At 72.9% G+C, this 56,195-nt stretch carries 54 protein-coding genes (2 of these 54 only partly in view); 24 read left to right on the top strand and 30 right to left on the bottom strand.

Translation table 11 applies throughout. The features are described from left to right. Positions 1 to 353: the end of a hypothetical protein gene (locus OG896_RS16840; RefSeq protein WP_329366316.1), read on the top strand. The gene continues 1,219 nt to the left of window position 1, outside the view; only the last 353 of its 1,572 coding nucleotides appear in the window; the start codon falls outside the window, past its left edge; its stop codon occupies positions 351 to 353. Between the two features lie 160 nt (positions 354 to 513). Here OG896_RS16840 and OG896_RS16835 read toward each other — a convergent pair whose 3' ends face one another. The 3 genes from OG896_RS16835 to OG896_RS16825 form a co-directional block, all read right to left on the bottom strand. Next, positions 514 to 2,067 carry an FAD-dependent monooxygenase gene (locus tag OG896_RS16835; protein WP_329366314.1) on the bottom strand — a complete coding sequence of 518 codons (1,554 nt, stop codon included), beginning with the start codon at positions 2,065 to 2,067 and terminating at the stop codon, positions 514 to 516. A gap of 64 nt (positions 2,068 to 2,131) precedes the next feature. Beyond that, positions 2,132 to 2,773 carry an acyl-CoA-like ligand-binding transcription factor gene (locus OG896_RS16830; protein WP_329366312.1) on the bottom strand — a complete coding sequence of 214 codons (642 nt, stop codon included), beginning with the start codon at positions 2,771 to 2,773 and terminating at the stop codon, positions 2,132 to 2,134. 116 nt (positions 2,774 to 2,889) lie between these two features. Beyond that, positions 2,890 to 3,891 (bottom strand): hydroxyacid dehydrogenase, encoded by a 1,002-nt coding sequence (locus OG896_RS16825; protein ID WP_329366310.1) that lies wholly within the window; start codon positions 3,889 to 3,891, stop codon positions 2,890 to 2,892. Positions 3,892 to 4,574: 683 nt separating this feature from the next. Between OG896_RS16825 and OG896_RS16820 the strand changes: the two genes are divergently transcribed. Next, positions 4,575 to 5,747 (top strand): LacI family DNA-binding transcriptional regulator, encoded by a 1,173-nt coding sequence (locus tag OG896_RS16820; protein WP_329366308.1) that lies wholly within the window; start codon positions 4,575 to 4,577, stop codon positions 5,745 to 5,747. A gap of 54 nt (positions 5,748 to 5,801) precedes the next feature. Here the strand turns inward: OG896_RS16820 and OG896_RS16815 are convergent, their stop codons facing one another. The 6 genes from OG896_RS16815 to OG896_RS16790 all read right to left on the bottom strand — a co-directional run bounded on the left by OG896_RS16815 (position 5,802) and on the right by OG896_RS16790 (position 13,311). Beyond that, positions 5,802 to 7,595 (bottom strand): type VI secretion protein, encoded by a 1,794-nt coding sequence (locus OG896_RS16815; RefSeq protein ID WP_329366306.1) that lies wholly within the window; start codon positions 7,593 to 7,595, stop codon positions 5,802 to 5,804. 4 nt (positions 7,596 to 7,599) lie between these two features. Next, positions 7,600 to 9,018 (bottom strand): ATP-binding protein, encoded by a 1,419-nt coding sequence (locus OG896_RS16810; RefSeq protein ID WP_328467444.1) that lies wholly within the window; start codon positions 9,016 to 9,018, stop codon positions 7,600 to 7,602. 30 nt (positions 9,019 to 9,048) lie between these two features. Beyond that, positions 9,049 to 10,593, bottom strand: coding sequence for an SCO6880 family protein (locus OG896_RS16805; RefSeq protein WP_329366304.1), 1,545 nt, complete (start codon positions 10,591 to 10,593; stop codon positions 9,049 to 9,051). Then, on the bottom strand, positions 10,590 to 11,945 hold the full coding sequence (locus tag OG896_RS16800) for a hypothetical protein (protein ID WP_329366302.1): 1,356 nt from the start codon (positions 11,943 to 11,945) through the stop codon (positions 10,590 to 10,592). Before OG896_RS16800 ends, OG896_RS16805 begins: the two co-directional genes overlap by 4 nt. Beyond that, positions 11,935 to 12,792 (bottom strand): hypothetical protein, encoded by an 858-nt coding sequence (locus OG896_RS16795; RefSeq protein WP_329366301.1) that lies wholly within the window; start codon positions 12,790 to 12,792, stop codon positions 11,935 to 11,937. Before OG896_RS16795 ends, OG896_RS16800 begins: the two co-directional genes overlap by 11 nt. A gap of 210 nt (positions 12,793 to 13,002) precedes the next feature. Next, positions 13,003 to 13,311, bottom strand: a complete 309-nt coding sequence (locus tag OG896_RS16790) for a hypothetical protein (RefSeq protein WP_328467452.1) — start codon at positions 13,309 to 13,311, stop codon at positions 13,003 to 13,005. A 261-nt stretch (positions 13,312 to 13,572) separates the two neighbouring features. Here OG896_RS16790 and OG896_RS16785 point away from each other — a divergent pair, with 261 nt between their 5' ends. Next, positions 13,573 to 14,592 carry a bifunctional lytic transglycosylase/C40 family peptidase gene (locus OG896_RS16785; protein WP_329366299.1) on the top strand — a complete coding sequence of 340 codons (1,020 nt, stop codon included), beginning with the start codon at positions 13,573 to 13,575 and terminating at the stop codon, positions 14,590 to 14,592. A gap of 279 nt (positions 14,593 to 14,871) precedes the next feature. Continuing rightward, positions 14,872 to 15,564: a phosphatase PAP2 family protein gene (locus OG896_RS16780; RefSeq protein WP_329366297.1), complete on the top strand. Its 693-nt coding sequence runs from the start codon at positions 14,872 to 14,874 to the stop codon at positions 15,562 to 15,564. Positions 15,565 to 15,610: 46 nt separating this feature from the next. On the opposite strand, the gene OG896_RS16775 is transcribed toward OG896_RS16780, so the two are convergent. Continuing rightward, a complete protein-coding gene (locus OG896_RS16775) occupies positions 15,611 to 17,209 on the bottom strand; it encodes an FAD-binding oxidoreductase (RefSeq protein ID WP_329366295.1) in 1,599 nt (532 codons plus the stop codon). An 893-nt stretch (positions 17,210 to 18,102) separates the two neighbouring features. On the opposite strand from OG896_RS16775, the gene OG896_RS16770 reads away from it, so the two are divergent. Next, complete coding sequence (locus OG896_RS16770; protein ID WP_443057253.1) at positions 18,103 to 18,975, top strand: hypothetical protein; 873 nt, start codon at positions 18,103 to 18,105, stop codon at positions 18,973 to 18,975. 131 nt (positions 18,976 to 19,106) lie between these two features. Continuing rightward, complete coding sequence (locus OG896_RS16765) at positions 19,107 to 19,280, top strand: hypothetical protein (protein WP_329366291.1); 174 nt, start codon at positions 19,107 to 19,109, stop codon at positions 19,278 to 19,280. Between the two features lie 108 nt (positions 19,281 to 19,388). Here OG896_RS16765 and OG896_RS16760 read toward each other — a convergent pair whose 3' ends face one another. Then, positions 19,389 to 19,721, bottom strand: a complete 333-nt coding sequence (locus OG896_RS16760; RefSeq protein WP_329366290.1) for a metal-sensitive transcriptional regulator — start codon at positions 19,719 to 19,721, stop codon at positions 19,389 to 19,391. Positions 19,722 to 19,905: 184 nt separating this feature from the next. Here OG896_RS16760 and OG896_RS16755 point away from each other — a divergent pair, with 184 nt between their 5' ends. After that, complete coding sequence (locus tag OG896_RS16755) at positions 19,906 to 20,526, top strand: DUF47 domain-containing protein (protein WP_329366287.1); 621 nt, start codon at positions 19,906 to 19,908, stop codon at positions 20,524 to 20,526. A 5-nt stretch (positions 20,527 to 20,531) separates the two neighbouring features. Next, the gene (locus OG896_RS16750) at positions 20,532 to 21,527 is read left to right on the top strand and encodes an inorganic phosphate transporter (protein ID WP_329366285.1); all 996 of its coding nucleotides are present in this window, start codon (positions 20,532 to 20,534) and stop codon (positions 21,525 to 21,527) included. 147 nt (positions 21,528 to 21,674) lie between these two features. Here the strand turns inward: OG896_RS16750 and pstB are convergent, their stop codons facing one another. The 14 genes from pstB to OG896_RS16680 all read right to left on the bottom strand — a co-directional run bounded on the left by pstB (position 21,675) and on the right by OG896_RS16680 (position 38,740). Further along, the gene (pstB, locus tag OG896_RS16745; protein ID WP_329366283.1) at positions 21,675 to 22,451 is read right to left on the bottom strand and encodes a phosphate ABC transporter ATP-binding protein PstB; all 777 of its coding nucleotides are present in this window, start codon (positions 22,449 to 22,451) and stop codon (positions 21,675 to 21,677) included. Positions 22,452 to 22,493: 42 nt separating this feature from the next. Next, positions 22,494 to 23,576, bottom strand: coding sequence for a phosphate ABC transporter permease PstA (gene pstA / locus OG896_RS16740; protein WP_329366282.1), 1,083 nt, complete (start codon positions 23,574 to 23,576; stop codon positions 22,494 to 22,496). Continuing rightward, positions 23,573 to 24,556, bottom strand: a complete 984-nt coding sequence (pstC, locus tag OG896_RS16735; protein WP_329366280.1) for a phosphate ABC transporter permease subunit PstC — start codon at positions 24,554 to 24,556, stop codon at positions 23,573 to 23,575. Before pstC ends, pstA begins: the two co-directional genes overlap by 4 nt. A 108-nt stretch (positions 24,557 to 24,664) precedes the next feature. Beyond that, positions 24,665 to 25,816 carry a phosphate ABC transporter substrate-binding protein PstS gene (gene pstS, locus OG896_RS16730; RefSeq protein ID WP_329366278.1) on the bottom strand — a complete coding sequence of 384 codons (1,152 nt, stop codon included), beginning with the start codon at positions 25,814 to 25,816 and terminating at the stop codon, positions 24,665 to 24,667. Positions 25,817 to 26,240: 424 nt separating this feature from the next. After that, on the bottom strand, positions 26,241 to 26,657 hold the full coding sequence (locus OG896_RS16725; protein WP_329366276.1) for an NUDIX hydrolase: 417 nt from the start codon (positions 26,655 to 26,657) through the stop codon (positions 26,241 to 26,243). Next, positions 26,654 to 27,829: a CHAD domain-containing protein gene (locus tag OG896_RS16720; protein WP_329366275.1), complete on the bottom strand. Its 1,176-nt coding sequence runs from the start codon at positions 27,827 to 27,829 to the stop codon at positions 26,654 to 26,656. The genes OG896_RS16725 and OG896_RS16720 overlap by 4 nt, the downstream gene beginning before the upstream one ends. 64 nt (positions 27,830 to 27,893) lie before the next feature. Further along, positions 27,894 to 30,155 carry an RNA degradosome polyphosphate kinase gene (locus OG896_RS16715; RefSeq protein WP_329366273.1) on the bottom strand — a complete coding sequence of 754 codons (2,262 nt, stop codon included), beginning with the start codon at positions 30,153 to 30,155 and terminating at the stop codon, positions 27,894 to 27,896. 580 nt (positions 30,156 to 30,735) lie between these two features. Further along, positions 30,736 to 31,677 carry a mycothiol synthase gene (gene mshD / locus OG896_RS16710; protein ID WP_329366270.1) on the bottom strand — a complete coding sequence of 314 codons (942 nt, stop codon included), beginning with the start codon at positions 31,675 to 31,677 and terminating at the stop codon, positions 30,736 to 30,738. Beyond that, a complete protein-coding gene (locus OG896_RS16705; RefSeq protein WP_329366268.1) occupies positions 31,674 to 32,870 on the bottom strand; it encodes an MFS transporter in 1,197 nt (398 codons plus the stop codon). Before OG896_RS16705 ends, mshD begins: the two co-directional genes overlap by 4 nt. Before the next feature lie 113 nt (positions 32,871 to 32,983). Next, complete coding sequence (locus OG896_RS16700) at positions 32,984 to 34,462, bottom strand: sensor histidine kinase (protein WP_329366265.1); 1,479 nt, start codon at positions 34,460 to 34,462, stop codon at positions 32,984 to 32,986. After that, on the bottom strand, positions 34,459 to 35,199 hold the full coding sequence (locus tag OG896_RS16695; RefSeq protein WP_328467488.1) for a response regulator transcription factor: 741 nt from the start codon (positions 35,197 to 35,199) through the stop codon (positions 34,459 to 34,461). The genes OG896_RS16700 and OG896_RS16695 overlap by 4 nt, the downstream gene beginning before the upstream one ends. Before the next feature lie 155 nt (positions 35,200 to 35,354). Next, on the bottom strand, positions 35,355 to 36,605 hold the full coding sequence (locus tag OG896_RS16690) for a S1C family serine protease (RefSeq protein WP_329366262.1): 1,251 nt from the start codon (positions 36,603 to 36,605) through the stop codon (positions 35,355 to 35,357). Positions 36,606 to 36,834: 229 nt separating this feature from the next. Then, positions 36,835 to 37,857 (bottom strand): LacI family DNA-binding transcriptional regulator, encoded by a 1,023-nt coding sequence (locus tag OG896_RS16685; protein WP_329374073.1) that lies wholly within the window; start codon positions 37,855 to 37,857, stop codon positions 36,835 to 36,837. Between the two features lie 43 nt (positions 37,858 to 37,900). Next, a complete protein-coding gene (locus tag OG896_RS16680; protein ID WP_329366260.1) occupies positions 37,901 to 38,740 on the bottom strand; it encodes a response regulator transcription factor in 840 nt (279 codons plus the stop codon). 194 nt (positions 38,741 to 38,934) lie between these two features. Here OG896_RS16680 and OG896_RS16675 point away from each other — a divergent pair, with 194 nt between their 5' ends. The 6 genes from OG896_RS16675 (at position 38,935) to OG896_RS16650 (ending at position 44,172) form a co-directional block, all read left to right on the top strand. Further along, a complete protein-coding gene (locus OG896_RS16675; protein ID WP_329366258.1) occupies positions 38,935 to 39,744 on the top strand; it encodes an alpha/beta hydrolase in 810 nt (269 codons plus the stop codon). 52 nt (positions 39,745 to 39,796) lie between these two features. Then, positions 39,797 to 40,081, top strand: a complete 285-nt coding sequence (locus OG896_RS16670; protein WP_328467496.1) for a MoaD/ThiS family protein — start codon at positions 39,797 to 39,799, stop codon at positions 40,079 to 40,081. Between the two features lies 1 nt (position 40,082). Continuing rightward, positions 40,083 to 41,771, top strand: coding sequence for a hypothetical protein (locus tag OG896_RS16665; RefSeq protein WP_329366255.1), 1,689 nt, complete (start codon positions 40,083 to 40,085; stop codon positions 41,769 to 41,771). A 111-nt stretch (positions 41,772 to 41,882) separates the two neighbouring features. Beyond that, positions 41,883 to 42,587 carry an LmeA family phospholipid-binding protein gene (locus OG896_RS16660; RefSeq protein WP_329366253.1) on the top strand — a complete coding sequence of 235 codons (705 nt, stop codon included), beginning with the start codon at positions 41,883 to 41,885 and terminating at the stop codon, positions 42,585 to 42,587. Positions 42,588 to 43,006: 419 nt separating this feature from the next. Then, complete coding sequence (locus tag OG896_RS16655) at positions 43,007 to 43,843, top strand: sulfurtransferase (protein WP_329366251.1); 837 nt, start codon at positions 43,007 to 43,009, stop codon at positions 43,841 to 43,843. Between the two features lie 38 nt (positions 43,844 to 43,881). After that, positions 43,882 to 44,172, top strand: coding sequence for a DUF1416 domain-containing protein (locus OG896_RS16650; RefSeq protein WP_069466740.1), 291 nt, complete (start codon positions 43,882 to 43,884; stop codon positions 44,170 to 44,172). Positions 44,173 to 44,286: 114 nt separating this feature from the next. Here OG896_RS16650 and OG896_RS40415 read toward each other — a convergent pair whose 3' ends face one another. The 3 genes from OG896_RS40415 to OG896_RS16635 form a co-directional block, all read right to left on the bottom strand. Next, a complete protein-coding gene (locus tag OG896_RS40415; RefSeq protein ID WP_402450465.1) occupies positions 44,287 to 44,640 on the bottom strand; it encodes a DUF3099 domain-containing protein in 354 nt (117 codons plus the stop codon). 125 nt (positions 44,641 to 44,765) lie between these two features. Next, positions 44,766 to 45,464, bottom strand: coding sequence for an alpha/beta fold hydrolase (locus OG896_RS16640; protein WP_329366246.1), 699 nt, complete (start codon positions 45,462 to 45,464; stop codon positions 44,766 to 44,768). A 189-nt stretch (positions 45,465 to 45,653) separates the two neighbouring features. Continuing rightward, the gene (locus OG896_RS16635) at positions 45,654 to 46,016 is read right to left on the bottom strand and encodes a DsrE family protein (RefSeq protein ID WP_328467509.1); all 363 of its coding nucleotides are present in this window, start codon (positions 46,014 to 46,016) and stop codon (positions 45,654 to 45,656) included. 128 nt (positions 46,017 to 46,144) lie between these two features. Between OG896_RS16635 and OG896_RS16630 the strand changes: the two genes are divergently transcribed. The 7 genes from OG896_RS16630 (at position 46,145) to ygfZ (ending at position 51,882) form a co-directional block, all read left to right on the top strand. Then, positions 46,145 to 46,840 (top strand): hypothetical protein, encoded by a 696-nt coding sequence (locus OG896_RS16630; RefSeq protein ID WP_329366243.1) that lies wholly within the window; start codon positions 46,145 to 46,147, stop codon positions 46,838 to 46,840. Between the two features lie 30 nt (positions 46,841 to 46,870). Continuing rightward, the gene (locus OG896_RS16625) at positions 46,871 to 47,818 is read left to right on the top strand and encodes a hypothetical protein (RefSeq protein ID WP_329366241.1); all 948 of its coding nucleotides are present in this window, start codon (positions 46,871 to 46,873) and stop codon (positions 47,816 to 47,818) included. A gap of 110 nt (positions 47,819 to 47,928) precedes the next feature. Further along, positions 47,929 to 48,726, top strand: coding sequence for a hypothetical protein (locus OG896_RS16620; RefSeq protein WP_329366239.1), 798 nt, complete (start codon positions 47,929 to 47,931; stop codon positions 48,724 to 48,726). Beyond that, entirely contained in the window at positions 48,726 to 49,643 is a 918-nt protein-coding gene (locus OG896_RS16615) for a hypothetical protein (protein ID WP_329366237.1), read from the top strand. Before OG896_RS16620 ends, OG896_RS16615 begins: the two co-directional genes overlap by 1 nt. Before the next feature lie 222 nt (positions 49,644 to 49,865). Beyond that, positions 49,866 to 50,429, top strand: a complete 564-nt coding sequence (locus OG896_RS16610; protein ID WP_328467519.1) for an FABP family protein — start codon at positions 49,866 to 49,868, stop codon at positions 50,427 to 50,429. Between the two features lie 19 nt (positions 50,430 to 50,448). Then, complete coding sequence (locus OG896_RS16605; RefSeq protein ID WP_329366234.1) at positions 50,449 to 50,883, top strand: Fur family transcriptional regulator; 435 nt, start codon at positions 50,449 to 50,451, stop codon at positions 50,881 to 50,883. An 18-nt stretch (positions 50,884 to 50,901) separates the two neighbouring features. After that, entirely contained in the window at positions 50,902 to 51,882 is a 981-nt protein-coding gene (gene ygfZ, locus OG896_RS16600; protein WP_329366231.1) for a CAF17-like 4Fe-4S cluster assembly/insertion protein YgfZ, read from the top strand. Positions 51,883 to 51,960: 78 nt separating this feature from the next. Here the strand turns inward: ygfZ and dtd are convergent, their stop codons facing one another. Further along, entirely contained in the window at positions 51,961 to 52,386 is a 426-nt protein-coding gene (dtd, locus tag OG896_RS16595; protein WP_329366230.1) for a D-aminoacyl-tRNA deacylase, read from the bottom strand. Between the two features lie 326 nt (positions 52,387 to 52,712). On the opposite strand from dtd, the gene OG896_RS16590 reads away from it, so the two are divergent. Together OG896_RS16590 and OG896_RS16585 are read left to right on the top strand one after the other, a co-directional pair. Next, positions 52,713 to 53,369: an RsiG family protein gene (locus OG896_RS16590; protein ID WP_329366228.1), complete on the top strand. Its 657-nt coding sequence runs from the start codon at positions 52,713 to 52,715 to the stop codon at positions 53,367 to 53,369. Between the two features lie 171 nt (positions 53,370 to 53,540). Further along, on the top strand, positions 53,541 to 54,809 hold the full coding sequence (locus tag OG896_RS16585; RefSeq protein ID WP_329366226.1) for a GNAT family N-acetyltransferase: 1,269 nt from the start codon (positions 53,541 to 53,543) through the stop codon (positions 54,807 to 54,809). A 106-nt stretch (positions 54,810 to 54,915) separates the two neighbouring features. Here OG896_RS16585 and OG896_RS16580 read toward each other — a convergent pair whose 3' ends face one another. Next, complete coding sequence (locus tag OG896_RS16580) at positions 54,916 to 55,326, bottom strand: GNAT family N-acetyltransferase (RefSeq protein WP_329366224.1); 411 nt, start codon at positions 55,324 to 55,326, stop codon at positions 54,916 to 54,918. 84 nt (positions 55,327 to 55,410) lie between these two features. On the opposite strand from OG896_RS16580, the gene OG896_RS16575 reads away from it, so the two are divergent. Beyond that, positions 55,411 to 56,195: the 5' portion of a dihydrodipicolinate synthase family protein gene (locus OG896_RS16575; RefSeq protein WP_329366223.1), read on the top strand. It continues 142 nt past the right edge of the window; the window shows 785 of its 927 coding nt (coding positions 1-785); the start codon lies at positions 55,411 to 55,413; its stop codon lies off the right edge, out of view.

The raw sequence follows: 56,195 nt of genomic DNA, 5'->3' as shown, positions 1-56,195 counted from the left end.
ACGGAGCTTCGTCCGACGGGTCCTCCGCCGACGGTTCCTCTGCCGACGGAGCGTCCGCCGGGGACTCCGGTGCCTCTGGCGCCTCCGCGGCCGGCGGTGACGGGGGTTCCTCCGACGGCGGCTACGGCGGCGGTGACGGCGGTTCCTCGGCGTCCGGCGGCAACAGCGGTTCCTCCGACGGCGGTTACGGCGGGGGCGACGGCGGCGGCGAAGGGTCCGGCGGATACGGCGGTGGTTCCGGCAGCGGCGGTGACGGCGGTGGCGGTGACGGCGGTGGTTCCGGCGGCGGCGACGGTGGTGGCGGCTCCGGCGGTGGGGACGGTGGCGGTTCCGGCGGCGGCGGTGGTGACTAGCACGCGTCCGACGCGTCACCGGCCCCGGGGATCTCTCCGTACGGGCTGAAGCGTGCGACCGGCCACGGCACGATCGTGGCCGGTCGCACGGCTTTCGCCACGGCTTTCGGCGCCGCACTCGGCGCCGTTTGCGGGGCCGGGTCGTGCGGGGCGGGGCCGGTCAGGCGGCGAACCAGTGGGCGAGGGACGTGCGCAGGGCGGTCAGGTCCTCGGGGGCCGGGGTGGGGGAGGCACAGGCCCAGGCGGTGTAGCCGTCGGGGCGGATGAGCAGGCCGGTGAGGTCGCCGGCCGGGTCGGCGCTTCGGGCGGTGACCAGGTCGACGGCTGACAGGCCGGCCGGGAGGGCGGCCGACAGTGACCGGTCCTCGGTCAGGTCGAGGAGCAAGGGACGTGCGGTGCGGGCGAGTTCGGCGAGCCGGACCTTTCCCGTTGCGGTGATCAGCGTCAACTCCGGGGCGAAGTAGCCGACTGCGGGGTGGGGGTCGGCGAGGCCCATGTCGTAGCGGACGTCGGTGCCGGCGGTGAGGTCGGCGAGGTGCTGGACGACCTGCTTGCGGGTGAGCAGTTCGGTGAAGAGTTCGCGCAGGGCGGTGGTGTCGCTGCCCGGTGCGGTGAGTGCGGACTGGGCCTCGGCGTTGAGCACCATGCGCCGGGCGGCTTGGCGGCGCTCGGTGTCGTAGCTGTCGAGCAGGCCGGAGGGGGCGGTGCCGTGCAGCGCGGCGGCGAGCTTCCAGCCGAGGTTCGCGGCGTCCTGGAGGCCGAGGTTGAGGCCGGGGCCGCCGCCGGAGGTGTAGACGTGGGCGGCGTCGCCGACGAGGAAGATCCGGCGGTCGCGGAACCGGTCGGCGACGCGGGTGTTGCCGCCGTTCAGCCGCCGCAGCACGTGCGGGCCCGTGCCGTCCGGCGCGCCGAGCGGCAGGGCGACGCCGAGCACCCGCCGGATGCTCGACTCCATCTCGGCCAGGGTCATCGGCTCGTCCGTCGCGGGCTGGTCCCACTCGGTGGTGCTGACCAGCGGCGGCTGCCCGGGGAACGGCGCGTAGGAGAAGCCGCCCTGGTCGGTGCGGTGGGGCAGGAAGGGCAGGACCGGCGGGTGGCCGGGGACGGTGAGGGCGCCGTTGGCCGGGTCGACCCACCCGGCGGGGAGAGTGGCGTGGGCGGTGCGGTTGGTGCGGCGGTCGTAGCTGACGCCGGGGAACCCGATCCCGGACAGCTTGCGGATCACGCTGTGCGCGCCGTCCGCGCCGACCACGTAGCGGGCGCGGAGCTGCTGGTCGCCGTCGGGGCCGGTGACGTCGAGGGTGACGGCCGCGTCGTCCTGGGCGACGGCGCCGACCCGGTGTCCGCGCCGCAGGTCGACGCCGAGCTCGCGGGCGCGCTCCTCCAGGACCTGGACGATGCGGTGCTGCGGGGCGGCCAGCCCGAAGACCGGGCTGGCGTCCAGCAGGCCGAGATCGAGGCCCATCGCGGCGAACATGAAGTACGCGGAGTTCGGCCGCGGGGGTTCCGGGCTGCCGCTGAGCGGTTCGTGCAGGCCGCGGTGGTCGGCCAGGCGTACCACCTGGCCGAGCAGGCCGTTGGCCTTGGGTTCGGTGCCGGGCTGCGGGAGTTGCTCCAGTACGGTCGGGCGGATGCCGGCCAGGGCCAGTTCGCAGGCGAGCATCAGCCCGTTCGGCCCGCCCCCGACGATGATCACATCGGCTGTCACGGTCATGTCTCCTTGGTGCGGACGGGAAAGGGGCGGCACCGCAGTGGAGCGGGCCGGTCGCCGCTTCCGGCTACGGGACCGGCAGGCCGGCGGCCAACTGCTCGAAGACCTCGGCGAGGACCGCGCTGAGCCGTACGGGTTCGGGCGCGCGCAGGCTGTGTTCGACGGCTGTCGCGCTGCCGGCCGCGACCACGGCGGCGACCAGCTGCGGGTAGACGTCTCGCTCGGGATCGGTGCCGGTGCGCCGGGCGACGGCCGTGGCCAGCTCCCGCTGGGCCGCCGCGTTCGCCTTCACGATCTCGCCGGCCAGCGCGGGCTCGGCCAGCATCAGCCGTACGCCCTCACGCCACCGCTCGTTCTGGGGCGCGGAGTCGTCCGACGGCACGAACCGGCCCACCACGGCGTGGAACAGCGCGTCCCACAGCGGTTCGCCGGCCGGGCGGGCGAGCAGGTCGTCGGCGACCCGCTGCATCCGTTCCAGGTGGCTGGCGGCGATCGCCTCCGCCTTGCCGGAGAAGTAGTTGCGGAACGTGCGGACCGAGACGTTCGCCTCCGCGGCGATCCGGTCGACCGTCACGTCGGCCCAGCCGTGGATGACGCACAGGCGGATCGCCGCCTGGCTCAAGGCGACCCGGGTCTCCCGCTTCTTGCGTTCGCGGAGGCCGGGTTCGGGGTGCGCGGTCGTCGGCGGCTCATCATCTGCGGGTGCCATGCGGGCAGCCTAGAATAACCTTGCCGTCGCGGCAAGATTGCCGGTGCGGCAATAATTGACGAACTGCGTCGCCCCGGCTGCGGAGCGGGACGGACGGGGGCGCCCGGGGCGTCCCGTCAGGCGATCCGCGACAGATCGGCGGCCTGGACGCCGCCGAGCAGCGGCTCCCCCTTGAGCCAGCGCTCGACCTCGTCGACCGCGTAGGCGCCGAGTCGCTGCACCTCGCTGCCCTGGCATCCCGCGATATGCGGGGTGACCAGCACGTTCCGCATGAGCAGAAGCGGGTGGCCGTCGGGGAGCGGCTCGGGCTCGGTGACGTCGAGGTACGCGTCGATCCGGCCCGTCCCGCACTCGCGCGTGAGCGCGTCCGTGTCGACGATCCGCCCCCGCGCGCTGTTGATGACGGACGCGCCGTCCCGGAGGAGGGCGAGCCGCTCCGCGCTGAGCAGATGGTGGGTCTCCGGCAGGTCGGGCGCGTGCACGGTGACGATGTCGCTCTGCGCGCAGAGGTCGTCGAGGTCGACGAGGGTGACCCCGAGCGCGTCGGCCTCGGCCGCGGTCACGTAGGGGTCGGCGAGCAGCACCCGGAAGCCCGCGGTGGCGGTGAGCAGGCGCGCGATGACGCCCCGGCCGATCCGGGACGCGCCGATCACGCCGACGGTCGCGCCGTCGGCGCCCTGCCTGCGGCGGAAGGCGGGCTGGCACCCGGCGACGTACTCCGCGGCGGTGCCGAGCGCGCGGTGCGACGCGAGCCAGATCGTGGCCATGGTGTACTCGATCACCGGCGCCGCGTTGGCGTCGGCCGCCGAGGAGACCGCGATGCCGCGGGCCCAGACCTCGGGAGTGGTGTGGCTGCGTACGCTGCCGGCCGCGTGGATGGCGGCGGCCAGCCGCGGCATGCGGTCGAGCGTCGGGGCGTCGAGTACCGGGCAGCCCCAACCGGTCAGCAGCACCTGGGCGTTGGCGAGGGCGTCGGCCGCGTCGGGGTCGGCCGGGTCGGTGACCAGGCCGGGGTGGACGTCGGCGAGCGAGTCGAGCCGGGCGCGCAGCGAGGCGGGCAGGACCAGGTCCAGGACGTCCGGCTTCATCGCCAGCACCAGCTTCGGCCGCTCCGCCATGTCTGCTCCTCGCGTGTGGTGGTCGTGCTCGTGGTTCCGCCGGTGCCTGTCGTCCCCGTCGTGCGCGCGGGCCGTGTGGCGCCCCCGGTTGCGACGTGCCCGACGTACTGCCGACCGAACCGCCGAGTCGCCGCGTCGGTCGGGCCGCCCGGTCTGCCGGTCGGTCGTGTCGCCGACGGGCCACCCGCTCGCCCACCGGTTCGTGTAATCGGTTACTTCACAACGATCAAAGCCTAGGTCGGCGCTCATGTGGCGTCAACGCCCGTTGCTGCGCCTGGCGCGCCGAGCAACGCGATTCGGCCGTGGTGTGCGCGAAGTTCAGCCATTCGCGGCGGCTGTGCTCAGCTACGAGGCGAGCGGGCGAGGAGTTGATCTGTCGTAGTAACCGGTTTAGATTCAGTGTCACCCTGAGCGCCGCAGGGCTCGTGGCGCCCGCCGTAAACGGTTGCGGCGGGACCTGGTCCTGCTGGTGCTGACGGGGCCGGGGCCGGTCTGCTTCCCGGCCTTCCGGTACCGCGCGATGGCCGGAAACGTCATCGTGTTCAAGGACCGCGTGCCCTTTTCCCCGCGATCGTGGCCGACCGCCGGGCCGGCCGGCCATGGAGCGTCCCCGCCCGGTGGGGCACCAGTACGCTGGGCGGCGGCGCGGCGGTGCGGCTGCGACGGGACTTCGGATGGCGGGGATGGCGGAGAGTTCACCAGGGCCGGGCGCCGGGTCGGGCGCCAGGGCGGGAACGGGTGCCGGCGCGGGTGCGGGGCAGGGCGCGACCGGGCGCGGCAGCGGCAGGCGGACCATCCGTGACGTCGCCGACCGCGCGGGCGTGTCCGTCGCCACCGTCTCCCGGGTGCTGGCCGGCAACTACCCGACGTCCGCCGCGGCCCGCGCGAAGGTGCTGCGGGCCGTGAAGGACCTCGACTACGTCATCGACGGCCGGGCCCGGGCGCTGGCCGGCACCGGGCCGAAGACCGTCGCGGTGATCGTCTCCTCGGTGGACAGCGCGTTCTACGCCCGCGTCGCGCAGGGCGTGGAGCAGGAGGCGGCGGCCCGGGGCCGGCTGTGCATGGTGTGCAGCCACAGCGGGGACGAGGCTCGTGAGCTGGCGCTGGTGCAGATGATGCGGGAGCAGCGCGCCGAGTTCGTGGTGCTGGTCGGCGGCGCCGTCGAGGACGACCGCTACCGGGCCCGGCTGACCGAGTACGCGCACGGCCTGGCCGCCGCCGACTCCCGGCTGGTGCTGTGCGGGCGGCCCGCGCCCGGCCCCGACATGCCGGTGCTGGTGGTCGAGTACGACAACGAGGCCGGCGCGTACGCGGCGGTCAGCCATCTGCTGGCGGCCGGGCACCGCGACATCCTCTACCTCGGCATCATCCCGGGCCACTCGACCGTCGAGCCGCGGATCGCCGGCTACCGCAGGGCGCTGGCCGACCACGGCCTCGGCCCGGCCGCCGAGCGGATCGACGGGATGGGCCTGGGCCGCGCGCGCGGCTACGCGGAGATGCGGCGTATCCTCGCCGGCTGCGGCGGCCGCCCGGAGTTCACCGCGGTCTTCGCCGGCGACGACCAGCTCGCGGCGGGCGCGATGGCGGCGATGCGCGAGTACGGCCTGCGCACCCCGCAGGACGTCTCCGTCGTCGGCTACAACAACGACGACCTCGCCCAGGACCTCAACCCGCCGCTGACCACGGTCAACATCCCCGCGTACGAGCTGGGCCGGGAGTCGGTGCGGCTGGCGCTCGCCGAGAAGGCGGTCCGCGGCGGGGGCGGCGGCTCGGGCGCCCTCGCGCAGAGCCGGCACCTGCTCGGCACGCACACGGTGCTGCGCGGGTCGGTGGCCCCGCCCCGGCCGCGGGACTGAGCCCGCCACCGGGGAACCGGGTGCGGCCCCGGGCCGCGTGCGCGGCCGGCCGGCTCAGCGGATGCGGACCGCGTCCGGCACGGCCGGCGGCAGTGCGTCGGCGGTCGCGTCGCCGAGCGCCAGCCGCATGTCCGCCTGCTGCCACAGCGGGGACTGCCAGCGCGCGGTGCCCTGTTCGGGCGAGCGCAGCACCGCGAGGGTCGGCAGCCCGGCGGCGTGCCCCTCGGCGAGGAGCACGGGCAGGTCGGGGGTCGGGGCGAGTGCGCCCACGTCGTCGAGGACGAACGTCATTGGTGGGTCGAGCCGACCGGCGGGTGACCCTGCGGCCATGCGCCGGCCGTGCTCGACCACGCTGGAGACGAGTGCGGTCAGCAGGGGCATCGCACCCGGATGGGAACGCGGGTCCTCGATCCGTTCGCCCACCACATAGAGCGTTCCCCGTTCGGAGGTGAATGACTCCAGGTCGAGGCCACCGGACTTGGCGGGAGTGCACGCGTCGCGGATGTGCACCGAGTTGAGCGGTTCGAGGGTGTGCCGGATCAACGCCTGTGCCGCGTCCCGGCGTTCGGGGTGCGCGTGCAGCACCGACTCCAGCTCGCCGCTCCAGCCGGACGCGGCGTCGCGGTCGCTGCGCAGCACCCGCACCGCCTCCCCGGCGCTCGCCCCGCCCGCGGCCCACCGCTGCACCTGCCGGAAGGGCCGCCCGTCCACGGCGGCCGCGTGCAGCCAGCAGCGCAGCAGCGTCACCGCCGCGTCGTGCACGATCGCCTCGTCGGCGCGGGCGGTACGCAGCGGCGCGAGCAGCGCGGCGGCGCGTATCCGGGCGGTGTCCGGCCGCTCGCACCCGCCGTGCGGCGCCCACCGCAGCCGCCCGGGTACGTCCACCAGGTGGGCCGGGTCGAAGACGTGCACCGGCCCGAGCTTCGCCCGGTTCCCGGCCGTCTGGTGGTAGGTGTCGGGGTCCGCGGTGGTCACCACGACCGGTCCGGCCGCGGCCAGCACGGCGGGCTGCACCACGCGCTTGGCCTTGTCGCCGCGCGGCTCGGCGAACAGCGCGTAGGTGCGGGTGACCTCGCCGTCGGCGAGCGCGGCCAGCGGGGTGGCGGCCGTCACCGGTGGCGGGGGAGCGGCCGCCGGCGAGGCACCGGCGGGCACCAGGCCCTCGGCGCGCACCGGCGGGAACTGCGTGGTGGGCGCGTCCTCGGGCGCCGGGGCGCCGGGCGGCACCGCCCGCGGCACCGTACGGAACCAGGCGTCCAGGCTCTCCTCGCCGGATCGGGCGTACGGCTGCGGGGCGGCGTGGTGGCGCGGCTCGGGGACGTCCGCGGGATCGGCGCCGTCCTCGCCCGCCGGCGTCCGCGCCCCCTTGCCGGCCGCGAGCGCCGCGTCCTGCTCGGCGCCGTCCTCGTCCTCTTCGTCGTACGGGTACGCGTCGTCGGCCGCGGCGGGTCGCGGTACGCGTGCGGCCCTGGCGCGGCGGGGAGTCCGGGTGCGCGGCGGGCGCTTGCCGCGCAGCCGGGCCACCGCGTTGAGCACCCACATCGCGAAGGAGAACAGCGCCACGATCTCCCCGATGAGCACCCACCAGAACAGCCCGGCCCCCGGCAACTGCCCGCGGGGCACCTGCGGCCATGCGGCGGCCATGTCGTGCGGCTGGGTGACCAGGTACCGCATCGCGCGGGGGGTGCGGGTGAAGTGCACGCCCTGCGGCCAGCCGCCGTGCGCGAGCACCCCGGAGATCCCGGTCGCCGTCCACACCAGCAGGGTCACGCCGAGCAGCAGGCCGATGATCCCGACGATCAGGCCGTCGGGCAGGCCCCCCGAACTCTCCTTCGTGCGCGCCGCCATGACCTCACGCCACCGCGTCGTCTGCCATGTGCTTGGCGAGGGCGACCTGCGCCGCGTGCGCCTCGGCCCGGGCCTCGGCCTCCGCTTCCGCCTCGGCCTCGATCCCGGCCATGTGGTCCTGCGAGGACTCCGTCATCGCCCGGTCGGTGAAGACCAGGGGCCGCTCCGCCTCGGTGATCAGGTGCTTGACCACCTGCACGTTGCCGTTGACGTCCCAGACCGCGATGCCGGGGGTGAGGGTCGGGATGATCTCCACCGCCCAGCGCGGCAGGCCCAGGACGCGGCCGGTGGCTCTCGCCTCGTCGGCCTTCTGGGCGTAGATGGTGCGGGTGGAGGCCATCTTGAGGATCGCCGCCGCCTCCTTGGCGGCGGCGCCGTCGACCACGTCGGACAGGTGGTGCACCACCGCCACGAACGACAGGCCGAGCCGCCGGCCGAACTTCAGCAGCCGCTGGAAGAGCTGCGCCACGAACGGCGAGTTGATGATGTGCCATGCCTCCTCGACCAGGAAGATCCGTTTCTTCCGGTCCGGCCTGATCCAGGTGTGCTCCAGCCACACACCCACGATCGCCATCAGGATCGGCATCGCGATCGAGTTCCGGTCGATGTGCGAGAGGTCGAAGACGATCAGCGGCGAGTCCAGGTCGATGCCCGCGCTCGTCGGCCCGTCGAACATCCCGCGCAGGTCGCCGTCGACCAGCCGGTCCAGCACCAGCGCCACGTCCAGGCCCCACGCGCGTACGTCGTCCAGGTCGACGTTCATCGCCTCGGCGGACTCCGGCACCGGGTGCCGCAGCCGTTCCACGATGTCGGTGAGGATCGGCTGGCGATCCGTCACCGACTCGGCGACGTAGGTGTGCGCGACCTTCAGCGCGAACCCGGACCGCTCGTCCAGGCCGCGCCCCAGCGCCACCTCGATGATGGTGCGCAGCAGCGCGAGCTGCCCGGTGACGGTGATCGCCGGGTCCAGCGGGTTGAGCTTGATCCCGCCGTCCAGCGCCGCCATCGGGTCCAGTCGGATCGGGGTCAGGCCCAGCGACTGGGCGATCAGGTTCCACTCGCCGACGCCGTCCTCGCCCTGCGCGTCCAGGACCACGACCTGCCGGTCCTTGAACCGCAACTGCCGCATCACATAGGTCTTCTCCAGCGCCGACTTGCCGTTGCCGGACTCGCCGAGCACCAGCCAGTGCGGGGCCGGCAGTTGCTGGCCGTAGAGCTGGAACGGGTCGTAGATGTACCCCTTCCCGGAGTACACCTCGCGTCCGATGATCACACCGGAGTCGCCGAGGCCGGGCGCGGCGGTCGGCAGGTACACCGCCTGCGCCTGGCCGGTGGACGTGCGGACGGGCAGCCGGGTGGTCTCCACCCGGCCGAACAGGAAGCTGGTGAACGCGTCCGTGATCGCAGCCAGAGGGTCCAGCATGGGCATCGGTGGCCTCCTCCTCCGGGCGGGCTAGCGGCGGATGCCGGTAGCGAACGGCAACGTGTTGACGAATGCCCGGTGGTGCTCACGATCGCACCATTCGAGCTTCAAATACGACTTACCGGCGGAAGCGCGGATGGTGCGCTTGTCGCGCGCCAGCGCTTCCGGGGAGCGCGCGGACACCGTGATGTAGCCGACCAGGTTCACCCCGGCCGCGCCGCTGGCCAGGTCCTCGCCGCGCTGGTCGATCCGGCCGTGGTGGGCCACGTCCCGCGGGTCCACCACCCGGTTCATCTTCGCGGCCCGGCTCGCCTCGGCGTCGTCGTTGGTCTTCTCCGTCAGCATCCGCTCGATCGCCACGTCGGTGGGCTCCAGGTCCATGCAGACCGCGACGGTGCGGATCACGTCCGGGGTGTGCACCAGCAGCGGCGCGAGGAAGTTGACGCCCACCGGCGTCATCGGCCACTCCTTCACCCACGCCGTGGCGTGGTGCCAGGGCGCGCGCGTGCTCGACTCCCGGGTCTTCGCCTGGAGGAACGTCGGCTCGGTGGCGTCCAGTTCGGCCGGCCACGCGTTGCGGCGGGTCATCGCCTGGATGTGGTCGATCGGGTGGTCCGGGTCGTACATCGAGTGCACCAGCGACGACAGCCGGGCCTGGCCGAGCGGCTGCCGGACCCGGATGTCGGCCTCGGCGAGGCGGGCGCAGATGTCGTTGAGCTCGCGGGCCATCACCGCGGCCAGGCCGGCGTCCTTGTCCACCCGGGTGCCGCGGGCGACGGTCGCGCGGGCCATCGCGTTGCCCTCGGCGGCCAGTTCGCGGGTGAAGTGCATGCACGCCACCAGGTAGGCGCGGTGCTGCTCGGAGGAGGTCGACACCATCGACTGGAGCTGGTCGTAGGAGTCCTGCAGCCAGCGTGGCGCGTCCGGTTCGCCGCGCTGCGCCACGTCCTTGGCGTGCGCGTCCGGGTCGGCGGGCAGCGTGCGGGCGAGCATCTGGAGCCGCGTCACGAAGCCGTCGCCGTTGGCCACGTGCTTCAGCAGGGTGCCGAAGCGTTCCACCAGGGCTTCCTGGTCCTCGCTGTCGCGCAGGCCCACGCCCGGGCCCTCGATCTCGATCGCCGCGGTGACCGTACGGCGGTCCACGTGCAGCAGCACCGCGATCTCGTCCGGCCCGAACGGCGCGGCCAGCCAGGTGATCCGGCCGATCCCCGGCGGCGGCCCGACCTCGATCTCCCGCCCGTCCATCCGGGTGCCGGCCTCCTGCGCCGAGGAGCGGTACGCCGGCGCGACCCGCAGCATCCGCCGGTAGGCCCGGTTGATCTCGAACCAGCGGTAGAACGTACGCCGCCGGTAGGGCATGTACACCGCGGCCAGCGCCAGCACCGGCCAGCCGACCAGGCCGACGATGCGCAGCAGCAGCACCGGGATCAGCAGGCCGGACATCATGCCCAGCGCCGCCCCGACGATGATCAGCGCGATCTCGCCGGTCTCCCGGTTCTTGCCGACGATGGCGTTCGGCCGCGCCTTTCCGATCAGATACGTGCGGCGCGGCTGGGTGAACGGCTGGGTCGTCACCGGCGCTCACCTCCTTGGGAAGAGCCCTTGTTCGAACCCGACGCCGGGCCGGAGCCGGACCGGTACGGGGAGCCGCTGAGCGGGCCGCTGCCGCCGGAGCCGCCGCTGGAGCCGCTGCCGGAACCGCCCGAGCCGCCGGCACCGCCGCCGCGGGTGCTGTGTGCGGCCATGCCGCCGGCCACCGGGTTGGCGGGCTGGCCGCCGCCCTGGGCCTGCTCCTGCGGGCCGCCGCGGGCGCTGTGCGTGGTGATGCCCTGGCGGACCAGCGCGGCCGGCGAGGAGATCACCGCGGCCGCTGAACTCTGGCCGCTGGCCTTGCGGTTGTTGCGCAGGCTCACCACGTCGTCGCCGAAGCCGGGCACGAACCGGTAGATCATCGCGCTGGCGAAGATCGCCAGCAGGATGATCGCCAGACCCGACACGACCGCGGAGAACGAGTTCGGGCCGTTCTTCGACCCCGACAGCGCGCCGGCCAGCCCCAGCACGATCACGACCACGGGTTTCACCAGGATCACCGCGATCATGATGCCCGCCCAGCGCCTGACGTGGTGCCACATGTTCTTGTCCACCAGGCCCGCGTAGACCGCGGTGCCCAGCAGCGCGCCGACGTACAGCAGCGCGGCGCGGATCACCAGTTCCAGCCAGAGCACACCTGCGGCCAGCACCGACACCAGGGAGACCACGATCAGCATGACCGGGCCGCCGCCGATGTCGTTGCCCTTCTTCAGGGCGCCGGAGAACGAGCCGAAGAACACGTCGGTGTTCGACTTGGTGCCCGACGAGATCACGTCCGTGACCGCGTCGGTCGCCGAGACCACGGTGTAGAGCACCAGCGGGGTGAAGGCGGAGGCCAGCACCGTCAGCCACAGGAAGCCGACCGCCTCGGTGAGCGCCTCGGTCATCGGCACCCCGCGCACCGCGCGCTTGGCCACCGCCAGCAGCCACAGGATCAGGGTCAGGATCGTGGAGGCGGCGAACACCACGGCGTACTGCCGCAGGAACTCGGTGTTCGTGAAGTCCACCTCGGTCGTCTTCGTCACCGCGGTGGAGAGCTTGTCGATCGTCCAGGAGGCGGCTTCGGCGCAGCCCTTGCCGAGGGAGGTGAGGGGGTCGAGGGAATCGGTGGGGCTGGTGCCCGTCTTCGGGGTACTGGACGGGGTGCCCTCGCAGTACGCCTTGGCGGGGCTCGCGACGTACTTGCACGGATCGCTGGTCGGTTTGGCCGATCCGGACGGCGTCGGCGTGGCCGAAGGGTCCGCCATCGCGCGCGTCGCGAGGGTCCACAGCGCCGTCTGCAGCGTGACGACGGCTGCCGACAGGGGGAGGAGCCGGGCGCGGCCGCTACCTCGCATAGGTGAACCCTCCGTACTGCTGTACGGCACCCGCGATCTGGTCCGCCGTGGCGATCTGCTGGTCTCCGCTGACCGGCGCGGGCCCGTCCTGCTGGCTGGAGGAGGCGATCTTCCAGTCCCCGCCGCTGCCGCCCGACGTGCCCGAGGCGTCCCACACCAGCTTCTCGGTGATGGTGAACCAGGAGGCCGTGACGGGCTTGGTGGAGTCCTTGCCGGCCAGGCCGGCCAGCGCGGTGCACCAGACCTCGACGGTGGCCGCGTCCGCGGTGCCGGCGGTGGTCTTCGTGCCGACCGGGATCGTCCGGGAGACGAGGGTCAGTCCCTGGGGCGCGGAGCCGTCGGGGTTGAGGCCGAGGGCCTTTATCGCGCCCGTAGAGTACGCCTGGTCGAGCGAGCCCTGCAGGGTCCCGGTGGCCGAGGGGGCGTACACGGTCGCCACGATCCGGTGCCGGGCGGTCGTGTTGAACATGTCGACGCCGCCCAGTGCGACCGCGTAGTTGGCCGCCGCGGACTGGGCGCCCTGCTGGGTGTGGGCGAACCCGGCGGGGATGCCGACGGACTTGCCGGTGACGGGGCTCTCGCCGGTGGGCGCGGTGGCGGAGGTGGAGCTCTTCGCGGAGGAGCCCGCGCCGCCGCTCCCGCCGGAGCCGGAGCCGGCGTCGTCGGTGGAGGACGAGGACCCGCCGCCGCGGGTGGCGAACGCCAGCGCCGCGACGAGCACGACGACGACGCCGACCACCGTGGCCAGCGCGCGCCGCGGCTGCGGACGTCGCCCGGCCTGGCCGTGCGTGCCGTGGCCCTCGGGCATCCGGGTCCGGGTCGGGGGGCCGTCCTGGCCGAGGCTCATCGTGCGGTCGCCCCCCGGGATGCCGCGGGCACGGCGCGGCGGCGCGTGTCACGGCTGAGCGTGTCGCGGAGGACGACAGCGCTGCTTGGTTGAGTGGGCATCAGCACGCAGCCTCGGTCGGGACGGTGGAGCCTGGGACGGGCTCCGTAAGGGGAACAGTGGCACCCGGGGGTGCCGGGAGGACGGTCCGGCGGTTCCGGTCGGGCCGGGCTAGATCGCCATCCCGTAGACGATGGTGAACAGCGTGCCGAGGGAACCGATGATGAACACGCCGGTCAGACCGGCGATGATCAGTCCCTTGCCCTGCTCCGCGCTGAAGGTGTCGCGCAGCGCGGTCGCGCCGATCCGCTGCTTGGCCGCGCCCCAGATGGCCAGGGCCAGGCACAGCAGGATCGCCACCGCCATGACCACCTCGACCATCACACGCGCTTCGTTGCCGAGGGAACCGAAGGGTCCCCAGTCCGGGGCGATGCCACCGATGATGGTGTTGATGTCGCCCTTCGCCGCTGCCAGAAACATGTAACTCACCACCCCGCTCGATCAGTTGACTCCCTCGCCGGGGCGCAAGGGGCCATCATCTATCTTGACGGAGGAATCCGCTGTTGGATGTCGACTGGGCGACTTTCTCGGCGGATCGTCCGTGTGATCCGGCCCGCACCCGTCAGACTGGGGACGGACCGGTGTTCGAGGGACACAGACGACTACTGTGTGTATCACGAGCATCACCGTAGGGCAACGAAGAGGGCGGGATCGTACAAGGATCGGAAGGGTGGGGACCTCGTGCGCCGGATCTGGCTCATCGTCATCATCGCTCTGGGCCTGTGCTTTTCGTTCCTCGCGCTGCTCGTGGTGGGCACGTTCTCGGCCGCCGCGGGGCTGTCGGACGGCGAGAACGGGCAGGCGGTGACGTTGGCCAAGGGTTCGGTGCCGGCCGAGTACGAGCCGATCGTGGCGAAGTGGGGCGACTTGTGCCCGTCGCTCAACCCGTCGCTGCTGGCCGCGCAGCTCTACCAGGAGAGCGGGTGGAACGCCCACGCGCAGAGCGGGGCGGACGCGCAGGGCATCGCGCAGTTCATCCCGGGCACCTGGGCCACCCACGGCATCGACGGCAACGGCGACGGCAAGGCCGACGTGTGGGACCCGCAGGACGCGATCCCCTCGGCCGCCACGTACGACTGCCAGCTCGCCGCCTACGTGAAGGACGTGCCGGGCGACAACACCGACAACATGCTCGCCTCCTACAACGCCGGCGCCTACGCGGTGATCAAGGCCGGCGGTGTCCCGCCGTACGCCGAGACGCAGAACTACGTGAAGACCATCCGCTCCCTGGCGCAGAGCTTCGCGGCGCCGGTCGCGCGGCTTGAGCCGACCGAGCAGGCCGCGGGCGCGATCACCTACGCGCAGTCGAAGCTCGGCACCAAGTACCTGTGGGGCGGGGAGGGGACGGCGGCGCAGGGCGGCCGTTTCGACTGCTCGGGGCTGACGCAGGCGTCGTACCACGCGGTCGGGGTGACCTTGCCGCGGGTGGCCAACGACCAGTGGAACGCCGGGCCGCACCCGAGCCGGGCCGAACTGCTCCCGGGCGACCTGGTCTTCTTCGCCTACGATCTGAGTGACCCGCGCTCCATCCACCACGTCGGGATCTACGTGGGCGGTGGCTACATGATCGACGCGCCGCACACCGGCGCGGTGATCCGGTTCGACCCGATCGACTCGCCCGACTATATCGGGGCGACCCGGGTCACCGAGAGCGGGGCGCAGGCGCTGCCCACCGCGTCGCCGGCGTCGTCCCCGTCCTGACGGACCGTCGCCTCCGGGGCCTGTGACGGGTGACACCCGTGTGGCGACTGCGCAGGGTGATGCTCGGCCCCAAGGCTGGGGGGTTTCCGGCCGTTCGACCGTTCCCCCTGGTCACCCTTGCATAACAGCATGGTGATCATCTGGCGAAGACCGGAACGCTACGTAGTGTGCCGACCGTTGTACGGGGGAGAATGGCGCGAGACGCAAGCGACGGGGGTTGCGCACGAGCCGACCGTGAACGCACGTTCCAGTTGCGTTGCCCGACGAGGGGTGGACCCGATGGCGAAGGTCACAGGCGACACCGTGAACCCCGACGTCAGCCTGCTGCGCGGGATCAACGGCCTGTCCGGGCACGCCTCGCACGGCGTCGACCGGGCCGTGGCGTGGGCCGGCGGATACGGCCTGGTCGCCCTGGCCCTGCTGCTGGCCGTCTGGTGCTGGTGGCGGGTGGCCCGGCGGGCCGAGGACGCGCCGGCCGCGGTCGCCGGTGTGCTGTGGTCGGGACTCGCGGCCGGGATCGCGACGCTGCTCGACCTGCCGATCCGGGCCTTCGTCCAGCGGCCCCGTCCCTACGCCGACCACGACGGCCTCCATGTGCTGGTCCACGACGGCGGCTACTCCTTCGTCAGCGTGCGCAGCGCCGTCATCGCCGCCATCGCGGTCGGGCTGTTCACCGTCGACCGCAGGTTCGGCGTGATCGCGCTGCTGGCCGCGCTCGCCGAGGGCTTCTGCGACATCTACGTCGGCACGCACTACCCGACCGACGTGATCGGCGGGTTCGCGCTCGGCGCCGCCACCGTGCTGCTGCTGACCGCGCCCGCCCTCGCGCTGCTCACCCGGCTCACCACCGGGGTGGCCCGCGGCCGGGCCGCGGTCCTGGTCCGTTCCTCACCGCGCGCCGCCCCCGCGGCCAAGCGGCTGGGCCCACGCAAGGTCCGGCACAGCTCCACCGACAAGGACCTGGCGGCGTAAGGACGGTGTGGCGCCGGCGCCGGGGTCGCCCGTTCGGGGCCGGCGGCTACAGCGCCTGCGGGAAGTCGAAGAGGCGGTTCGGGTCGAGCTGCTTCTTCAGGGCGGTCAGCCGGTCGGCGTTCGGTCCGTAGTACGCGGTGCGCCAGTCGGTCAGCGACGGGTCGGTGTAGTTCTGGTAGGCGGCGCCGGACGCGTAGCGGCGCAGGGCCGTGTGGGTGTCGTCCAGCCATGAGGTGGCGGACAGTTCGTGGGAGGCGAGGTACTGCGCCAGGAAGCGCGAGCCGCGGTGGGAGAAGGCGGTGGCCGTGGCGGAGGGGCGGTTGACCGCGCCGCCCAGCGCGGTGAGGGCGATGCTGCCGGCGCCGCCGCCGGACTGGCCGGCGAGCTGCTGCAACCGGCCGATCAGCGCCTGGACGCCGCCGGCCGGCAGGTTCACGTCGTAGAAGTCGGAGCGCGCGGTGTACGTGTCCCGCTCCAGGCTGCCGACCGGGGCGAGATGGCACTGGGCGGCGCTGCGGCCCTCGCAGCCGGCGTAGGAGAACATCGCGTCGACGTAGGTGTGCGGGCGCAGGGACACCGAGGTGGCGGGGGCGCCGACCGCGGTGGCCAGCCGGTCCGCGGCGGCGGCGAGGTCGTCGCGCGAACCGGTGGAGGTCATCGCGACCGAGACGGTGGGGCTCTGGCCGACCGTGCAGTTCAGGTCGAGCGCGGACCAGATGTGGTCGGGCAGGTCGGGACCCCAGCTCTGCCAGCCGCCGACCAGGTCGGCGGCGCGGCTCCACGGCCAGGTCAGATAGCCGGTGACCACGGCCGGCACCGGGTGGGTGGCGAACGTCAGGGACGTCACCACGCCGAAGTTGCCGTTGCCCGCGCCGCGCAGCGCCCAGAAGACGTCCGGCTCGGCGTCGGCGGACACCGCGTGGCTGCGGCCGTCCGCGGTGATCAGCGTCGCGCCGATGAGGTTGTCGCAGGTCAGCCCCATCGAACGGCTCATCACGCCATGACCGCCGCCGAGCGTGAGCCCCGAGACGCCCACCGACGGGCACGACCCGCCCGGGATCGTCCGGCCGTACCGCGCAAGGGTGTTGTAGACGTCGATGAGTTTGGCGCCCGCGCCGATCGTGGCGGTCGTGCCGTTCACCCGGATCGAGTCGAGCTTCGAGACGTCCACGATCAGCCGGCCGGTGCCGCTGGACCAGCCCGCGTACGAGTGGCCGCCGCTGCGGACGACGGGCGTGATGCCGGTACGGCGGGCGAACTCCAGGCAGGTGCGGATGTCGTCGGCGCCGGTGACATACGCGACCGCGGCCGGCCGCAGCGAGTCGAAACGGGTGTTGTAGAGGCGGCGGTCCACGTCGTACCCGCTGTCCTGCGGGCGCACCAGCGACCCGTCCAGCGACCTCGCCAGCGCCGGCCAGTCCGGCTTCACCGGTGACGGGGTGCCCGACGCGGTCGGCTTCGCGGACGAGGGCGTCCCCGAACCCGAGGCGGGCGCGGGCGCTTTCGCGTCGTCCCCGCCGCCGTCGCCGCACCCGCTCAGCGCCGTCGCGGCCAGCACCCCGCCGCCCGCCTTCAGCGCGGTCCGCCGCTTTACCCTGCGGGGGCTTTTGCCGACAACCCGGCTCCGGTTTTCTCCCCGGCCCATGCGTTCCACCGTCGCATCCACGCGTGTGGCCCGAACCCGGGCCTGGAGGCGGGTGCGTTCCGCCACACCCGCACCTTCAGAAACCCAAGACGCCGCATCACCTCTGCCGGTTGCGATCACTTGCTGGGCGGCCCCCATGTGCCGGTGGCCCCACCGAACCCGCCGCGGGTGCCCGGCCGGTGGGCCCGGTGCGCCATGGAGGGTGGCTGGTCGCGCAGTTCCCCGCGCCCCTGAGTATGTGCGCCTGCTCCGCAGCGCACCAGCCCGTAGCGGGTACGGAAAGCCGGCAACGGCGCGCTCAGCCACTTACGGACGGGTGGTCCGGGGACCGTCCGGACAAGGCACCCCGGGCGGGGGGTAACCACGGTGGAGCCGCACAAAATCAGGGGCGCGGGGAACTGCGCGCGCAAGGGGCCGCCGGCGGGGGGTCCGGGGACCGTTCGGACGGGGCAGGGCGGGCGGACAGGGGCGCCCTCAGTTTGGGTGGTCTTCCGCGTCGCGGCGAGCACGGTCCCGCGCCCGGCGGGCCGGCCCCTTCCACCCGCACGAGCACCGCGCCACCGCGAAGGCACCCCGTTCGACGACGGCCACGTCATGACGGCCATCACCGCCGGAGGCACACCCCGTTGTTCCGACATCGGACACGACTCCACCGTAACGGGCGTGACGGCCCGCTCAAGACCGTCGTTATCCCGGTGAGACCCAGCCGGTAGGGCGGGTGCAGGGATGGACGGGCGATGGTGGCAACGGTGACCCCAGAGGCGGGCACGACGAGTGCGACAGCAGACGGCGGGCCGACGGACGCCCACCGCCCGGACCGCGGGCAGCTCGGGCAGAACGGGCACCGCGGCCGCGCGACACCGCGGAAGTCCGCGGCCGCGGCCGCCGCGCTGGTGTGCGCGGCCGCACTGGCATCGGGCTGCGGCGGCCCGGCCGCGGGCACCTCCGCGGGCTCGACCCCCGCGGACGCGGCCCAGACCCGCGCCGTCACCAACGCCGCCGACACCCTGGTCAAAGCGGGCAGCTCGAAGGTGGTCACCGCGATGCGGATGGCCAGCGGCGGCACCTGGGTCACCATCACCGGCACCGGCGGCTTCGACTACGCCGAGCAGCGGGGCGAGGTGGTGGTGCTGCTGCCCAAGGACGCGGTCGGCAAGGAGGAGCACAAGCCGATCACCGAACTGATGACGCCCGGCGCCCTCTACATGAAGAACCGCGGCGCGGGCGTCCCCGCCGGCAAGTGGGTCCGGGTGGACACCACCCGCCTCCCCGACGGGAACCTGGTCACCGGCGGCGCCACCGAACCGCTGGCCGCCGCCGAACTGCTGCGCGGCGCCGAGGACGTGACGTACTCCGGCACCGAGCAGCTGCAAGGCGTCCAGGTGCGGCACTTCCGGGGCACCACCGACATCGCGAGGGCCGCCCGGATCGCCTCGCCCGCGGTGCGCGGCCCGCTGAGCGCCGCGGCGGCGGGCTTCACGGTGACCCGGGTGCCGTTCGACGCGTGGCTGGACGCGCAGGGGCGGCTGCGCAAGCTCACCGAGCGGTTCACGATGAGCACCACGGCCGACGGCAAGAGCACCGACCGCAAGGGCACCGCCGGGGGCGCACAGGGCACCGGCACCCCGAAAAGCACCGGGGCCGCCGGCCAGGATGTGACAGTTGTCTCCACCACGACCTACGACGCGTTCGGCACCCCGGTCGTGGTGACCACGCCAGGCGGTACCGACATCTGGACCGGCAAGATCGTTTCTGCCCAGCCGTAGACCGGGGCACCGCCAGATCGGGCCTACTGGAAATGGTCCATCCGTGCCATGCGCCGGGTCACGTATGGTCCCTACGCTTGATGACGGCCGTTCGCAGGCGTACGGGGATGCGTAGAGGAGGTGGTGCGGGTATGGCGCCGTCGCCCATGACATCGGTGCAGGACGATCCAGTGGCGCTGGCCGAGATCGATCTGTGCGGCGAGCTGATGATCGCCGCTTCCGCCGCCGTCGAGGAGCGGTTGAGCTTCGACCGGATCGACGAGGTGCTGGAGGTCGCCCGGGTCCCGCTGGCCCAGGCGAACTAGCCCACCCCTACCCCCGCCCGCGCCGCGACCCCGCTTCCGCCCGCGCCGCGCCCTGCCGCCACCCGGCACCGCGCCCGCGCCGCGACCCCGCCCCCGCCCGCGCCGCGACTACGTGCGCAGCAGTCGCGCTATCGCCGCCGTCGCCTCGGCGACCTTCTCGTCGATCTCCGGGCCGCCGCCGACCGCGGCCGCGGCCACGCAGTGCCGCAGGTGCTCCTCCAGCAGCTGGAGCGCGAAGGACTGAAGCCCCTTGGTGCTCGCCGAGACCTGGGTGAGGATGTCGATGCAGTACACGTCCTCCTCGACCATCCGCTGCAGTCCGCGCAGCTGACCCTCGATCCTGCGCAGCCGTTTCAGATGGGACTCTTTGTCATGGCTGTAGCCATGCGGCCCGTGCGGCTTCACAATCTCCCCGGCGACGCCTTCCGTGGCCATCCGCATGCCCGCCCTTCTGTCCCGTTATACCCCCGATGGGTATAGCTTACCGAATCGATACCCTGTGCGAGGCATCCCCTGTCAGGGGGACTTCGTCCGATGGGCGACACTGGTGGACGCCGGTTAGCCGCGGCCGGATGATGCACCTAGCATCAACGAGACCGAAACTCATGCACCCCGAGGACCTCACGTGCGCTTTCGTCTGACCCCCAGGGAGACGAGCTTCTATGACATGTTCGCCGCATCCGCGGACAACATCGTCACCGGTTCGAAGCTTCTGATGGAACTGCTCGGGGCCGATTCGCCGACCCGGACCGAGATCGCAGAACGCATGAGGGCGGCCGAGCACGCCGGGGACGACGCGACCCACGCGATCTTCCACCAGCTCAACTCCTCCTTCATCACGCCGTTCGACCGGGAGGACATCTACACCCTCGCCGGTTCGCTGGACGACATCATGGACTTCATGGAGGAGGCCGTCGACCTGGTCGTCCTCTACCAGGTCGAGGAGCTGCCCAAGGGCGTCGAGCAGCAGATCGAGGTGCTGGCCAGAGCCGCCGAGCTGACCGCCGAGGCGATGCCCAACCTGCGCACCATGTCGAACCTGACCGAGTACTGGATCGAGGTCAACCGGCTGGAGAACCAGGCCGACCAGATCCACCGCAAGCTGCTCGCGCACCTGTTCAACGGCAAGTACGACGCGATCGAGGTGCTCAAGCTCAAGCAGATCGTCGACGTGCTGGAAGAGGCGGCCGACGCGTTCGAGCACGTCGCCAACACGGTGGAGACCATCGCGGTCAAGGAGTCCTGACCTTCGTGGACACCTTCGTTCTGATCGTGACCATCGGGGTCGCGCTCTTCTTCACGTACACCAACGGCTTCCACGACTCGGCGAACGCCATCGCCACCTCGGTCTCCACCCGCGCGCTGACCCCCAAGGCGGCGCTGGCGATGGCCGCGGTGATGAACCTGCTCGGCGCCTTCCTCGGCTCCAAGGTGGCCTCCACCGTGAGCAAGGGCCTGATCGCCACGCCGCACGGCCGCAACGGGATGGCCATCCTGTTCGCCGCGCTCGCCGGAGCCATTGTATGGAACCTGGTCACCTGGTACTTCGGGCTGCCGTCGAGTTCAAGCCACGCGCTGTTCGGCGGTCTGGTCGGCGCGGCGCTCGCCGGCGGCACCCAGGTGCACTGGAACGGCGTGGTCGACAAGGTCATCGTGCCGATGTTCCTCTCGCCGGTGGTCGGCCTGCTCGTGGGCTACCTGGTGATGATGGCGATCCTGTGGTTCTTCCGCCGTTCCAACCCGCACAAGGCCAAGCGCGGCTTCCGGATGGCGCAGACCGTCTCGGCGGCCGCGATGGCGCTCGGCCACGGTCTGCAGGATGCCCAGAAGACGATGGGTGTGGTGGTGCTGGCGCTGGTGATCCACGACCCGAGCCGCGGATTCGGCATCCCGATCTGGGTGAAACTGATCTGCGCGGCGATGATGTCGCTGGGCACCTACGCGGGCGGCTGGCGGATCATGCGGACCCTCGGCCGCCGGATCATCGACCTCGACCCGCCGCAGGGCTTCGCCGCCGAGACCACCTCCGCGGCGATCCTCTACACCACCTCGTACGTCTTCGCGGCGCCGGTCTCCACCACGCACGTCATCACCTCGGCGATCATGGGCGTGGGGGCGACGAAGCGGGTCAAGGCGGTCCGCTGGGGCGTGGCGAAGAACATCGTCGGCGGCTGGTTCATCACGATGCCGGCCGCGGCGGTCGTCGCCGCCGTCTGCTTCTACCTGGTCCGGCTGGTCTTCGGCTGACCCCCGGCCGGCTGCTCCGCCGGCCCGGCCACCTGGCGAACGGCCTCGCTGAACGGTCATGCGAAGGGCCCCGGCCCCCGCAAGGGGAACCGGGGCCCGCGCGCCCTGCGGTGGCACCGCCATGCAGCACCGCACGGCGGTCTGGGATCAGCCGAAGCGGCCGGAAATGTAGTCCTCGGTCGCCTGGACCGACGGGTTGGAGAAGATCCGCTGGGTCTCGTCGATCTCGATCAGCTTGCCGGGCTGCCCGACGGCGGCCAGGTTGAAGAACGCGGTACGGTCCGACACCCGCGCGGCCTGCTGCATGTTGTGGGTGACGATCACGATGGTGAAGCGTTCCTTCAGCTCCCCGACCAGGTCCTCGATGGCGAGGGTGGAGATCGGGTCGAGCGCGGAGCACGGCTCGTCCATCAGCAGCACCTGCGGCTCGACCGCGATGGCGCGGGCGATGCACAGCCGCTGCTGCTGGCCGCCGGAGAGCCCGGAGCCGGGCTTGTTCAGCCGGTCCTTGACCTCGTTCCAGAGGTTGGCGCCCTTGAGGGACTTCTCGACGATGGTGTCGAGCTCGCCCTTCTTGCGGACGCCGTTGAGCCGCAGGCCGGCCGCCACATTGTCGTAGATCGACATGGTGGGGAACGGGTTCGGCCGCTGGAAGACCATGCCGACGGTGCGCCGCACCGTCACCGGGTCCACGCCGCCGGCGTACAGGTTCTCGTCGTCCAGCATCACCTTGCCCTCGACGCGGCCGCCGGGGGTGACCTCGTGCATGCGGTTCAAGGTGCGCAGGAAGGTGGACTTGCCGCAGCCGGACGGGCCGATGAAGGCGGTCACGGAGCCGGGCTCGACGGTCATCGAGATGTCGTCGATGGCCTTGTGGCTGCCGTAGTAGGCGGACAGGCCGCTGACGTCGATGCGTTTGGCCATGGTGGGGATCACTTCATTTCTCTAGGTCTGCTGATGGCCGCGTCAGCGACCTGAGTGCTGCGGCGCCTTCCAGCGCGCGATGAGCCGGGCCACGAGGTTCAGGATCATCACGAAGCCGATCAGGACCAGGGCCGCGCCCCAAGCACGGGCGTAGCTCGCCGGGTTGCCGTTCACGTACTGCTGGTAGATGTAGAACGGCAGCGATTCCTGCGGGCCCTTGAAGGGGTTGTTGTTGATGTACTGGGCGCCGTAGATCAGCAGGGCGACCGGGGCGCTCTCGCCGGCGATCCGGGCCAGCGCCAGCATCACGCCGGTGGTGATGCCGCCGATCGCGGTGGGGACGACCACCTTGGTGATGGTCCGCCACTTCGGCACGCCCAGCGCGAAGGACGCCTCGCGCAGCTCGTTCGGCACGAGCTTGAGCATCTCCTCGGTGGAGCGGACCACGATCGGCGTCATCAGGATCGCCAGTGCCAGCGAGCCGGCGAAGCCGGACTGCGGCGCCTTGTCGAAGGCCACGAACCACAGCGACAGGATGAACAGGCCCGCCACGATCGAGGGGATGCCGGTCATCACGTCGACGAAGAAGGTGACCACCTTGGCGAGCCAGCCCCGGCCGTACTCGACCAGGTAGACCGCGGTGAGGATGCCGATCGGGGTGGCGATGGCGGCGGAGATCGCGACCTGCTCCACGGTGCCGATGATGGCGTGGTAGATGCCGCCGCCGGGCTCGATGGTGAGCACGTTCTTCATCGAGTGGGTCAGGAAGGTGCCGTCGATCACGCCGGCACCCTGCTTGATCGTGGTCTCGATCAGCGAGTACAGCGGCAGGACGGCCAGGATGAACGCGGACCAGACCAGGCTGGTGGCCACCCGGTCCTTGGCCTGGCGACGGCCCTCGACCTGGGCGGTGATCACGTACGACCCGGCGACGAAGAGCAGCAGCGCGATCAGGCCCCACTGGATGTGGCTGTGCAGGCCCGCGCCGGCGCCGATGGCGACGGCCACCACGATCGCGCCGAGCGCGATCGCCGGCGGTGTCCAGCGCGGCAGCCGCCGCGTCGCCAGCCGCGGGGAGGCGGGGAGGGCGGGGGACGGCGTCGCGTCGACAGCGGTCTCGGTCATGCGTTGGCCCCCGAGTACTCCTTGCGCCGGGCGATGATCAGCCGGGCGGCTCCGTTGACCAGCAGCGTGATGACGAAGAGCACCAGGCCGGACGCGATCAGGGCGTCCCGGCCGTACTGGGTGGCCTCACCGAACTTGGCGACGATGTTCTGCGAGAAGGTGCCGCCGGCCGGGTCCAGCAGGTGCGCGCTCAGGGTCGGCGAGGCGGACAGCACGGTGGCCACCGCCATGGTCTCGCCGAGCGCGCGGCCCAGGCCCAGCATCGAGGCGGAGATGATGCCGGAGCGGGCGAAGGGGAGCACCGACATGCGGATGACCTCCCAGCGGGTCGCGCCGAGCGCGAGCGCCGCCTCCTCGTGCATCTTCGGCACCTGCCGGATCACCTCGCGGCTGACGTTGGTGATGATCGGCAGGATCATGATCGCCAGCAGGATGCCCACCGTGAACAGCGAGCGCGGGGTGGAGTTCGGGTCGTCCTTGTGGAAGAGGACGGTCCAGCCCAGGTAGTCGTTGAGCCAGAGGTTGAGGCCGCGCAGGTGCGGCACCAGGAAGAGCGCGCCCCACAGGCCGTAGATGATGCTGGGCACCGCGGCGAGCAGGTCGATGACGTACGCGATCACGTCGCCGAGCCGGCGCGGCGCGTAGTGCGTGATGAACAGCGCGATGCCGACCGCGATGGGCACGGCGATGGCCATCGCGATCACGGCGCTGACCACGGTGCCGTAGGCGAGGACGGCGATGCCGAACTTCGGCGGGGTCAGGGCGGCGTTCCACTCGAAGGTGGTGAAGAAGTTCGCGTGGTCCTTGGAGATGGCGCTGACCGCGCGGACGGTCAGGAAGAGCGCGATGGCGCCCATGATCACGAGGACGAAGATGCCCGAGCCGCGGGAGAGTCCGGCGAAGATCCGGTCGCCCGGGCGGGTGACCGTCTTCGCCTGGGGCGGCGGCGGGGCGGTGGGGGGTGGTGCGGTGGTTGTCATGGGGAACTCCGGTCTGGGGTGGGGGAGGACTGCTCCCCCGGCGGCGGTGCACCGGATGTACGGCGGGCCCCGCGGTGGTCGTGTCGACCGCGGGGCCCGCCGCGTGGGTCAGGAGAGAGCGGTGACGGCGGAGCGGACCTTCGTGGCGATCGCGTCGGGCAGCGGGGCGTAGCCGGCGCTGGACAGCTGGCCCTGGCCGTCGGCGCTCGCGATGTAGTTCAGGAAGGACTTCGTCAGCGGCAGGGTGTCGGACTTGTTGCCCTTGTCGCAGGCGATCTCGTACGTCACCAGGACGATCGGGTAGGCGTTGTCCGCCTTGGTGGTGTACGCGGCGCTCAGGTCGAGCGCCAGGTCGGAGCCGGTGCCGACGACCTTGGCCTGCGCGATGCCCGCGGAGGCGTTGGCGCTGCTGGCCTCGACCGGCTGCGAGGCGCCGGTGGCGATCTTGACGGTCGGGATCTGGTCGGCGGTCGCGTAGGACAGCTCGAAGTAACCGATCGCGCCCTCGGTCTGCTTGACCTGCGAGGCCACACCGGAGGACTGGGCGACGGCCTGGCCGCCGTGACCCGCCCACGCCTTGGCGTGCGGGTACGGCCAGTCGGCCTTGGCCGCGCCACCGAGGTACTTGGTGAGGTTGTCGGTGGTGCCGGAGTCGTCCTGGCGGTGGAAGCTCTGGATCTTGGTGCTCGGCAGGCTGGCGCTCGGGTTGAGCTTCTTGATCGCCGGGTCGTTCCACTTGGTGATCTTGCTGTTGAAGATCTTCGCCAGGGTGGGGGCGTCCAGCACCAGGTCGTTCACGCCGGGCAGGTTGTAGCCGATCGCGATCGGGCCGCCGACCATCGGGATGCTGATGCCCTCGCCGCCGGTGCACACCTTCTTGGAGGAGGTGATCTCGTCGGGGGCGAGCGGGGAGTCGGAACCGGCGAAGGCGTCCGTGCCCTGGTTGAAGTCGATGATGCCCTGGCCGGAGGAAGACGGCTTGTAGTTGATCGTCGCGCCGGAGCACGCCTGCTGGTAGTTCTTCACCCAGGCTTCCATCGCGTTCTGCTGAGCGGTGGAGCCGGAGGACAGGATCTGTCCCTTGGCGCAGGAGATCGACGACGCGTTCGTCGACGAGCTGGCCGAACCGCTGGGCGCCGACGAGCTGTTGTCACTGCTGTCGTTGTTGTCCGAACCGCAGGCGGTCAGGACCAGCGCGCCGGTAATCGCGACCGCGCCGACGGTCAAGGCCCGCAGTCCGCTCTTACGCTGAAGCTTCACCTTCGTGTGTTCCTTCCAAAAGCCCGCCGGTGGACGGCGAAGCAGAGGGTTTGGTGATCTGCATCCACCCGGCGCCTTGCTGCTCACCGGTAAGGCCGAAATTAGGCAGATCAGATGAAGCGGCCAACGGGGGAGAGTGAACGCGAGGTGAACCTCATCCGTCGGTGTGGTGGCCCGGCGTGGGGAGGCTGCTCGGATGAGCCGGGTGGGGTGCGCGAGGAGCGCGTGACCTGGGCATGGAACCGGCGCACGGATGCCCGCGGGCGCCGGCCGGAGGGCACGGCGGGACCGGTCGGCGGGGGCGCGCCGACGGTACGGGGCACGCGCTGCGGTGCTTCGGCGCGACAGGGCGCGCGAGGGCGCTACGGCGACGGGCGCGCGACGGCGCTACGGCGGGACCGCGCCACGGGGCCCGCGCGGCCGGTCAGTCCGCCAGGGTGCCCAGCAGCGCGGTGATCAGCTCGCGGTCCCGGTCGTGGGTGAGCCGGCGCCGGGCCGCCTCCGGGGCGAGCCAGGCCACCCGGTCGACCTCGTCGTTGGGCGAGAAGGGCGGCGCGGCGGGCCCGGAGGGTGCCTCGGCGGCCCAGTACCTGACCTCCTTGGGGCGCCCGGCGGTCCAGTAGTGCGCGGCCGGCAGCGGCGTGCCGAGCACGCACTCCACGCCGGTCTCCTCCCGGGTCTCGCGCACCGCGGCCGCCGCGTGGTCCTCGCCCCGCTTCAACTTGCCCTTGGGCAGGCTCCAGTCGTCGTACCGCGGCCGGTGGATGAGCGCGACCTCGATCCCGCCGTCCGCGGCGCGTCGCCACAGCACGGTGCCGGCCGCCCTGACCGTGGTGCTCATGACTGCCACAACCGGGAGAACGAGAAGCGGGCGGCCTCCACCTCATGCCGCTGGTCGGCGTGCAGCACCCCCAGCGCGTACGCGGTGGCCGGGGCGATCCGGGGGGTGCGGGCCGCGGCGGACACCGCGGCGGCTGACTCGGCGGCCTCGTGGTGCCGCTGGAGGACGAGCGCGGCCTCGGCCAGCCGCGGGTCGCCGTGTCCGCCGGCCCCGGGCACCTCGGCGGCGTACCGGCTCAGCCGCAGCAGGATGCGCACCTGGTGCCAGGGCGCGTCCTGGAGGTCCGCGGTGAGTTCGGCGCCGAGCGCGGCCTGCACCGCCTCGGCGTTGTACGGGTGCGCGGCCCGGCGCAGCGGCAGCGTGCCGGCCGCCTCGGCGAGCCGGGAGTGCGCCTGCTCGGCCAGCGGCGGCAGCACCGCGGCCGCGGGCCGGCCGGCCCGCGCGGTCAGCGGCACCTCGGAGGCGAGCACCGCGATGGAGTCGGCCAGCGCGTGGAAGCGTGCCGAGCCCATCGCCTGCAAGGTCGCCGAGTGCGCCCGGGTACGGGCCAAGGTGAGCTGCCGCTCCAGCAGCGCGGCGGCCCGCGCCGCCCCGACCGCCAGCGGCGCGCCGGCCTGCGTGGGAACCGGGCCGCGCGCGGCGACCGCCGCGACGCCGCCGGCTCCGCCCGACCGCGGCCCCGGGGCCCGGCCGCTCCCGCCCGGCTCCGTGCCGAGAGCGGCTCCGGCCGCCGCGTCCGTACGCCGGCCGTACGCCGGTCCGGCCGCGGGCGCGGGGCCGGGACCGGTCGCCGGGTCGGTGTCCCGCCAGGCGCCCTGGGGGAGCGGCGGAGGCGGGAGCGGGTCCTCGGGCGGGGTGAGGGCGGACAGCCGGCGCAGGGCGTCCAGGAGGCGGCCGAGCCGCACCGCGTACTGCGGCTCGCGGCCGAGAGTGGCGCCCAGCCAGCCCAACTCGGCCCGCATCGGCTCCGCCCAGGCCGGGTCGGTCAGCTCGCCGTAGGTGTGCAGCACGCCGGCGATCCGCCGGGAGCTGCCGCGCAGCAGCGAGTCCGCCACGGCCTCGTCGTCGCCGCGCACGCCGAGCCCGCGCAGGAACGCGGTCGCCTGCGTGCGCAGATAGGACGACAGCGCCTCGCCCGCGCTCCTGCCGTCGGCCCCCGTGCTGACGCCCACCGCGCTGCTCCCCGTGTCAATGCCGTCGCCCGGTCGACCGGGGATCTCCTGTGCGAGCAGGTCGCTATGTTGCTGCTGACGGGCCACGCCGGCGCCTCCGGGCGTCGATGAGCATTTCCTGGACGTTGCGCAGCGGGCGGCCGTCGGAGTCGGTGCTGTGCCGGGTCCAGTCGCCGTCGGCCGCCAGGTGCCAGGACGCCGTGGCGTCCGACATCCCGGTCTCCAGCAACCCGTTGAGCGTGGCGCGGTGGCCCGGGTCGGTGACCCGTACCAGCGCCTCGATCCGGCGGTCGAGGTTGCGGTGCATCATGTCGGCGCTGCCCAGCCACACCTCGGGCTCGCCGCCGTTGCCGAAGACGAACACCCGGGAGTGCTCCAGGAACCGGCCGAGCACGCTGCGTACCCGGATGTTCTCCGACAGGCCGTCCACGCCTGGTCTGACCGCGCAGATGCCGCGCACCCAGATGTCGACCGGCACGCCGGCCTGCGAGGCGCGGTAGAGCGCATCGATCACCACCTCGTCGACGATCGAGTTCACCTTCACCCGCACGTAGGCGGGGCGCCCGGCGCGGTGGTGGCCGATCTCGGCGAGGATGCGCTGGATCAGCCCGTCGCGCAGGCTGCGCGGGGCGACCAGCAGCCGGTTGTACGTCTCGCGGCGCGAGTAGCCGGACAGCCGGTTGAACAGGTGGGAGAGGTCCGCGCCGACCTTGGGGTCGGCGGTGAGCAGGCCCAGGTCCTCGTAGAGCCGGGCGGTCTTCGGGTGGTAGTTGCCGGTGCCGACGTGGCTGTAGCGGCGCAGGGTGTCGCCTTCCTGGCGGACCACCAGCGACAGCTTGCAGTGCGTCTTGAGGCCGACCAGGCCGTAGACGACGTGGCAGCCGGCCTCCTCCAGCTTGCGGGCCCACTTGATGTTGGCCTGCTCGTCGAAGCGGGCCTTGATCTCGACCAGCACCAGCACCTGCTTGCCCGCCTCGGCCGCGTCGATCAGCGCGTCCACGATCGGCGAGTCGCCGGAGGTGCGGTAGAGCGTCTGCTTGATGGCCAGCACGTCGGGGTCGGCGGCGGCCTGGTCGAGGAAGGACTGCACGGAGGTGGAGAACGAGTCGTACGGGTGGTGCAGCAGGACGTCCCGCTCGCGCATCGCGGCGAAGATGTCCGGCGGCGAGGCGGACTCGACCTCGGCGAGGTCGCGGTGGGTGCCGGCCACGTAGGGCGGGAACTTCAGCTCCTCGCGGTCCAGGGCGGCGATCGCGAAGAGCCCGGTCAGGTCGAGCGGGCCGGGCAGCGGATAGACCTCGGTGTGCTTCATCTTCAGCTCGTGGACGAGCAGGTCGAGCACCCGCGGCGCGATCGACTCCTCGACCTCCAGCCGCACCGGCGGCCCGAAGCGGCGCCGCATCAGCTCCTTCTCCAGGGCCTGGAGCAGGTTCTCCGCGTCGTCCTCCTCGACCTCCAGGTCCTCGTTGCGGGTGACGCGGAACATGTGGTGGTCGAGGACCTCCATGCCCGGGAACAGCTCGTCGAGGTGGGCGGCGATCACGTCCTCCAGCGGGACGTACCGCTGCGGGCTCGCCTCCAGCAGCCGGGACAGGATCGGCGGCACCTTCACCCGGGCGAAGTGCTCGTGCCCGGAGACCGGGTTGCGGACCACCACCGCGAGGTTCAGCGACAGGCCGGAGATGTACGGGAAGGGGTGCGCCGGGTCGACCGCGAGCGGGGTCAGCACCGGGAAGATCTGCTTGCGGAAGAGCGTGGCCAGCCGGGCCTGCTCCTGGCCGGTCAGATCGCCCCAGCGGATGACGTGGATGCCCTCGTCGGCCAGCTGCGGGCCGACGTCGTTCTGGAAGCAGGCGGCGTGGCGGGCCATCAGCTCGCGGGACCGGGTCAGGATCAGGTCCAGCACGTCGCGCGGCTGGAGGCCGGACGCGGAGCGGGTGGCGACACCGGTGGCCATCCTGCGCTTCAGGCCGGCCACCCGGACCATGAAGAACTCGTCGAGGTTGCTCGCGAATATGGCCAGGAAGTTCGCGCGTTCCAGGAGCGGGGTGGACGGGTCCTCGGCGAGTTCCAGGACCCGCTCGTTGAACGCCAGCCAGCTGCGCTCGCGGTCCAGGAAACGGCCCTGCGGGAGTTCCTCGCCGAATTCCTCGCCGGCCTCGGCCAGCCCGGGCGGCTCCGGGTCGAGATCGGGGACCACTCGCGGCCGGAAAGCGCCGTCGGGGGTGCTGAAGGTGCCGTTCGCGGCGTGTCCGCCCGTGCCTCCGGCAGTCTGAGCCGCCTGGGCGGCCTGCGCGGGTACATTCGGGTGGTTTGTCTGGGCCATGGGTTTCGAGCCCTCCTCCGGTTCCGGCACATCCGCCACATGGGCGGCCCCCGTACGGCGGCCGACGGCCGTCGCTCCATTGTCCCGTGTACCTGCGGGTTTCGGCAGGTCGGGCGGGGGTGTGGGGGGCGGGGCAGCGTGCTGCACCCAGCGATGTTCGCAAGCGCGGTTGAATGACCGGTAAAGAGAGCATTGCCGTCAGGCAAGCGGGGTGCTTCCAGCAAGGGTGCGCTCACCCTCCGGGGTGCCCCCACGCGCCCCTGAGTATGCGCGGCTCCTCGCGAGGTGCCCAGAACTTTCTCCGCGGCGAGCACCTCCCACAAGGGGCGCGGGGAACGGCGCGACAAGCCCCCCACCGGGGGGTGGTCCCGGAACCGACAGAACACATCACCCCGGGCGGTCGTCCGGCGCGACAAAGCACCCTGCGGAGCAAGTGCGCCAGGGCCGCTGGAAAGAAGCGACGTTCCTTTCGTGGAGGAGCCGCGCATACCCAGGGGCGCGGGGAACGGCGCGACAAGCCCCCCACCGGCAGGTGGTCCCGGAACCGACAGGACACCTCACCCCGGGGGGTCGGCGGGCCCTAGTTCTCCGTGCGGTACATGAGGTCGGTTTCGTGGGTGGTGAAGCCGAGGCGTTCGTAGACGGCGAGGGCGGGCGCGTTGTCGGCGTCGACGTAGAGCATGGCGGTGCCGAGGCCGCGATCCAGGGCGAGGTGGCGCAAGCCGATCGCGGTGAGCGCGCGGCCGAGACCGCTGCCCTGTTCGCCCGGGGCGACCCCGACGACGTAGACCTCGCCCAGCCCCTCGGCCGCGTGCACCTTGGTCCAGTGGAAGCCGACCGGCTCGGAGCCGCGGAAGGCGAGGAAGAACCCGGCCGGGTCGAACCAGGACTCGGCGATGCGGTCGTCGAGGTCGGCGCGGGTGATACCGCCCTGCTCGGGGTGGTGCGCGAAGGCCGCCGCGTTGACCGCGAGCCAGGCGCTCTCGTCCTGCCCGGGCACGAAGGTGCGGACGGTGACGCCGTCGGGCAGCCGGGGCTCGGGCACCCCGGCCGGCTCGGCGTCGAGCGGGCGGCGCATCTGCCGAAGCTCGCGGAAGAGTTTCATGCCGAGCCGCTGGGCGAGGTGCCGGGCGGCGGGGTGCCCGCCGTGCGCCCACACCCGCAGCCGCCGGTCGGTGGCGGCGAGCAGCTCCGCCGCCAGCGCCTGCCCGTGGCCTTGCGAGCGGCGCTGGGGGTGCACCACGAACTCGGCGGACGGCGCCTCCACCGGGTCGGTGCCGTCGATCTGCCCGTAGCCGGTCAGCTCCTCGGTCGTCGTGCCGTCCGGTCCCGGCCGCGGCGTCGGTGTCCACAGCAGCAGGTGCCGTACGCCGGGGCGGCCGGCCTTGCGGATGTGCAGCCGGCCCTGTTCGGACACGGCCGGCTGGCCGTCCTCGGCGGCGGCGGCCTCGATCAGGTCGAGGACGGCCCGGGCGGCATCGTCGGGCAGATCGGTGCGGGTCTCGATGCGGCGGTCGCTCATGCCGTGATCGTACGGCGCGGCTCCGTGCCGTCCCGCGGTGCCACCTGGGGTCGTACCGGGATGATCGCGGCCGACACGCAGGCGGTCGCGGCGGCCAGGACGAAGCCCGGCCAGTAGGCGGTCGCCGAGATCAGCGCGGCCATCGCCGGGGGCACCACGGCGGCGGTCAGGTTCTGTCCGGTGTTGTGCACGCCCAGCGCCCGGCCGGACCAGGCCGCACCGGCCCGCTCGGCGGTGGAGGTGAAGGACAGCCCGTTGGTACTGGCCGAGATCGCGATGGCGACGACCAGCAGGACCGGCGTCAGCGGGGACGGGAAGGCGGTGGTCAGCGCGGTGGCGCCGATCACGACGGCGGTGACCGCGGCGAGCTGCCGCATCGGGCGCATCCGCTCGCCGACCGCGTCGGACCAGCGCCCGACCAGGATGCGGGAGACCGCGCCGAGCCCCTGGGCGACCGCGATGAGCTGTCCGGCGTGCACCGACGACCAGCCGCGCACGTCGACCAGCAGCACCAGCGCGAACGCCCCCGCGGTGAACTGCGGGATCACCAGCAGCGCCGCCGAGCCGTGGATGCGCCACAGCACGTTGGAGCCGCGGTACGGGTTCGGCGCGGGCGCGGCCGCCGCCTTCCGCGTCCGCGCCGGGTCGGCGGCGAACAGCGCGATCAGCACGGCGATCACCCCGCAGGCCACCGCGAGGAAGCCGATCGCGCCGGGCAGGCCGTGCGCGTCCGACAGCGGCGGCATCGCCAGCGCGGCCACGCCCATGCCCAGCGGCGTGGACGTCTGCCGGATGCCCATCGCCAGGCCGCGTTCCTTCGCGGCGAACCAGCCCATCACCAGCCGGCCGCTGGCGGAGTAGACCGAGGCGCCCGCCGCGCCGGCCAGCACCAGCAGCAGTCCGAGGGCGAGCATGCCGTGCGCGGCCCACGCGGCCAGCGCGAGGGCGCCCGCCGCCAGCCCCAGCCCGCAGGCGATCACCACCCGCTCGCCCCATCGGTCGGCCGCGGCGCCCCACAGGTACAGGGCGAGCACGAGACCGGTGGTGGGCGCCGCGACGAGCAGCCCGACCTCGGTCAGCGACAGGTGCTCCTGCTTGCGCAGGGTGTCGGCGAGGTACGGGATGCCGTAGACGAACGCGCAGGCGGCCGTCTGGGCCGCGGTTCCCAGGGCCAGCATCAGCCAGCGACGCATGGGTGCACCTCCTCGGTAGGTGGTGCACCCAACTATGTCGGCTCACCGAAGGGTGAGACAGAGTATTCCGAATAGTGAGACGGAATCCGGTGGCGCCGTGACCCGCGGGTGCCTCAACTCCCGCTGGGCGGAGGGAAGCCGGAGGGCGGGACGTCGGACGGCTGGGTGTCGGGCGGGAGGTCCGGCGGGGCCGTCGGCGCGCCCGGCAGCCGTAGCGCCGCCAGCGTGCCGCCGCCCGGCGCCGGGGAGAGCGACACCTCGCCGCCGGCCTGCTGCGCGGTGCGGGCCACGATCGACAGCCCCAGGCCGCTGCCCGGCAGCGACCGCGCCGACGGCGAGCGCCAGAACCGCTCGAACACGTGCGGCAGGTCCTCCGCCGGAATGCCCGGGCCGTGGTCCCGCACCGTCAGCAGCCCGCCGCGCAGCCGCACCTCGATCTCCCCGCCGGGCGGGGAGAACTTCACCGCGTTGTCCATCAGGTTCACGATCGCCCGCTCCAGCGCGGCCGCCTCCGAGCGGACGAACCACGGCGCCACGTCCGCGACGATCTTCAGGTCCGGGCCGCGCAGCCGGGCCCGGGCCAGCGCCGTCTCCGTCACCTCGTGCAGCGCCACCACCTGGAGCGTCGGCCCCGCGTCCGGCCGGGACAGCTCCTGGAGGTCCCCGATCAGCGCGGCCAGCTCCGTCATCTGCGCCTTCACCGACGCCAGCAGCGCCTTGCGGTCCTCCGGCGGGATCGCCCGCCCGGTCGCCTCGCTGCGCTCCAGCAGCTCGATGTTCGTCCGCAGGCTGGTCAGCGGCGTCCGCAGCTCGTGCCCCGCGTCCGCGATGAGCTGCTGCTGGCGGTCCCGGGACGACGCCAGCGCGGCCGTCATCGAGTTGAACGACGCGGACAGCCGGGCGATCTCGTCCTGCCCCTCGACCGGGATGCGGACGTTCAGGTCCTCGGTCCGCGCGATGTGCTCCACGGTCTGGGTGAGGGTGTCCACGGGCCGCAGCCCGGTCTGCGCGATGAGCAGGCCCGCGCTGGCCGCGCCGACCGCACCGATCCCGGTGACGGCGAGCAGCACCCAGGCGAGGGTGGTGAGCGGATCGGTGACGACGCTCAGCGGGCGGGCCACGGACAAGGCGACCGGCTGTGTCTGGTCCTGCAGGATCAGCCGCACGTTGGTGTTCACCGTGTACACGCGCAGCGCGGTGCCGTCGCTGTGCACGGTGTGGGTCACGGAGACCCGCTGCGGTCCCGAGGTCGCGATGCTGCGGTCGGCCGCCGTCGTCGCGAACGTCTTGGTGCCCGTGATCAGGCAGGTCTTGCCGTCGGGCAGCACGATCTGGGCGGACACGCTCGACGGGTTGATGTTGTACTGGCCGTTGTCGGGCGCCGCGGACTGGCAGGAGAAGGGACCGAGACGGCTGGCGCGCGAGAGTTGCTGCGTCGCGTCCTCCACGCCCTGGCTGAGGGACCTGTCCAGCTGCGAGTTCAGCTCGTTCCGCGTGATCAGCCAGCAGGCCAGCGCGGCCAGCGCGACCGCGATGAGCACCGCGGCCGCCGTGAGGATGGTGAGCCGGGAACGCAGGGGAAGGCGGTTCACGCGTGCCCGCCGTCGGGGGCGCGCAGCACGTAGCCGACGCCGCGCACGGTGTGCACCAGCCGCGGCATGCCGCCGGCCTCGGTCTTGCGGCGCAGGTACATCACGTACACGTCGAGCGAGTTGGAGGACGGCTCGAAGTCGAAGCCCCACACCGACTTGAGGATCTGCTCCCGGGTCAGCACCTGGCGCGGGTGGGTCAGGAACAGCTCCAGCAGGGTGTACTCGGTGCGGGTCAGCTCCACCTGCTGCCCGGCCCGGGTGACCTCGCGGGTGGCCGTGTCCATCCGCAGGTCGGCGAAGGTGAGCGCGTGCGCGTCGTCGTCGGTCCGGCCGGGCGGGGTCGCGTACGAGCTGCGGCGCAGCAGCGCGCGCAGCCGGGCGAGCAACTCGTCCAGTTCGAAGGGCTTGACGAGGTAGTCGTCGGCGCCGGCGTCCAGGCCCGTGACGCGGTCGCCGACGGTGTCCCGGGCGGTGAGCATCAGGATCGGCGTGGTCACTCCGCTCGACCGCAGCCGGCGCGCCGTGGTCAGGCCGTCCATCCGCGGCATCAGCACGTCCAGCACGATCGCGTCGGGGCGGTAGCTGTCCGCCTGCTCCAGCGCGGCGAGTCCGTCGGCGGCGAGCGCGGTGTCGTACCCCTCGAACGCCAAGCTGCGGCGCAGCGCTTCCCGTACGGCCGGCTCGTCGTCCACGATCAGCACCCGCGCGGGCGCCTCGCCGCTCTCCCCGTTACTCATCCGTTCCCTACCTCATGACCCGTCTGTGGTGTCCCCAGCGTCGCACGTCATCCTCGGCGGATGGCGTCGTTGCGCGTGCGCGGCTCGTCCCCGGCGTGCGGCCGTACGACCGGCCACCTGCCGGGGGACGTTCCGGCGACCACCGCGGGCACCTCCTAGTTGCTGTCCCCGCCGGCCCTCAGGTGCGCGAGGTCGGACGTGACGGTGTTGATCGGGATGGCGAACCCGAGCCCCACGCTGCCCGCGCTCGACGAGGAGGAGCTGCTGTCGGAGGAGCTGGAGTACATCGCCGAGTTGATGCCGACGATCTGCCCGCTCATGTTGATCAGCGCGCCACCGGAGTTGCCCGGGTTGAGCGACGCGTCGGTCTGGATCGCCTTGTACGTGGTCGTGGTGCTGCCGGTGCTGCCGTTGTACTGGTTGCCGCCGAAGGAGAACGGCCACTGGTCGCCGCTGCCGCCTCCGCTGCCCCCGCCGTAGCCGTAGCCCTGCTGGCCCTGGCTCTGGTCCTGGCCCTGGCTCTCCTCGACCGGCACGGTCACATCGCGGTTGAGCGCGGAGACGATGCCGCTGGTCACGGTGTCGCTGAGGCCCTCGGGCGAGCCGATCGCCACGACCTGGTCGCCGACCGCGAGCCCGGAGGAGTTGCCGAGGACCGCCGCGGGCAGTCCGCTCGCGCCGTTCACCTTGATCAGCGCGAGGTCCTTCTTCGCGTCGGTGCCGACCACCGACGCGGACGCGGTCTTGCCGCTGCTGTAGGTGACGGAGATGCTCTGGGCGCCCGCGATCACGTGGTTGTTGGTGATGATCTGGCCGTTGGAGGTGATGATGACGCCCGCGCCGGTGGACTTGCCGTCGCTGAGGGTCGCGTTGATCTCCACCACGCTGGGGTTGACCGCCTTGTACACGCCGGCCACGGAGCCGTCCACGGCGGAGGCGTTGACCGCGGCGGCGGACGCCACGCTGTTGCCGGAGTTGTCGGTCGCGTGCCCGATCAGCGCGCCGGCGCCGCCGCCGATCACACCCGCGGCCAGGGCCACCGCCGCGGCGAGCGCGAACGGCCGGCTCATCCGGCGGCGCCGGTGCGGGACGGGCGCGGCACCCAGGGGCGCGGCACCCACGGCCGCGTAGCCGGCCTGGTAGGCGGGCGGCGGCGGGTAGCCGCCGGAGCCGGTCGCGGTCTCGGGGGCCGGGGGAACCACCGACCCCTGGATCACGGTGTGCCCGGGCTCGCCGCCGCCGTAGTACGGGTCCTGGTAGCCGCCCCCGGAGTGCGGGTGCGGCTGCACGGGCGGAGCCGCGGGGGTGGGCGACTCGGAGTACGGCGCCTGCGGGTCGGGCTGGAGCGGAAGCTGCGGGTCGTACGGAAACTGGGGTTCGCCGTTGCGGCTGCTCTCGCTGGTCATGCCTATGACTGTGTGCTCGGTTCATGAGAGCTTCCTGAGTGCACGCTGAGAAGCCCGACAGAAGTAGGTATGCCCGATATAAGGAAGAGCGGTCGGCGGTGCGCGCGGCCCTTATCCGGCCCGTACGGACGCGGTGCGAGGCCCGGTTTTCAGGCCGGTTTCGAGGCTGCTCCACGGCCCTCGCGGCGGCCGGTCTCGGACCGCCCGCGCGGGCCGGTGCGCCGCGTGCTCAGGCGCAGCCGCACGAACCCCGGACGACCAGCCGGGACGGGAACTGCCGGACCCGCTCGCGGCGCGAACCGGGCACCCGCAGCGAGTCGTCGAGCACCGCGTCCACCGCGGCGCGGGCCATCGCCTGCCGGTCGGAGGCGACCGTGGTCAGCGGCGGGTCGGCGAGCGCGGCCTCCTTGACGTCGTCGAAGCCGGCCACCGCCAGCTTGCCGGGCACGTCGATCCGCAGCTCGCGGGCGGCCCGCAGCACGCCGATCGCCTGGTCGTCGGTCGCGCAGAAGATGGCCGGCGGCCGGTCCGGCCCGGCGAGCAGGCCGAGCGCGACCTGGTAGGCGTCGTAGCGGTTGTACGGCGCCTGGAAGAGCCGGCCCTCGGTGGGCTTCCCGGCCTCCGCCATGGCCCGCCGCCAGCCGACCACGTGGTCGGTGACGGGGTCGCCGACCTCCGGGGTGACCTCGGTGCCGCCGAGGCAGGCGACGTAGTCGTAGCCGTGCTCCAGCAGGTGCCGGGTGGCCAGTTGGGCGCCGCCGATGTCGTCGGTGACCACCGCGATGTCGTCGATCGCCTCGGGACGCTCGTGCAGCAGCACCACCCGGGCGTCCCAGGCGTCGATCTCTATGGCGGCGTTCTCGCTGGGACCCTGGCTGATCAGGATCAGCCCGGACACCCGCATGCCGAGGAAGGCCCGCAGGTAGTGCACCTCGCGGTCGTCGAGGTAGTCGGAGTTGCCGACCAGCACCATCTTTCCGCGCTCGGACGCGGCCTGTTCGACCGCGTGCGCCATCTCCGCGAAGAACGGCTGGCGCGCGTCCGGGACGATCAGCCCGATCAGGTCGGTACGGCGGCTGGCCATCGCCTGCGCGACCCGGTCCGGGCGGTAGCCGAGCTGCTTGATGGCCGCGAGCACGCGCTCGCGGGTGGCCGGGGCTACCGGCCGGGGTCCGTTGTTGATGACGTAGCTGACGACCGCGGTCGAGGTCCCCGCCAGCCTGGCCACATCGTCACGCGTCACCTTGGGCACGTCGCGCAGTCTACGCGTGTCCAACCTGCCGTCATATAAAAGTTCAGACGGTCTGCTCGGCCGAACTGCGCTTGTCCACATACTGGTCGGCGGACCGCTCGACCGAGCCCTCCGCCGGGTACCGGCGGCTTCCCTCGCGGTCGGGCTCCTCGGCGGTCCGGTCGCCCGCGCTCGCCTTGTCGGCCTTCTCGGTCCGGTCGCCCTTCTCGGGCTTCTCCGGCGTGACGAAGCGGTAGCCGACGTTGCGCACGGTGCCGATCAGCGACTCGTGCTCCACGCCGAGCTTGGCCCGCAGGCGTCGCACGTGCACGTCCACGGTGCGAGTGCCGCCGAAGTAGTCGTAGCCCCACACCTCCTGGAGCAACTGGGCGCGGGTGAAGACCCGGCCGGGGTGCTGCGCGAGGTACTTCAGCAGCTCGAACTCCTTGAAGGTCAGGTCGAGCACCCGGCCCTTGAGCTTCGCGCTGTACGTCGCCTCGTCGACCGACAGGTCGCCGTTGCGGATCTCCATCGGGCTGTCGTCGTTGCTGATCTGCTGGCGGCCCATGGCCAGCCGCAGCCGCGCCTCGACCTCGGCCGGGCCGGCGGTGTCCAGCAGCACGTCGTCGATGCCCCAGTCCGCCGTGACGGCGGCCAGGCCGCCTTCGGTGACCACCAGCATCAGCGGGCAGCCGGGGCCGGTGGAGCGCAGCAGCTGGCACAGGCTGCGCACCTGCGGCAGGTCCCGCCGGCCGTCGATCAGGATCACGTCGGCACCGGGGGTGTCGACCAGAGCCGGGCCCTCGGCGGGTGCCACGCGCACGCTGTGCAGCAGCAGACCGAGTGCGGGCAGCACTTCGGTGGAGGGTTGAAGGGCGTTGGTCAGAAGCAGGAGTGAACTCACCGGGCGCTCCCGTAGGTCGTCGTCCGGCCGCGGTACGCCGTCACGGACGAGGGCGGTGGTGCCAGGACACGTCTCACGACCTGTCTCAAAACCGAACCCTCCTCGATTTCCGCGAGGCGACACGCATGCCGGAAAGCACGAAAGGACCCGGGGGCGACATTGCCCAGGTCCTCTTCCAGGGAACAATAGCCCACATGGACAGCCCTGCCGAGAGCGACGACAGCCTTTCGCGTGTTTCGGTGGTCACTTCGAGTGGCCGCCGGGCGGTGTTGTTGACATCCGATCGGGTGCCCGTCGAGGCGGAGCACATCCCGGCACCGGCGGGTTCCGGCCGACTGGCGATCGTGGTCGCGCACGGCTTCACCGGCGCCCTGGAGCGGCCCGCGCTGCGCCGCGCGGCCGGGCGGCTGGCGGCCTACGGCGGCGTGGTGGCCTTCTCCTTCCGCGGCCACGGCGGCTCCGGCGGACGCTCCACGGTCGGCGACCGGGAAGTGCTCGACCTGGAAGCGGCGGTGCGCTGGGCACGGCAGTTGGGATACCCGGACGTGGCCACCGTCGGCTTCTCGATGGGCGGTTCGGTGGTGCTGCGGCACGCCGCGCTGTTCGGCGTGGACGCGGTGGTGTCGGTCAGCTCACCGGCCCGCTGGTACTACCGCGGCACCCCGCCGATGCGCCGCCTGCACTGGGTGGTGACCCGGCCGGTGGGGCGGCTGGTCTCGCGCTACGGGCTGCACACCCGCGTCCACACCCGCGACTGGGACCCGGTGCCGCTCTCCCCGGTGCAGGCGGTGCCGCTGATCCCGCCGGCGCCGCTGCTGATCGTGCACGGCGACCGGGACGCGTACTTCCCGCTGGACCACCCGCGCTCGCTCGCCGAGGCGGCCGGCCCCGGCGGCGCGGAGCTGTGGATCGAACCCGGCTTCGGGCACGCGGAGAACGCGGCCGCGCCGGAACTGCTGGACCGGATCGGCACGTGGCTGACCGCCCGCTTTCCCGCGAGCTGACGCCGACGGGCCATGATGGACCCGCACGACGCACTGACCTGAGGACGGAGCGATGGCAGCACCTGACACGGCGGGGCCCGCGGCGGGCACGATCCGCTACTGGGCCGCGGCGAAGGCCGCCGCGGGCACGACGGAGGAGCCGTACCGCGCGGCGACCCTCGCCGACGCCCTGGCCGCGGCCCGCGCACGGCACGCCCGCGAACCGGAGTTCGCCCGGGTGCTGCTGCGCTGCTCCTTCCTGATCGACGGCACGCCCGTCGGCACCCGCGACCATTCCGCGGTCCCCCTGCCAGACGGCGGCACGGTGGAGGTCCTTCCGCCGTTCGCGGGAGGATGAGATGAACGACTTCCACGGCCCCGACGGGCCGCACGGCACCCCTGCCGCCGACGGCGCCCCCGGGCAGACGCCCCCCGGGCAGGCCCCGGCCGAGGGCTACCCCCAGCAGCCGGCCGACGGTCACGGGCAGCCCTACGGCCACTCCTACGGTTACGCGCCGCCGGCCCCCGGCGGCTGGGGCGACGGTGCCCCCGGCTACCCCGACGGCGCCCCCGGCCCGCAGGCGTACGGCCCCGGCCAGGACGCCCACCCGCAGGCCGGGTACGACCCGTCCGGGTACGACCAGGGCGGATACGCCCGGCCCGGGTACGGCACCGGCTACGAGCAGGCCGGCCACGAGCAGACCGGTCACGGCCACGGCGGCTACGCGGAAGGCGGCTACACACAGGGCGGCTACGTCCAGCCCGGTTACGTACAGCCCGGCGCCCCGCCGACCGGCGGCGGGCAGGGCGCGTACGCCGGACCGGGCGACCCCTACGGCGCGGCCGGCCCTGGCCACTTCCACCCGCCCGCCGACGGGACCACCTACGTACCGGAGCCGATCGGCGTGCAGTTGCCCTCCGACGCGGAGCCCGGCAACGGATTCGGGGGGCCCGCGGCCGGCGGCACGTGGAGCGGCCAGGCGGCCGCCGGACAGGGGCAGGCGGCGCCGCCCGCCGCGGACACCTGGGCCGCGGCGCCCGCACCCGCGCCCGCCTGGGGCACCACCCCCGGCGGCGCCCCCGGATACGCGCCCGGCCAGGACGCCGGCTACGGGTCCGGCTACGGGTCCGGCTACGGGCGGCAGCCCGCACCCGCCCCCCGGCACGCCCCGGACGTACCCGTCGCCGCGGCCGCGCCCGCCGGGTACGCCCCGGCCGGAGACCAGCAGGAACCCGAACTGGAACGGACCGCCGCGCTTCCCGTCATCGAACCGGAAGCAGCCCTGCCGCCGCACCGGACCGGCTCGCCGATCATCCCGCCCGGCATCCAGCCCGCCGGGCTGACCGCGGTGCTCGGCCTGCTCCTGGCCGGCGGGGCGGCGGTCGGCAAGCCCGCCCTCGCGGTGGTGCTGGTGCTGCTCCAGGCGGTCACCGCGGCCGGCTGGTTCCGGCTGAACGGCATGTGGCCCGCCCGGCAGGGCATCGTGCTGGCCTTCCTGTCCGGCGTCACCGTGGACATCGCGGTGCTCGCGGTCAGCGGCGGCCACGGCCCGGTCGCGCTGCTCGGCACCCTCGGGGTGTGGCTGCTGCTCGTCCTGGTGCTCCAACTGCGCCACCACGGCTCGGCCGACGAACGCCTCTCGTCGCTCACCGCGACCTCCGCCTCCACCCTGCTCACCGTGGTCGCGGGCGGCTACCTCCTCACCGCCACCTCGCACGCGGGCAGCGACCCGGTCGTGGTCGGGGCGGTCGCGGTGGCCGCCGCCACGCTGGTGCGCGCGGTGCGGCTGCCGGGCGGGGAGCCCGTCTCGCTGGTCGCCGCGCTCGTGGTGGCCGCCGCGACCGGGGCGCTCACCGGCCCGGCCACCGGCTTCGGCTCGGGGCACTCGGTGCTGCTCGCCGCCGCGGCCGGCGCCTGCGCGCTGATCGGCCTGCGGGTGGCCAGTTACGACTGGCCGTCCCGTTTCGTGCACTTCACCGCCGGGGTCGCGCTGCCGCTGACCGCGGCCGCCCCGGTCGTCTACGCCCTCGGTGCCGCACTGACCTGATCACGAGCGTGAGATAAATGATCGGCCCGGCGGGAACCGTACGGGCCCCGCCGCCCGTCAGGCGTTGCGAGCGAGTCGAACGGTAGAACGGTCAACAGCCGGGGAGAACCCATGCGCGCGGCGCGAATAACACTGATCGTGGTCCTGGTCCTGGGCGCGATCTTCGTCGGGCTGGACCGGATCGCCGTGTACGTGGCCCAGAACAAGGCCGCCAGCCAGGCCCAGACCTCGGAGGGCCTGACCGACAAGCCGAAGGTGGGCATCAAGGGCTTCCCGTTCCTCACCCAGGCCCTGTCCGGCAAGCTGCACCACGTGACGATCAACGCCGACGGCGTCGCGGCGTCCAGCGGCGGCCAGAGCGTCCAGGTCGAGGACTTCCACGCCGACCTGTACGACGTGAAGCTCTCCAACGGCTACAGCGAGGCCAAGGCCGACCGCGCCACCGGCGAGGCGAAGATCAGCTACGAGGAACTGACGAAGGCCGCGCCGGACGGGATCACCGTCTCGTACCCGGGCGACGGCACCGACACCGTGCGGATCACCGGCTCCTACCTCGGCACCAACCTCAGCGTGCTGAGCAAGCTCAGCGTCGTGGACCCGAAGTCCGGGGCCGCGCCCAACACGATCCAGCTGCACGCCGAGGGGCTGCCGAAGGAGTTCACCGCGCTCGGGCTGGAGACCAAGCTCCGCAACCAGATCGACTTCACCCCCGAGCTGACCCACCTGCCCGCGGGGCTGGGCCTGACCTCGGTCACCACCGGCCCGGACGGCATCACCATCAAGTTCGGCGGGCATGGCGTGGTTCTCGCAGGCTGAGACGCCGCTGTCCACCACGGCGGCCTCGGCCGACTCGGCACCCCTCGCGCACCGCTCGAACGCGCGCGCGAGGGGTGCCGTGCGTGCGGCGCCCGCAGCTCGTCTTGTTATATGGACAGTCTCGTCTCGTCATGCGATACACCGGTGACACTTCGCGCTTTATTTCCCTACGATCGGGACTCATGAAGCGACAGGCGGACCTCACAAAGCGGCGGGCAGTGGACCTGTGCCGCGTGGCCGCCATGCTCTGTCGACTTTCCTGAAGGGCGCCCGCCCCGCCGCGACGCCGCGGCCCCATGGCCCTCCGCGGCCGGCCCGCCGCCCTCCCCGCTGCCGCCAGGCACCCCCGACGCGCCCGCGCGCTTCGACGCAAGTGACCGCGCCACCGCACATTCCGTACTGCCCCGGAGGAGATCAGCATGAGCCGCAGTGACGTCCTCGTGGACGCCGACTGGGTCGAGGCCCACATCGACGACCCGAAGGTGGTCATCGTCGAGGTGGACGAGGACACCTCGGCCTACGAGAAGAACCACATCAAGAACGCGGTCCGCATCGACTGGAAGTCCGACCTCCAGGACCCGGTCCGCCGCGACTTCGTCGACCAGGCCGGCTTCGAGGCACTGCTGTCGGCCAAGGGCATCGCCAACGACGACACCGTCGTGCTGTACGGCGGCAACAACAACTGGTTCGCGTCCTACGCGTACTGGTACTTCAAGCTCTACGGCCACGACGCGGTGAAGCTGCTCGACGGCGGCCGCAAGAAGTGGGAGCTGGACGCCCGCGAGCTGGTCGACGAGGTGCCCGAGCGCGCCGCGACGACGTACCAGGCCAAGGCCCAGGACACCTCGATCCGCGCCTACCGCGACGACGTGGTGGCCGCGATCGGCGCGCAGAACCTGGTCGACGTGCGTTCGCCCGACGAGTTCTCCGGGAAGCTGCTCGCCCCCGCGCACCTGCCGCAGGAGCAGTCGCAGCGCCCCGGCCACGTGCCGAGCGCGCGCAACATCCCGTGGTCGAAGAACGCCAACGACGACGGCACCTTCAAGTCGGACGACGAGCTGAAGGCGCTCTACGCCGAGGAGCAGGTCGACCTCGCCACGGACACCATCGCCTACTGCCGGATCGGCGAGCGCTCCGCGCTCACCTGGTTCGTGCTGCACGAGTTGCTCGGCGTGAGCAACGTCAAGAACTACGACGGCTCGTGGACCGAGTACGGGTCCCTGGTCGGCGTGCCGATCGAACTCGGCTCGAACTGACGTCGAGCAGGACCCAGACGAGGCGAGGACTGAACCTTATGTGTGGAGCGAAGGCCGGCGGCCCGGACCTGGCAGGAGTTGACGTGGCGAACGAGACGATCATCCAGGGGTCCGTGACCCGCGACGGCGAGCCGGTCAGCGGCTATGTGCGGCTGCTGGACGGCGGCGGCGAGTTCACGGCGGAGGTGCCGACCTCGGCCACCGGGCAGTTCCGCTTCTTCGCCGCCCCCGGCACCTGGACCCTGCGCGCCCTCGTCCCGGGCGCCACGGTCGACCGCACGGTGGTGGCCCAGCAGGGCGCCGCGGCAGAGGTCGCCATCGCCGTCTGACCCGGTCCCGGAAACCCGGACGGGCCGCACCCCGCGCAAGGGGGTGCGGCCCGTCCGCATGCTCTGAGCCGTGGGGCCGTGGGCCCGGATCGGTCGTGGAGCCGTGGAGCCGGGTCAGTCGCGGTGGCGCTTGCGGTTGCGGTTCCCCTCGTCCAACTCCGCCCACCACGCGTCCGACTGCGGGTCGCCGCAGCCGCCTCGCATCCGCTTGTCCGGCTCGGGCGCGGCCTCGTCGGCTTTCCGCTCGGCTTCCTTGCCGCCGCGTGGGCCCTTCTCGTCCCACCACCGGTCCTCGGGGCCTTTCCGGTTCGCCACGATCGCCGCGACGGGCGGGATCACCATGGCGAACAGGCACATGCCGATGGCCGCCTGCACCGACCAGAGGCGCACGACGGACCACGCCAGGACGAAGAGCACTACGCAGGTGCCCATCATGGCGAAATACCAGTGACGACGACGCGCGTACACACTTCAACGGTACGACCGGTACCCCCGAATGGCACCTGCCCGAACGGGCCGACGGGCCGGGGCCCAGCCGGGGCAGGGAAGGCGCCGCACCCCCCGCGCGGCGCGTCGGCCGCGCACCGGGCGGCTCAGCCCGCGGCGGCGTCAAGCAGGATGCGGACCAGCTCGTCGGGCTGCGAGAACATCGGCCAGTGCCCGGTGTCCATCTCGACCAGCTCCCAGGTGTCGCCGGTGAGCAGCTCCGCGACGGTCCCGCTCGGCTCCGGCCAGTCCAGCAGGCACTTGATGTACGTCGCCGGCAGGGCTTCCAGCGGGCGGGGGAGCGCCGCCGGCTCGGTGAGGCTCGCACCCGGGTGGGGCGTGGCGCCGGCCAGCAGCCGGGCGGTCTGCTCGGGGGTGAGCCCCTGGCCGTCGAGGTCCTCCGGCCCGGGCGGCGCCCAGAAGCCGCCGCCCGCGGTGACCGCCTCGGCCACCTCGCCGCCGCCCGGGAAGCTCGTCACGAACGACCCGCCCTCGACCGGCACGTTGGCGTCCACGAACACCACGCGGGTCAGCCGGTCCCCGATCCGCCCCGCGGCCTGGCCGACCGGGATGCCCGAGTAGCTGTGCCCGACCAGGACCACATCGCGCAGGTCGGCGTCCTCGACCGCGCTGACGATGTCCCGCACGTGGGCCTGCTGCCCGGCCGGCTCCTCGCCGCCGCGCTCCGCGACCCCGGTGAGCGTCAGCGGGTGGGCGCCGTGGCCCGCCGCCCGCAGCCGCTCCGCCACCTCGTCCCACGCCGACGAACCGAGCCAGGCGCCTGGCACCAGTACGAATTCCGTCATGCCCGCAACCTAGTGCCGTGACCGGAAAGGTGCACCGGTTCGCGGCGCCCGGCACGCAGACCTTTCCGGCCACGGCACTGGCGGAGGAGGCCGACAACGGCCGTGCGGGCCGCGCTCCGGCCGCCATACGCCGAGGTCAGGCGGGGACCGCACGGGGAAGACCGCACGGGGAAGCCGCGCGCCGGGGGTTCAGTAGACGAGCGCCTGCACGCCGTCCTTGGTGATCTCGCTGACGAACACCTGCGCGCCCGCGATCCGTACACCATCCATGACGTCGCGCTCGGTGATGTCACGGCGGGCCGCGCACTGCGTGCACAGGGTGACCTGGCCGCCGGCCAGCACGGCGTCGAGCAGGTCGGGCAGCGGCGCGGAGTGCGGGAGTTCGAACTCCGCGGCCCGCCCGGGCAGGGCGAACCACGCGGACTCGCCGGTGAGCCAGAGCGACACGTCCACCCCGCTGGCCACGGCGACCGCCGCCACGGTGAACGCCTGCGAGCACCGCTCGGGCGCGTCCGCGCCTGCCGTCACCTTGATCACGACTTTATTTGTCATACGAGCACCCTAAGCGGTGATATAAAGCAGATCCGCGTGGATCGTACGCGCGTACACATACGTGCCCGGGGGGGGCTTGGGTGGGAATCAGGGACGGCAAAGGCCGTCGTGGGGGGCTTGCCGCCGCGGTGACCGGACTGGTCGCGCTGGCGGCGGTGACGGCCGGCGCGGTGATCGCGTTCGGCTCGTCCCCGGGGGGAGCGGACGCCGCCGCCACGCCCTCGGCCACGGCTTCGAGGACCGGCGCCGGCGCACCGTCCGGTTCCGCCTCCGCCTCGTCCCCCGCGCCGAGCGCGTCGCCCATGGCGAAGAAGCCCGCCGGACAGGTGGCGCACGGCACCCACACCGGCGACCTGCGGTACTTCCTGATCCCCCCGCCCGACGGCGCCGACGTCTACGGTGACCCGGCGGGCAGCGCCGACTCGGCCGCCGACGTGGCCGCGGGCTCGGCGGACGGCAGCCAGGCCGCGCGGGCTCTTTCCACCTACGGATTCCGCAACGCCGCGAGCCGTACGTATCTGACGGCCGACGGCGGGTCCGAGGTGTCCGTCGAACTGGTCCGCTTCCGCGGGCCGAGCCAGGCGGCGGCGTACTACTCCTCCTCCGGCTACCAGGCCACCACGCTTCCGCTGCAAGGGAGTTACCCCGCCCGCGGGTACGACCTGGCGTCCGGGTCGGCCGAGTCGTCGGACACGCTGCTGGCGATCTCCTACCAGGGTGACGTGCACATCACGATCTCGGTGACCGGTGGGAAGGCGCCCTCCCGCGCCCTGCTGCAGCACCTGCTCGACGCGCAGTACCAGAGGCTGAGGACGGGTCGCTGACCCGCTCTCCCCATCCCGTGGAGTGACCCCTTGACGCAGGACACCCCTGTCCAGGAACCGGACCCCGTCCCGGTTCCGGAACAGGTTCCAGAACCGGTTCCCGTTCAGGACGCGGAGCCGATCGCGGCACCGGCCACAGAGCCGGTCGCAGAGTCTGCGGCGGAGCCGGCTGCCGAGTCCACGGCGGAGCTCGTCGCAGAGTCTGCGGCGGAATCTGCCGCCGAGCCGCTCGCCGAACCCTGTCCGGGGCCCTTCCCCGAGCCCCCGACGTACAAGCCGCGGCGGCGCGGGCGGACCACGCTGCTGATCGCCGCGGCCGCGGTGCTCGGCGTGCTCGCGGGCGGCGGCCTCGGCTACCACATCCAGCAGAAGCGCTCGCCGACGCCGCTGCCGCCGCTCACCGGGCCGGTGCTCGCCCAGCCCAAGGGGGCCGGCCCGGCGGCGCCGAAGCTGCCCGCCGCCCAGGACGGCGGCCTGGTCTACCAGGGCGACCTGCTCAAGCTGCTCGTGCCGACGCCCAAGGGCGCCAAGGAGGAGACCCGGGACTGGGTGTCGCTGCTGGAGTACGCCGACGGCTACACCCACGCCGGGAGCATGTTCAGCACGTTCGCGAGCGAGTCCTTCCAGCGCAGCGTCGAGGCGGACTGGACCGACAAGCATGGCGACTACTACGAGGTGCACCTCACGCAGTTCCGGGACGAGGGCTACGCCGGGACGCCGTCGCTCTTCCAGGACCAGCGGAACATCGCCGACAGCTCGCCGAACAGCGGCCCCGGGACGGACCTCGCGGGCGTCACGGACGGCAGGGCATGGGGTTCGGCGAAGCCGTACCAGGAGGCCGGATACCTGAGCGACTACCTCGCTCGCGGCCTCGGGCGGGTCGGCAACATCTACGTCGAGGTCTACATCGACTCGCTGCACCCGGTGAAGTCCGGGCGGATCAAGCCCATTCTCGAGAAGCAACTGGAGCGGCTGTGAGCGACGAGACCCCTCCGCGGAGACCGGAGGACCTTCCGGCCGCTGCCCCTGACCTGCCTCCGGCGGTACCCCCGGCCGAGCCCCCGGACGTAGCCGCCGGCACGCCGCCGGTGCCGATGCTCCCCGCGGCACCCCTGCTTCCGCCGGAGACGGCCGGGCCCGCTGCCGTACGGTCCAGGCGCGGGCTCGCGCTCGGGCTCGCCGCCGTGCTGGTCGCGGTCGTGGCGGGCGGCGGCGTCGGGTACGCCGTGCTGCACGGCAAGGACGGCAGGACGGACGCGAAGCCCGCCGCCACCCCGTGGACCGAGCCGACCCCGACCGCCACCAAGGCGTTCGGCACGCGGTCCGGCGGCAGCCACTACGGCAGCCCGCGACTGCTGCTCCTGCCGATTCCCGGCGGCTACCTGCCCGGCCCCGACGTGGACGAGTACGGCAACGACGTCGCGCTCGACGCCGAGCAGGCGCAGCGACTGGTCAAGGGCGACTCCCGGGACATGTCCGCGAAGGAGCGCAAGGAGCTGAACGAAGCGGTGGACAGCCTCCACATCGAGAGCGCGGGGATGCGGACCTACACCCAGACCGGCGGCGGGCTGGTGGTCCAGATACGCATCGTGCAGATGAGGAACAAGCAGGCGGCGAGGGCGGAGACCGACTACTTCACCGCCTTCACCAAGGCCATGGGCGTCTTCCGTACCGGCCCGAAGGTGAAGGGCTACCCGAAGGCGACCTGCGTCCTGCCGCCCGCCGAGCCGGGCGACGCCCTGGACGAGATGACCTGCCAGGCCACCGAGGGCGACCTGATGGTGACGATGACCGCCGACGGCCCGCGGCCGCTGGCGAAGTCCGACGCGGTCGACCTGCTGCGCGACCAGCTGGACCGGATCAAGGACCCGGGGATGACGGTCTGATGACGGAGACGACGACACCTGAGACGCCGGCCGAGCCGGCAGCCGAGCCGCCGGCCGAGCCGGCAGCAGAGACCCCGGCCGAGCCGGCACTCGTGACGGCCGCCCCCCAACCGTCCGAACCGCCCGCGCCGCCCATGCCGCCCGTGCCGCCGCTCGCGCCGCGGCCGCCCAGGCGGAAGCTGCGGGCCGCGATCCGGTGGACCGCCGCCGTGCTGGTCTTCGCCGCGCTCGGCGGGGCGGCGACGTACGCCGTGACCCAGCCGGAGCGGACCGAGATCCCGGGGCTCAAGACACCCGACGACGGCCGCTGGGCGTATCCGCCGATCGCGCTGCCGAAGCTTCCCTCGGGCAGGCCGCGCCCGCTGGTCTCGGCCAACCCCTCCGGCGTGCACTACACCGACGAGCGGTCGCTCCTGCTGCCGCTGCCCGAACAGGCCGTGCCGGACCGCTCCTTCCCCGGCACGACCGGGTGGCTGCCGACCGCGGCCTACCAGAAGCGGTACGACTTCGGGCTCCCGGACGTCGCGCGCGACGCCGACCTCGCGCTGCGCGCCGACGCGGTGCGGCACATCGCCGCCCGCGCCTGGACCATGCCCGACGGCACCAGGACCGAGGTCTACCTGGTGCAGTTCCTCACCACCGGGTACCGCGTCGTCTACTTCGACGGCATGGCGGGCGTCTCGGTCAGGGGCGCTCTCGACACCGTCGAGGACCCCAAGGTGCAGTCCCCGTCGATCCCGCGGACGGTCGCCGTGACCGCCCAGGCCGAGCTGAAGTCGAGCGGGGACACCTCGACCCGTCTCGCGATGCTCAACGCGGGCGACACGTTCGCCCTGGTGGTGCAGACCCGCAAGGGCTCGCTGCCCGCGGTGCCCTTCCACCAGACGGTCCGCCTGCAGGCCCAGTTGCTGGGCTGAGCCGCCACGGGCGCGGCCTGGCCGCGCCCGTGGCAGGGCCGCGCACTAGACTTGCCCGCGGTTCGTGCCGTACCCGCGCGCGGACCTGCACCGTCTGCCGCCCGAGGAGCCCCTCCGTGGAAATCCAGTACTACTTCGACGCCCTGCTCGTCCTGGTCTGCCTGGGCGTCGCCGCGTTCGCGCTCTACGCGGTGAAGAAGCTGTACCAGGGCCAGCGCTGACATGATCGAGATCCCCTCCGACCTGCACCCGACGCTGGTCCCGCTCGCCTTCCTGCTGGGGCGCTGGACCGGGGCGGGCGTGCACGACTTCCCCGGCGCCGAGAAGTGCAACTTCGGGCAGGAGGTCGCCTTCACCCACGACGGCCGGCCGTTCCTGGAGTACACCTCGCACACCTGGGTGCTGGACGAGGAGGGCCGCAAGGTCAGGCCGCTGGAGTCCGAGACCGGCTACTGGCGGATCGACGCCGAGCGCAAGGTGGACGTGACCACCACCCGCGACGAGGGCGTCGTCGAGATCTGGACCGGCGAGCTGGCCGACGGCAAGCCGCAGATCGACCTGGTCACGGACGCGGTGGCGCGGCTGCCGGTCGCCCCCGCGTACAGCGGCGGCAAGCGGCTCTACGGGTACGTCAACAGCGACCTGATGTGGGTCGGCGAGAAGGCCACCCCCGAGGTGCCGCTGCGCGCGTACATGTCGGCGCACCTGAAGAAGGTGGTGGACCCCAAGGAGTGGGCCGCCGATGTGAAGGACCTCCCCGACGACGGAATCGCCTTCTTCAAGTAGGCGTACCTACACTGGCCCTGTGGCGAGCACTGACTGGAAGAGCGATCTGCGGCAGCGCGGGTACCGGCTGACCCCGCAGCGCGAGCTTGTGCTGGAGGCCGTCGACGCCCTCGACCACGCGACGCCCGACGGCATCCTGTGCGAGGTGCGCAAGACCGCCTCCGGGATCAACATCTCCACGGTCTACCGGACCCTGGAGCTGCTGGAGGAACTGGGCCTGGTCAACCACGCCCACCTCGGCCACGGCGCCCCCACCTACCACCTCGCCGACCGGTACGACCACATGCACCTGGTCTGCCGGGACTGCGACCGGGTGACCGAGGCCGACGTGAGCTTCGCGGCCCCGCTCAAGGACGGGCTGCGCGCGGAGTTCGGCTTCGAGACGGACATGAAGCACTTCGCGATCTTCGGCCGCTGCCGGGACTGCGCCCGCAAGGCCGCGCAGGAAAGCTAGCGCCGTACGCTTGACCGCATGAACAAGAGCCCTTTGCTGTCGCTGCCCGGCGCCGTCCCCGCAGAAGGCCCTGACGAAGGCGTCGCCGCCCACTACGGCGACCTCTTCCGCGAGCAGCGCGCGCTCGCGGACGGCACCGGTTTCGTGGACCTGTCGCACCGCGGAGTCGTCACCGTCAGCGGGGCGGACCGGCTCTCCTGGCTGCACCTGCTGCTCACCCAGCACGTCGAGCAGCTCCCGCCGCACCAGGCCACCGAGGCGCTGATCCTGTCCGCGCACGGCCACATCGAGCACGCCCTGTACCTGGTCGACGACGGCACCACTACCTGGATGCACGTCGAACCCGGCAGCCAGGAGGCGCTGATCGCCTACCTGGAGAGCATGAAGTTCTTCTACCGGGTCGATGTCGCCGACGCCGCCGACCAGTACGCGGTGGTGTACCTGCCGGCCGGTTCGATCGCCCAGGTGCCCACCGAGTGGGCGGTGCGCGAGACGCCGTACGGCCGCGACGTGTTCGTGCCGCGCGACAAGCTGGAGGGCTTCACGGCCACGGCGGGTCCCCCGGCCGGCGTGCTCGCCCACGAGGCGCTGCGGATCGAGGCGCACCGGCCGCGGGTGGGCCTGGAGACCGATCACCGTACGATCCCGCACGAGCTGGGGTGGCTGGAGAGCGCGGTGCACCTGCAGAAGGGGTGCTACCGGGGCCAGGAGACCGTCGCCCGCGTGCACAACCTGGGGCGGCCGCCGCGCCGCCTCGTCTTCCTCCACCTCGACGGCAGCGAGGTGCGGCTGCCGGCCCACGGCGCTCCCGTGCGCGTCGCCGTCGAAGGCGCCGACCCCGCCGAGGGCCGCGCGATCGGCTTCGTCACCTCTTCCGCCCGGCACTGGGAGCTGGGCCCCATCGCCCTCGCCCTGGTCAAGCGGAACACCCCGGAGCACGCGACGCTGATCGCCGACGAGAACACCGCGGCGGCCCAGGAGACGGTGGTCGCGCCGTAGCCGCGCCGGCAGTGCGGTCCACGGCCCGCCCGCGCACCGCGAGGTCCGGGGGCGGGCCGTGGATCTCCGGGCGGACGGTCAGAGGTCGAGGACGACCGTGAAGGGCCCGTCGTTGGTGAGGGAGAGCTTCATGTCGGCGCCGAAGACCCCGGTGGCGACGGTCGCGCCGAGCCCGCGCAGTTGCGCGACCGCCTCGTCGACGAGGGGCTCGGCGACGGCGCCGGGCGCGGCCGCGTTCCAGGTGGGCCGGCGCCCCTTCCGGGCGTCACCGTAAAGCGTGAACTGGCTCACCACGAGCAGCGGCCCGTCGACGTCGGAGCAGGACCGCTCCTCGGGCAGAATCCGCAGGCTCCACAGCTTGCGGGCGAGTGCCGCCGCCTTCTCCTTCGTGTCGTCGTGCGTCACACCGACCAGGACGCACAGTCCCGGTCCCTGGATGGCGCCGACGGTCTCCCCGTCGACGACGACCTTCGCTTCGCTCACCCGTTGGGCCACCGCTCGCATGCCCCCATTGTCGCGGGTCGCGGCGGCCGTACCCCACACGGGTGAGAGCCACCCGACGAGGCGGCGGCGTACGCCCGGTCGGCGGGGTCGCACAACTGTTGTGACGGCCGTTCGGGTGCAGAGTCGCTGCGGGGTGCCAGCGGCAGATGGCAGCATCAAAGCCGGGAGGGGCGTGTGGCACGCCCGGAGGGGACGAAAGGTATGACCAGATCCGGCGCCGGAGAGACATCCGGCACCGCGCGACGGGCGCTGTCCGTGGCACCCGGCTCCGCCGTATCGAGGGCCGCCGCGTCCGCGGCGCATCGCACAGCAGGAAGGGCCAACCCATGCTGAAGGCCGACGCTACCGGCCCACTGCGACCGCCCGCGCCGCGCGGTCCGCTCGCCGATCCGCCCGCGCCCGACCTGGGCGGGATGGACCTGGCGGCGCTGCGCACCCTGCGCCGTGAGGCGCAGCGGGAGGAGGCGGACCTGTCGTACCTGCGGCGGATGCTGCACGGGCGGATCGACATCCTGCGTGCCGAACTGGCCCGGCGCGGCGGCCCGGAGGCGCCTGCCGCGGACGCGGAGGAGGGCGCCGCGGGCGGTGGCGGCTCCGCCGGGGGCAGGTCGGCCGGGGGCAGAGCGGCCGCCGGCGGGGTGGCCGGCGCGGGCGGGCCCGTGGTGGACCGGCTCTCGGAGATCCTGGCCGACGGGCCGTCGCGGGTGCGCTCCTCCGCACGGCACGTCACGCTCGGCACGCCGTTGACCGAGCGGGTGCGGCTGCTCGCCGAGGAGATGCTCTCCGAGGTGGAGCTGTCCGACCTCGACGCCCGTACCGACCCCGAACTGCACGCGGCGATGGCCCGGTTGGCCGGTCACGAGCAGCAGGTCTCGCGCCGCCGCCACACGCTCCAGCAGACCGTGGACGGCTGCTCGGCGGAGATCACCCGGCGCTATCGGGCGGGCGAGGCGCATGTGGAGGACCTGCTGGCGGAGGGCTGACGTACCGGCGCCCGGGCGGTCCGCGCCGGTACGGTCCGGGGCCTGCCGGTCCGGGGCCTGCCGGTCCGCACGGGTCGGTCCGGGGCCTGCCGGTCCGCGCCGGTGCGGGCCGGCCCGTCCGGGCGGATATTCGTGTGCGGGGCGCGGAGCGGCGCGCATATGGTGCCGGGCATGACTGCTGAGATCCGCACCCTCGAAGAGTCCGATGTCGCCGACTGGGTGCGGGCGCAGTACGCGGGCTTCCACCTCGGGCCGTCGGTCGACGCGGAGGTGGTGGCGACCCGCCGCTCGCTGATCGACCTGAGCCGGTCCCGGGGGGCGTTCGACCGGGGCCGCTGCGTGGCGACCTTCCGCAGCATGCCCCGGGAGCTGACGGTGCCGGGCGGCGCGGCGGTGCCCGCGTCGGCGGTCACCAACGTCTCGGTGACCGCCACCCACCGCCGGCGCGGGCTGGCCGGGCGGATGATGGCCGCGGACATCGCCGACGCCAGGGAGCGCGGGGACGCGGTGTCGATCCTGATCGCCGCCGAGTACCCGATCTACGGCCGGTTCGGCTTCGGCCCGGCGACCTGGGTGACGAACTGGGAGGTCGATGTGGCGCGGGCCGCGCTCGACCACCGCTACGCCGGTCCGGACGACGGCGGCCGGGTGGACATGGCCACCCTGGCGGAGTTGGGCGAAGCCGGTCCCGCGCTGCACGACCGGGTCAGGGCGGCGACGCCGGGCGCGATCGACCGGCCGCCGCTGTGGTGGCGGCGGACCACCGGCGAGGTGCGGCTGCCGGAGTGGAAGGAGCGGTACTGCGCGCTCTACCGCGGCCCGGACGGCGAGGTCGACGGGTTCGTCCTCTGGGACGTGCAGGACCATCACTGGCCGGGGAAGCTGCCGCGGGCGGAGCTCACGGTCGGGGACCTGATCGCGGCCACCCCGGCCGCCGAGCAGGCGCTGTGGCGGTTCCTGCTCTCGATGGACTGGATCACCCGGATCACGTCCGGGTACCGCGCGCCCGACGACATCATGCCGCTGCTGCTGGGCGACCCGCGCGCGGCCCGCCCCGAGGCGTACGCCGACTTCATGTGGCTGCGGGTGCTGGACACCCCGGCCGCGCTCACCGCCCGCCGCTACGAGGGCGCCGCCACCGGCCTGGTGCTCCAGGTCCACGACGAGGTGCGCGACGGCGACCGGACCGTGGCGGGCCCCGCCGCCGGCCGCTTCCTGCTGGAGACCGACGACAAGGGGGCCGCCTCCTGCACCCCCTCGACGGCGCCGGCCGACCTGTCGCTGTCGGCCGCCGACCTCGGCTGCCTGTACCTCGGCGACGAGTCCGCGGTCCGGCTGGCCGTGCTCGGCCGGATCACCGAGCACCGCGCGCAGGCGGCCCGAGTCGCGGACACCCTCTTCCGCACCCCGCGCCGCCCCTGGTGCCCGGACGTCTTCTGACCGCCTGGCGCGGAACCTTCCGACCCGCCGGCGGCACCGCGCCGGCCGCCTGGGCGTCGCGGCGCGGCTGCCGGCGGGCTGGTGCCGGCGGGCTGCTGGCGGTGGGCTACTGGCGGCCGAGGGACATCCACTTCGACGGGTCGGCGAGCGGTTCGAAGCCGAGCTTCGCGTAGACGCCGTGCGCGTCGGCGGTCGCCAGCATGACGCGGCGTATGTCGTACGGCGCGAGGTGGTCGCGGACGGCGGCGACCAGGGCGGTGCCGAGGCCGTTGCCGCGGGCGGCCGGGTCGACGAACACGTCGCAGAGCCAGGCGAACGTGGCGAGGTCGGTGACGACGCGGGCGTATCCGTGCTGCTCGCCGGTGGTCTCGTGGTACGCCCCGAAGTTGAGGGAGCCGGCCATCGCGGCCTGCTGCTTGTCGAGGGAACGTCCCTTCGCCCAATACGAGTCGACGGACAGCCACTGGTGGATGCGGGGGACGTCGAGGCGGGCCGGATCGGCGGAGATCTCATACATGGCCGGAAGCGTAGAGCTGCTTAAGAGTTCCGTGCACGACATTTAACTGGACCTTGCGACGACCGGCGGCGCAGACTCGCAGACATGATCCACGTACCGCTGATCACGCCGTTCGGGCCGGACGGCCGGGTCGACCTCGCCGCGCTGGAGCGCCTCGGCCACGATCTGCTGGAGGAGGGGGCCGGCGGGCTGGTCGCCCTCGGCACCACCGCGGAGGCCGCCGCGCTCGAACCGGACGAGCGGGCCGCGGTCACCGCCGCCGTCGGCCGGATCTGCCGTGCGCACGGCGCCCGCTTCACCGTGGGGGTGGGCGGTGCCGGCTCCACCCGGCGTGCCGCCCGCGAGGTGGCCGCCCTCGCCGGGCTGCCCGAGGTGCCCGACGCCGCGCTCGTCACCGTCCCCTCCTTCACCCGGCCGGGCGAGGCCGGGGTGCTCGCCCACTTCCGCGAGGTCGCCGCCGCGAGCCCGGTGCCGGTGCTGATCTACCACGTCCCCTACCGCACCGGGCAGCCGCTCTCTGCCGCCGCCCTCGTCGCCCTCGCGGCGATCCCCGGGGTGGCGGGCGTGAAGTACGCGGCGGGCGAGGTCACCGCGGAGACCGTCGCGCTTCTCGCGTCGGCGCCCGAGGGCTTCGAGGTGCTGGCCGGCGACGACGTCTTCGCCCCCGCGCTGCTGGCGCTCGGGGCCCATGGCGCCATCCTGGCCTCGGCGCACCTGGCGACCCGGGAGTGGGCGGCGCTCGCCGCGGCGGGCCCCGGCGCCGGTGACGTGTCCGGCGGGCGCGGGCTGTCGGCGCTGGCCGCCGCCGTCTTCAGCGAGCCGAACCCGGCCGTGGTGAAGGCCGTCCTGCACGCGCAGGGCCGCATCCC

The sequence above is a fragment of the Streptomyces sp. NBC_00669 genome (assembly GCF_036226785.1).
Classification (GTDB): Bacteria; Actinomycetota; Actinomycetes; order Streptomycetales; family Streptomycetaceae; genus Actinacidiphila.
The sequence above is the reverse complement of the archived record's forward strand: the minus strand, read 5'-3'. Positions and strand labels throughout refer to the sequence as shown.

Excerpts from the sequence above, each read along its gene's own strand:
- OG896_RS16835 (WP_329366314.1), bottom strand. The coding sequence starts at position 2,067 with ATGACCGTGACAGCCGATGTGATCATCGTCGGGGGCGGGCCGAACGGG.
- OG896_RS16830 (WP_329366312.1), bottom strand. The coding sequence starts at position 2,773 with ATGGCACCCGCAGATGATGAGCCGCCGACGACCGCGCACCCCGAACCC.
- OG896_RS16825 (WP_329366310.1), bottom strand. The coding sequence starts at position 3,891 with ATGGCGGAGCGGCCGAAGCTGGTGCTGGCGATGAAGCCGGACGTCCTG.
- OG896_RS16820 (WP_329366308.1), top strand. The coding sequence starts at position 4,575 with ATGGCGGAGAGTTCACCAGGGCCGGGCGCCGGGTCGGGCGCCAGGGCG.
- OG896_RS16815 (WP_329366306.1), bottom strand. The coding sequence starts at position 7,595 with ATGGCGGCGCGCACGAAGGAGAGTTCGGGGGGCCTGCCCGACGGCCTG.
- OG896_RS16810 (WP_328467444.1), bottom strand. The coding sequence starts at position 9,018 with ATGCTGGACCCTCTGGCTGCGATCACGGACGCGTTCACCAGCTTCCTG.
- OG896_RS16800 (WP_329366302.1), bottom strand. The coding sequence starts at position 11,945 with ATGCGAGGTAGCGGCCGCGCCCGGCTCCTCCCCCTGTCGGCAGCCGTC.
- OG896_RS16795 (WP_329366301.1), bottom strand. The coding sequence starts at position 12,792 with ATGAGCCTCGGCCAGGACGGCCCCCCGACCCGGACCCGGATGCCCGAG.
- OG896_RS16790 (WP_328467452.1), bottom strand. The coding sequence starts at position 13,311 with ATGTTTCTGGCAGCGGCGAAGGGCGACATCAACACCATCATCGGTGGC.
- OG896_RS16780 (WP_329366297.1), top strand. The coding sequence starts at position 14,872 with ATGGCGAAGGTCACAGGCGACACCGTGAACCCCGACGTCAGCCTGCTG.
- OG896_RS16775 (WP_329366295.1), bottom strand. The coding sequence starts at position 17,209 with ATGGGCCGGGGAGAAAACCGGAGCCGGGTTGTCGGCAAAAGCCCCCGC.
- OG896_RS16765 (WP_329366291.1), top strand. The coding sequence starts at position 19,107 with ATGGCGCCGTCGCCCATGACATCGGTGCAGGACGATCCAGTGGCGCTG.
- OG896_RS16760 (WP_329366290.1), bottom strand. The coding sequence starts at position 19,721 with ATGCGGATGGCCACGGAAGGCGTCGCCGGGGAGATTGTGAAGCCGCAC.
- pstB (WP_329366283.1), bottom strand. The coding sequence starts at position 22,451 with ATGGCCAAACGCATCGACGTCAGCGGCCTGTCCGCCTACTACGGCAGC.
- pstA (WP_329366282.1), bottom strand. The coding sequence starts at position 23,576 with ATGACCGAGACCGCTGTCGACGCGACGCCGTCCCCCGCCCTCCCCGCC.
- pstC (WP_329366280.1), bottom strand. The coding sequence starts at position 24,556 with ATGACAACCACCGCACCACCCCCCACCGCCCCGCCGCCGCCCCAGGCG.
- OG896_RS16725 (WP_329366276.1), bottom strand. The coding sequence starts at position 26,657 with ATGAGCACCACGGTCAGGGCGGCCGGCACCGTGCTGTGGCGACGCGCC.
- OG896_RS16715 (WP_329366273.1), bottom strand. The coding sequence starts at position 30,155 with ATGGCCCAGACAAACCACCCGAATGTACCCGCGCAGGCCGCCCAGGCG.
- mshD (WP_329366270.1), bottom strand. The coding sequence starts at position 31,677 with ATGAGCGACCGCCGCATCGAGACCCGCACCGATCTGCCCGACGATGCC.
- OG896_RS16705 (WP_329366268.1), bottom strand. The coding sequence starts at position 32,870 with ATGCGTCGCTGGCTGATGCTGGCCCTGGGAACCGCGGCCCAGACGGCC.
- OG896_RS16695 (WP_328467488.1), bottom strand. The coding sequence starts at position 35,199 with ATGAGTAACGGGGAGAGCGGCGAGGCGCCCGCGCGGGTGCTGATCGTG.
- OG896_RS16690 (WP_329366262.1), bottom strand. The coding sequence starts at position 36,605 with ATGACCAGCGAGAGCAGCCGCAACGGCGAACCCCAGTTTCCGTACGAC.
- OG896_RS16675 (WP_329366258.1), top strand. The coding sequence starts at position 38,935 with ATGGACAGCCCTGCCGAGAGCGACGACAGCCTTTCGCGTGTTTCGGTG.
- OG896_RS16670 (WP_328467496.1), top strand. The coding sequence starts at position 39,797 with ATGGCAGCACCTGACACGGCGGGGCCCGCGGCGGGCACGATCCGCTAC.
- OG896_RS16665 (WP_329366255.1), top strand. The coding sequence starts at position 40,083 with ATGAACGACTTCCACGGCCCCGACGGGCCGCACGGCACCCCTGCCGCC.
- OG896_RS16660 (WP_329366253.1), top strand. The coding sequence starts at position 41,883 with ATGCGCGCGGCGCGAATAACACTGATCGTGGTCCTGGTCCTGGGCGCG.
- OG896_RS16655 (WP_329366251.1), top strand. The coding sequence starts at position 43,007 with ATGAGCCGCAGTGACGTCCTCGTGGACGCCGACTGGGTCGAGGCCCAC.
- OG896_RS16650 (WP_069466740.1), top strand. The coding sequence starts at position 43,882 with ATGTGTGGAGCGAAGGCCGGCGGCCCGGACCTGGCAGGAGTTGACGTG.
- OG896_RS16640 (WP_329366246.1), bottom strand. The coding sequence starts at position 45,464 with ATGACGGAATTCGTACTGGTGCCAGGCGCCTGGCTCGGTTCGTCGGCG.
- OG896_RS16635 (WP_328467509.1), bottom strand. The coding sequence starts at position 46,016 with ATGACAAATAAAGTCGTGATCAAGGTGACGGCAGGCGCGGACGCGCCC.
- OG896_RS16615 (WP_329366237.1), top strand. The coding sequence starts at position 48,726 with ATGACGGAGACGACGACACCTGAGACGCCGGCCGAGCCGGCAGCCGAG.
- OG896_RS16610 (WP_328467519.1), top strand. The coding sequence starts at position 49,866 with ATGATCGAGATCCCCTCCGACCTGCACCCGACGCTGGTCCCGCTCGCC.
- ygfZ (WP_329366231.1), top strand. The coding sequence starts at position 50,902 with ATGAACAAGAGCCCTTTGCTGTCGCTGCCCGGCGCCGTCCCCGCAGAA.
- dtd (WP_329366230.1), bottom strand. The coding sequence starts at position 52,386 with ATGCGAGCGGTGGCCCAACGGGTGAGCGAAGCGAAGGTCGTCGTCGAC.
- OG896_RS16590 (WP_329366228.1), top strand. The coding sequence starts at position 52,713 with ATGCTGAAGGCCGACGCTACCGGCCCACTGCGACCGCCCGCGCCGCGC.
- OG896_RS16585 (WP_329366226.1), top strand. The coding sequence starts at position 53,541 with ATGACTGCTGAGATCCGCACCCTCGAAGAGTCCGATGTCGCCGACTGG.
- OG896_RS16580 (WP_329366224.1), bottom strand. The coding sequence starts at position 55,326 with ATGTATGAGATCTCCGCCGATCCGGCCCGCCTCGACGTCCCCCGCATC.